General features: G+C 71.0%; 48 protein-coding genes and 3 pseudogenes (1 of these 51 only partly in view). 21 read left to right on the top strand and 30 right to left on the bottom strand.

From position 1 onward, the window contains the following. The 3 genes in view from H293_RS0105645 to H293_RS0105635 are tightly spaced (at most 2 nt apart) and all read right to left on the bottom strand, a layout consistent with a single transcriptional unit that may run on beyond the window. A protein-coding gene (locus H293_RS0105645) for a carbohydrate ABC transporter permease (RefSeq protein WP_020116907.1) crosses the window boundary here: on the bottom strand, window positions 1–587 show its 5' portion. Its footprint begins 247 nt before the window's first position; only the first 587 of its 834 coding nucleotides appear in the window; it begins with the start codon at window positions 585–587; its stop codon lies beyond the left edge, outside the window. Continuing rightward, a complete protein-coding gene (locus tag H293_RS0105640) occupies window positions 584–1,480 on the bottom strand; it encodes a carbohydrate ABC transporter permease (protein WP_020116906.1) in 897 nt (298 codons plus the stop codon). The genes H293_RS0105645 and H293_RS0105640 overlap by 4 nt, the downstream gene beginning before the upstream one ends. A gap of 2 nt (window positions 1,481–1,482) precedes the next feature. Further along, complete coding sequence (locus H293_RS0105635; protein ID WP_020116905.1) at window positions 1,483–2,769, bottom strand: ABC transporter substrate-binding protein; 1,287 nt, start codon at window positions 2,767–2,769, stop codon at window positions 1,483–1,485. A gap of 220 nt (window positions 2,770–2,989) precedes the next feature. Here H293_RS0105635 and H293_RS0105630 point away from each other — a divergent pair, with 220 nt between their 5' ends. The 3 genes from H293_RS0105630 to H293_RS0105620 are packed head-to-tail and all read left to right on the top strand — an operon-like array spanning window position 2,990 to window position 7,982. Then, the gene (locus tag H293_RS0105630; RefSeq protein WP_020116904.1) at window positions 2,990–4,012 is read left to right on the top strand and encodes a LacI family DNA-binding transcriptional regulator; all 1,023 of its coding nucleotides are present in this window, start codon (window positions 2,990–2,992) and stop codon (window positions 4,010–4,012) included. A 35-nt stretch (window positions 4,013–4,047) separates the two neighbouring features. Then, window positions 4,048–4,401 carry a CU044_2847 family protein gene (locus H293_RS0105625; protein WP_158694402.1) on the top strand — a complete coding sequence of 118 codons (354 nt, stop codon included), beginning with the start codon at window positions 4,048–4,050 and terminating at the stop codon, window positions 4,399–4,401. Between the two features lie 2 nt (window positions 4,402–4,403). Next, on the top strand, window positions 4,404–7,982 hold the full coding sequence (locus H293_RS0105620) for a serine protease (RefSeq protein ID WP_028807578.1): 3,579 nt from the start codon (window positions 4,404–4,406) through the stop codon (window positions 7,980–7,982). A 1,310-nt stretch (window positions 7,983–9,292) separates the two neighbouring features. Here H293_RS0105620 and H293_RS59920 read toward each other — a convergent pair. After that, window positions 9,293–9,595, bottom strand: coding sequence for an MmyB family transcriptional regulator (locus tag H293_RS59920; protein ID WP_028807576.1), 303 nt, complete (start codon window positions 9,593–9,595; stop codon window positions 9,293–9,295). Window positions 9,596–9,876: 281 nt separating this feature from the next. On the opposite strand from H293_RS59920, the gene H293_RS59915 reads away from it, so the two are divergent. Continuing rightward, complete coding sequence (locus H293_RS59915) at window positions 9,877–10,041, top strand: hypothetical protein (RefSeq protein WP_020116901.1); 165 nt, start codon at window positions 9,877–9,879, stop codon at window positions 10,039–10,041. A 64-nt stretch (window positions 10,042–10,105) separates the two neighbouring features. Here the strand turns inward: H293_RS59915 and H293_RS0105600 are convergent, their stop codons facing one another. Together H293_RS0105600 and H293_RS0105595 are read right to left on the bottom strand one after the other, a co-directional pair. After that, window positions 10,106–11,638, bottom strand: a complete 1,533-nt coding sequence (locus tag H293_RS0105600) for an alpha-L-fucosidase (RefSeq protein ID WP_020116900.1) — start codon at window positions 11,636–11,638, stop codon at window positions 10,106–10,108. Window positions 11,639–11,647: 9 nt separating this feature from the next. After that, window positions 11,648–13,513 (bottom strand): beta-N-acetylhexosaminidase, encoded by a 1,866-nt coding sequence (locus H293_RS0105595; RefSeq protein ID WP_020116899.1) that lies wholly within the window; start codon window positions 13,511–13,513, stop codon window positions 11,648–11,650. A 248-nt stretch (window positions 13,514–13,761) separates the two neighbouring features. Here H293_RS0105595 and H293_RS0105590 point away from each other — a divergent pair, with 248 nt between their 5' ends. Next, window positions 13,762–15,105: an amidase gene (locus H293_RS0105590; RefSeq protein WP_020116898.1), complete on the top strand. Its 1,344-nt coding sequence runs from the start codon at window positions 13,762–13,764 to the stop codon at window positions 15,103–15,105. 4 nt (window positions 15,106–15,109) lie between these two features. Here H293_RS0105590 and H293_RS0105585 read toward each other — a convergent pair whose 3' ends face one another. After that, window positions 15,110–15,598: a GNAT family N-acetyltransferase gene (locus H293_RS0105585; protein ID WP_020116897.1), complete on the bottom strand. Its 489-nt coding sequence runs from the start codon at window positions 15,596–15,598 to the stop codon at window positions 15,110–15,112. A gap of 51 nt (window positions 15,599–15,649) precedes the next feature. Further along, window positions 15,650–15,823, bottom strand: a complete 174-nt coding sequence (locus H293_RS57130; protein WP_007386357.1) for a hypothetical protein — start codon at window positions 15,821–15,823, stop codon at window positions 15,650–15,652. Window positions 15,824–16,293: 470 nt separating this feature from the next. Here H293_RS57130 and H293_RS0105575 point away from each other — a divergent pair, with 470 nt between their 5' ends. Beyond that, window positions 16,294–16,644, top strand: coding sequence for a hypothetical protein (locus tag H293_RS0105575; protein ID WP_020116896.1), 351 nt, complete (start codon window positions 16,294–16,296; stop codon window positions 16,642–16,644). 25 nt (window positions 16,645–16,669) lie between these two features. Further along, window positions 16,670–17,461: an SDR family oxidoreductase gene (locus H293_RS0105570; protein WP_020116895.1), complete on the top strand. Its 792-nt coding sequence runs from the start codon at window positions 16,670–16,672 to the stop codon at window positions 17,459–17,461. A 5-nt stretch (window positions 17,462–17,466) separates the two neighbouring features. Here the strand turns inward: H293_RS0105570 and H293_RS0105565 are convergent, their stop codons facing one another. The 4 genes from H293_RS0105565 to H293_RS0105550 all read right to left on the bottom strand — a co-directional run bounded on the left by H293_RS0105565 (window position 17,467) and on the right by H293_RS0105550 (window position 23,519). Beyond that, window positions 17,467–17,697, bottom strand: coding sequence for a hypothetical protein (locus H293_RS0105565; RefSeq protein WP_020116894.1), 231 nt, complete (start codon window positions 17,695–17,697; stop codon window positions 17,467–17,469). Window positions 17,698–17,789: 92 nt separating this feature from the next. Beyond that, window positions 17,790–19,310 carry an SDR family NAD(P)-dependent oxidoreductase gene (locus tag H293_RS0105560; RefSeq protein ID WP_020116893.1) on the bottom strand — a complete coding sequence of 507 codons (1,521 nt, stop codon included), beginning with the start codon at window positions 19,308–19,310 and terminating at the stop codon, window positions 17,790–17,792. A 105-nt stretch (window positions 19,311–19,415) separates the two neighbouring features. Next, window positions 19,416–20,744: a wax ester/triacylglycerol synthase family O-acyltransferase gene (locus H293_RS0105555; RefSeq protein ID WP_020116892.1), complete on the bottom strand. Its 1,329-nt coding sequence runs from the start codon at window positions 20,742–20,744 to the stop codon at window positions 19,416–19,418. Between the two features lie 159 nt (window positions 20,745–20,903). Next, window positions 20,904–23,519: a glycoside hydrolase family 2 gene (locus H293_RS0105550; RefSeq protein ID WP_033415240.1), complete on the bottom strand. Its 2,616-nt coding sequence runs from the start codon at window positions 23,517–23,519 to the stop codon at window positions 20,904–20,906. A gap of 146 nt (window positions 23,520–23,665) precedes the next feature. Here H293_RS0105550 and H293_RS0105545 point away from each other — a divergent pair, with 146 nt between their 5' ends. Beyond that, on the top strand, window positions 23,666–24,049 hold the full coding sequence (locus H293_RS0105545) for a cupin domain-containing protein (RefSeq protein ID WP_020116890.1): 384 nt from the start codon (window positions 23,666–23,668) through the stop codon (window positions 24,047–24,049). Window positions 24,050–24,061: 12 nt separating this feature from the next. Here the strand turns inward: H293_RS0105545 and glgC are convergent, their stop codons facing one another. From glgC to H293_RS0105530, 3 genes are read right to left on the bottom strand one after another with little or no spacing between them, the layout of a single operon-like run. Next, entirely contained in the window at window positions 24,062–25,282 is a 1,221-nt protein-coding gene (gene glgC, locus H293_RS0105540; RefSeq protein WP_028807574.1) for a glucose-1-phosphate adenylyltransferase, read from the bottom strand. Between the two features lie 53 nt (window positions 25,283–25,335). Next, the gene (glgA, locus tag H293_RS0105535) at window positions 25,336–26,487 is read right to left on the bottom strand and encodes a glycogen synthase (RefSeq protein ID WP_020116888.1); all 1,152 of its coding nucleotides are present in this window, start codon (window positions 26,485–26,487) and stop codon (window positions 25,336–25,338) included. Window positions 26,488–26,526: 39 nt separating this feature from the next. After that, a complete protein-coding gene (locus tag H293_RS0105530; protein ID WP_028807573.1) occupies window positions 26,527–27,273 on the bottom strand; it encodes a (2Fe-2S)-binding protein in 747 nt (248 codons plus the stop codon). A 210-nt stretch (window positions 27,274–27,483) separates the two neighbouring features. On the opposite strand from H293_RS0105530, the gene H293_RS0105525 reads away from it, so the two are divergent. Beyond that, window positions 27,484–28,626 carry a DMT family transporter gene (locus tag H293_RS0105525; RefSeq protein WP_020116886.1) on the top strand — a complete coding sequence of 381 codons (1,143 nt, stop codon included), beginning with the start codon at window positions 27,484–27,486 and terminating at the stop codon, window positions 28,624–28,626. Here the strand turns inward: H293_RS0105525 and H293_RS0105520 are convergent. Beyond that, a complete protein-coding gene (locus H293_RS0105520; RefSeq protein WP_020116885.1) occupies window positions 28,616–29,791 on the bottom strand; it encodes a transglycosylase family protein in 1,176 nt (391 codons plus the stop codon). The genes H293_RS0105525 and H293_RS0105520 overlap by 11 nt on opposite strands. A gap of 266 nt (window positions 29,792–30,057) precedes the next feature. Between H293_RS0105520 and gndA the strand changes: the two genes are divergently transcribed. Then, on the top strand, window positions 30,058–31,497 hold the full coding sequence (gene gndA, locus H293_RS0105515) for an NADP-dependent phosphogluconate dehydrogenase (protein WP_020116884.1): 1,440 nt from the start codon (window positions 30,058–30,060) through the stop codon (window positions 31,495–31,497). A 1,118-nt stretch (window positions 31,498–32,615) separates the two neighbouring features. Here the strand turns inward: gndA and H293_RS0105510 are convergent. The 3 genes from H293_RS0105510 to H293_RS61575 all read right to left on the bottom strand — a co-directional run bounded on the left by H293_RS0105510 (window position 32,616) and on the right by H293_RS61575 (window position 34,248). Next, window positions 32,616–32,966 carry a GNAT family N-acetyltransferase gene (locus H293_RS0105510; RefSeq protein WP_020116883.1) on the bottom strand — a complete coding sequence of 117 codons (351 nt, stop codon included), beginning with the start codon at window positions 32,964–32,966 and terminating at the stop codon, window positions 32,616–32,618. Between the two features lie 39 nt (window positions 32,967–33,005). Further along, window positions 33,006–33,425 carry an aspartate 1-decarboxylase gene (gene panD / locus H293_RS0105505; RefSeq protein ID WP_020116882.1) on the bottom strand — a complete coding sequence of 140 codons (420 nt, stop codon included), beginning with the start codon at window positions 33,423–33,425 and terminating at the stop codon, window positions 33,006–33,008. Between the two features lie 433 nt (window positions 33,426–33,858). After that, entirely contained in the window at window positions 33,859–34,248 is a 390-nt protein-coding gene (locus H293_RS61575; protein WP_397895336.1) for a short-chain fatty acyl-CoA regulator family protein, read from the bottom strand. Between the two features lie 12 nt (window positions 34,249–34,260). Between H293_RS61575 and H293_RS54520 the strand changes: the two are divergent. Beyond that, window positions 34,261–34,605: pseudogene (locus H293_RS54520) on the top strand (LLM class flavin-dependent oxidoreductase); the annotation flags it as partial. 21 nt (window positions 34,606–34,626) lie between these two features. On the opposite strand, the gene H293_RS0105495 reads toward H293_RS54520, so the two are convergent. Beyond that, on the bottom strand, window positions 34,627–35,007 hold the full coding sequence (locus H293_RS0105495) for a DUF2267 domain-containing protein (RefSeq protein WP_020116881.1): 381 nt from the start codon (window positions 35,005–35,007) through the stop codon (window positions 34,627–34,629). 459 nt (window positions 35,008–35,466) lie between these two features. Between H293_RS0105495 and H293_RS0105490 the strand changes: the two genes are divergently transcribed. The 4 genes and pseudogenes from H293_RS0105490 (at window position 35,467) to H293_RS0105475 (ending at window position 39,532) form a co-directional block, all read left to right on the top strand. Continuing rightward, window positions 35,467–36,891 carry an NAD-dependent succinate-semialdehyde dehydrogenase gene (locus H293_RS0105490; RefSeq protein WP_020116880.1) on the top strand — a complete coding sequence of 475 codons (1,425 nt, stop codon included), beginning with the start codon at window positions 35,467–35,469 and terminating at the stop codon, window positions 36,889–36,891. 1,139 nt (window positions 36,892–38,030) lie between these two features. Next, window positions 38,031–38,297 (top strand): annotated as a pseudogene (locus tag H293_RS61330) (Hsp20 family protein); the annotation flags it as partial. A gap of 181 nt (window positions 38,298–38,478) precedes the next feature. Further along, on the top strand, window positions 38,479–39,138 hold the full coding sequence (locus tag H293_RS0105480) for a hypothetical protein (RefSeq protein ID WP_020116878.1): 660 nt from the start codon (window positions 38,479–38,481) through the stop codon (window positions 39,136–39,138). A 31-nt stretch (window positions 39,139–39,169) separates the two neighbouring features. Next, window positions 39,170–39,532 (top strand): hypothetical protein, encoded by a 363-nt coding sequence (locus H293_RS0105475; RefSeq protein ID WP_020116877.1) that lies wholly within the window; start codon window positions 39,170–39,172, stop codon window positions 39,530–39,532. Between the two features lie 297 nt (window positions 39,533–39,829). Here the strand turns inward: H293_RS0105475 and H293_RS0105465 are convergent, their stop codons facing one another. The 5 genes from H293_RS0105465 to H293_RS0105445 all read right to left on the bottom strand — a co-directional run bounded on the left by H293_RS0105465 (window position 39,830) and on the right by H293_RS0105445 (window position 46,062). Further along, window positions 39,830–40,492, bottom strand: a complete 663-nt coding sequence (locus tag H293_RS0105465; RefSeq protein WP_020116875.1) for an SDR family oxidoreductase — start codon at window positions 40,490–40,492, stop codon at window positions 39,830–39,832. 174 nt (window positions 40,493–40,666) lie between these two features. Continuing rightward, window positions 40,667–43,135, bottom strand: coding sequence for an excinuclease ABC subunit UvrA (gene uvrA / locus H293_RS0105460; protein WP_020116874.1), 2,469 nt, complete (start codon window positions 43,133–43,135; stop codon window positions 40,667–40,669). A 349-nt stretch (window positions 43,136–43,484) separates the two neighbouring features. Then, on the bottom strand, window positions 43,485–44,642 hold the full coding sequence (locus H293_RS0105455) for an NAD(P)/FAD-dependent oxidoreductase (protein WP_020116873.1): 1,158 nt from the start codon (window positions 44,640–44,642) through the stop codon (window positions 43,485–43,487). Further along, a complete protein-coding gene (locus tag H293_RS0105450) occupies window positions 44,639–44,836 on the bottom strand; it encodes a ferredoxin (protein WP_020116872.1) in 198 nt (65 codons plus the stop codon). Before H293_RS0105450 ends, H293_RS0105455 begins: the two co-directional genes overlap by 4 nt. A gap of 41 nt (window positions 44,837–44,877) precedes the next feature. After that, window positions 44,878–46,062 (bottom strand): cytochrome P450, encoded by a 1,185-nt coding sequence (locus H293_RS0105445; RefSeq protein WP_020116871.1) that lies wholly within the window; start codon window positions 46,060–46,062, stop codon window positions 44,878–44,880. Window positions 46,063–46,564: 502 nt separating this feature from the next. On the opposite strand from H293_RS0105445, the gene H293_RS0105440 reads away from it, so the two are divergent. Beyond that, window positions 46,565–47,233, top strand: coding sequence for a TetR/AcrR family transcriptional regulator (locus H293_RS0105440; RefSeq protein ID WP_078612526.1), 669 nt, complete (start codon window positions 46,565–46,567; stop codon window positions 47,231–47,233). Between the two features lie 650 nt (window positions 47,234–47,883). Here H293_RS0105440 and H293_RS0105430 read toward each other — a convergent pair. From H293_RS0105430 to H293_RS49130, 3 genes are all read right to left on the bottom strand, one after another. Further along, window positions 47,884–48,474: a TetR/AcrR family transcriptional regulator gene (locus H293_RS0105430; RefSeq protein ID WP_020116868.1), complete on the bottom strand. Its 591-nt coding sequence runs from the start codon at window positions 48,472–48,474 to the stop codon at window positions 47,884–47,886. A 128-nt stretch (window positions 48,475–48,602) separates the two neighbouring features. Next, window positions 48,603–49,160, bottom strand: coding sequence for a helix-turn-helix domain-containing protein (locus H293_RS61570; protein ID WP_078612524.1), 558 nt, complete (start codon window positions 49,158–49,160; stop codon window positions 48,603–48,605). Between the two features lie 352 nt (window positions 49,161–49,512). Then, a complete protein-coding gene (locus H293_RS49130; RefSeq protein ID WP_020116867.1) occupies window positions 49,513–49,839 on the bottom strand; it encodes a hypothetical protein in 327 nt (108 codons plus the stop codon). Window positions 49,840–49,908: 69 nt separating this feature from the next. Here H293_RS49130 and H293_RS0105420 point away from each other — a divergent pair, with 69 nt between their 5' ends. From H293_RS0105420 to H293_RS0105405, 4 genes and pseudogenes are all read left to right on the top strand, one after another. Next, window positions 49,909–50,619: a YqjF family protein gene (locus H293_RS0105420; RefSeq protein ID WP_020116866.1), complete on the top strand. Its 711-nt coding sequence runs from the start codon at window positions 49,909–49,911 to the stop codon at window positions 50,617–50,619. Further along, a complete protein-coding gene (locus H293_RS0105415; protein ID WP_020116865.1) occupies window positions 50,616–51,254 on the top strand; it encodes a hypothetical protein in 639 nt (212 codons plus the stop codon). Before H293_RS0105420 ends, H293_RS0105415 begins: the two co-directional genes overlap by 4 nt. A gap of 267 nt (window positions 51,255–51,521) precedes the next feature. After that, window positions 51,522–52,094: a hypothetical protein gene (locus H293_RS0105410; RefSeq protein WP_020116864.1), complete on the top strand. Its 573-nt coding sequence runs from the start codon at window positions 51,522–51,524 to the stop codon at window positions 52,092–52,094. A gap of 175 nt (window positions 52,095–52,269) precedes the next feature. Continuing rightward, window positions 52,270–52,584: pseudogene (locus H293_RS0105405) on the top strand (PP2C family protein-serine/threonine phosphatase); the annotation flags it as partial. 25 nt (window positions 52,585–52,609) lie between these two features. Here the strand turns inward: H293_RS0105405 and H293_RS0105400 are convergent. Next, complete coding sequence (locus tag H293_RS0105400; protein WP_033415239.1) at window positions 52,610–54,514, bottom strand: ABC transporter ATP-binding protein; 1,905 nt, start codon at window positions 54,512–54,514, stop codon at window positions 52,610–52,612. A gap of 150 nt (window positions 54,515–54,664) precedes the next feature. Between H293_RS0105400 and H293_RS0105395 the strand changes: the two genes are divergently transcribed. Continuing rightward, window positions 54,665–55,639 carry a lysylphosphatidylglycerol synthase transmembrane domain-containing protein gene (locus H293_RS0105395; protein WP_020116861.1) on the top strand — a complete coding sequence of 325 codons (975 nt, stop codon included), beginning with the start codon at window positions 54,665–54,667 and terminating at the stop codon, window positions 55,637–55,639. 16 nt (window positions 55,640–55,655) lie between these two features. On the opposite strand, the gene H293_RS0105390 is transcribed toward H293_RS0105395, so the two are convergent. Further along, window positions 55,656–56,900, bottom strand: a complete 1,245-nt coding sequence (locus H293_RS0105390; protein ID WP_020116860.1) for an NAD(P)/FAD-dependent oxidoreductase — start codon at window positions 56,898–56,900, stop codon at window positions 55,656–55,658. Window positions 56,901–57,064 lie beyond the last annotated feature (164 nt).

Raw genomic sequence — 57,064 nt, 5'->3', positions numbered from 1 at the left:
ACCGTCCCCTTCACCGACGGCAGCGCGATCCGCAGGAACCGCTGCCAGACGTTGGCGCCGTCGACGTAGGCGGCCTCCTCGATCTCGTACGGCAGGTTGAGGAAGGCGTTGCGCATCAGCAGGACGTTCATGGCGCCGACGCAGCCCGGCAGGACCACGCCGACCAGGGTGTTGTTGAGGCCGAGCTCCCGCATGGTGGTGAACTGGGCGATGATGATGCCCTCCACGGGCACGAGCATCGCCAGGACGAAGGCGAGGGTGGCCGCCCGGCGGCCGCGGTAGCGCAGTCGGGCCAGGGCGTAGCCGGCGAGTGCCGAACCGGCGCAGTTGGTCACGACGTTGGCGGTGGCGACCTTCAGCGAGTTGAAGGCGTAGTCCCAGACGGGGATGGTGTCGGCGACCCGCTCGTAGTTGTGCAGGGTCGGATGCCGGGGGAGGAAGGACGGCGGCGAGCTGTAGATGTCCTCCGTGGGGCCCTTGAGCGAGGTCGACAGCTGCCAGAGGAAGGGGCCGATGGTCAGGGCGAGGACGGCGAGCAACAGGACGTATCTCAGCAGCAGTTCGCCCTTACGGACGCGGGTGGTCATGTCTCCGCCCTCCGATCGGCCCGCAGCACGAGCAGCATCAGCGCGACGGTGACGACGAACACGACGACCGAGATCGCGGAGGCGTAGCCGACCCGGCCGGTCAGTCCGGTGCCGGTGCGCTGGACGAGCATCACGAGCGTGGTGTCCTCGCCGGCCGGTCCGCCGCTCGGGCCGGCCATCAGGTAGACCTCGGAGAACACCTTGAAGGCGGCGACCGAGGACAGCGCCCCGACGAGTGCCATCGTCGATCGGACGGCGGGCACCGTCACCGTGACGAACCGCCGGACGGCACCCGCCCCGTCCACCGCGGCGGCCTCGTGCAGCTCACGCGGCACGTTGGCCAGCGCGGCCAGGTAAATGATCATGTAGTAGCCCAGGCCCTTCCACACCGTGACCGCCATGGCGCTCAGCAGGAGCAGCCACTGGTCGCTCAGGAAACCGACCCGGCCGACCCCGACGGCCTCCAACAGCGAGTTGATCAGGCCGCGTTCGTCGAGGAGCCAGACCCAGATGAGTCCGACCACGACGATCGACGCGACGACCGGGGTGTAGAGGGCGGACCGGAAGAAGGTGATGCCGGGGATGTTCTTCTGGACCAGCAGCGCGAGCAGCAGCGGCAGGATCACGAGCGCGGGCACGACTCCGAGGACGTACAGCGTGCTGTTGCGCAGCCCGATCCAGAACATGTCGTCGTGCAGCAGCTCACGGAAGTTCGCGAGGCCGACGAACTCGCCGGGGATCAGGGTGCGCTTGTCGGTGAAGGCGTTGACCAGCGTGGAGACGAACGGGTACAGGATGAACGCGCCGATGATCAGCAGCCCGGGTGCGGCGAGCAGCCAGGGACTCAGCGGCCATTGACGCCGCACCCGGGACACGGTGGGGGACGACGACATGCCTATCCCTGCTGCCGCAGCAGCGTGTCACACGCCTTGACAGCGTTGTCGAGGGCTTCCTCGGGGCTCTCCTTGCCCTGCAACGCCTTGGCGACCTCGTTGCGCAGTGCCGTCTTCATCTGCTCGCTGAACAGCACGGGCGTGTAATTGACCGCGTTCTTCAGGGACTTGGCGGCGGCGATCCGCACCCGTGTCTCGTCCGTCCCGTCCTCCTTGGTGAAGTACGGGTCGTCCAGAGATCCCGCGGTGCTCGGGAAGATCGCGACCTTCTTCGCGAAGGACATCTGGTGCTCGGCGTCGGTGACGTAGTGCGCGAAGGCGACGGAGGCCGCCTTCTTCTTGGTCTGCGCGTTCACCATCACGCCCATCACGTACATGTTGACGTGCCCGGTGCTGGTGATCTGGTCGGTGATGCCGATGTTCTTGTACAGGTTCGGCGCCTGCTTCTTGAAGTTGCCGAGGTCCAGGGCGCTCCCGGGATTCATGGCGACGGCCCCGGTGAGGAATTTCTTGCCGGACGACTCGGGTGTGGCGGTCAGCGCCTGCGGGTCGAGTGCCTTGGCGTCGTACAACTTCTTGTACCTGGTGAGGAGTTCGATGCCCTTGGCGTCGTTGAAGGCGAAGGCGGTGCCCTCGGAGTTCATGAGCGGGACGCCGTAGCGGCCGAAGTCCTCGATGGTGGGCACGTTGGCGAGGGTGGCGACCTTGCCGTCGCTCTTCTTCGCCAGCTCCAGGGCGTCGGTGAAGAGTTCGTCGTACGTCTTCGGCGGCTGGTCGGGGTCCAGTCCGGCCTCCTCGAAGAGCGACTTGTTGTAGAAGAGCGGGCCGGTGTTGAGGTACCAGGGGAAGGCGTACGTGCCGGTCATGCCCGGTATCTGATGGCTGGCCCAGGCGCCGTCCAGGTACTCCCTCCTGTACTGTCCGGCCGCCTTGTCGAGGTCGAGCGCGAGGCCCGCCTTGGCGAGGGGCGCGACCAGGTCCGGGGACACGTTGACGACGTCGGGCAGGGTGCCGCCCGCGGCATCGGCGCTGATCTTGTCGGCATAACCCTCGGCGGGCTGGTCGATCCACTTCACCTCGGTGCCCGGGTACTTCTTCTCGAAGTCGGCGATCAGGCCCTCGAAGTAGTCCTTGAAGTTCGCCCTGAGATTCCAGGTCTGGAAGGTGATGTCACCCTCGATCTTGCCGGAGGCGTCGCTCGAACCGCTGTCGTCGCCGGAGCCGCAGCCGCTCAGCGGCAGGACGACACAGACGGCGGCGGCAGCGAGGGTTCTGCGGGAAATGGGCACGGCGAACCGTTCTCCTTCGCGGCGGAGGTGGCCAACGACGGAGACCCTGCACGCCACTCCACAGGCCCGTCAATGCATCTCGCACAGCTAATGTGTTTAGTGACTAATGCGCATTAGGTTGACGCAGCTGAACCGCATTAGTACATTCTGGGCCCATCGACCGTCGCGGAATTGGGGAAACAGCGTGTCAGGCAAGAGGACCCCGGCCCGCAGGCCCACGATGAAGGACATCGCGCGGCGGGCCGGGGTCTCCCAGAGCGCGGTCTCCTTCGCGCTGAACGGCCGGCCCGGGGTCTCCGAGGACACCCGCGACCGGGTGCGGCAGGTCGCCGAGGAACTCGGCTGGCGCCCCAGCACCGCGGCCCGCGCACTGTCCGGCGAGGGTGCCGCCACGGTCGGCTTCGTCCTGGCCCGCCCCGCCGAGACGCTCGGCGTCGACTCCTTCTTCCTCCAACTCGTCTCGGGGATACAGGAGGTGCTGGCGGAGCGTCATCTCGGGCTGCTGTTCCAGGTGGTGGAGGACATCGAGGACGAGTGCGCGGTGTACCGGCGCTGGTGGGCCGAACACCGGGTGGACGGCGTCCTGGTGGTCGACCCGCGAACCGACGACCCCCGCACCGGGGTTCTCGACGAACTGGGCCTGCCCGGGGTCGTGATCGGCGGCGCCCCCGACGAGCGCCATCCCGGGCTGTCGACCGTCTGGGCGGACGACGCGGGCGCGATGGCCGCGGTCGTGGACGAGCTGTACGCGCTCGGCCACCGGCGGATCGTGCACATCGCGGGCCTGCCGGGGCTCGCCCACACCGAGCGCCGCATCCGCACCCTGCGCGCGGAGGCCGGGCGGCGCGGGCTGACCGGGGTGAAGTCGGTGACCACCGACTACTCCGACGCGGCGGGCGCGGCCGTGACCCGCCGGGTCCTGGAGGCGTCCGCTCCCCCGACCGCGCTGATCTACGACAACGACGTGATGGCCCTCGCCGGAGTAGCCGCCGCGACCGAACTGGGCCAATCGGTCCCCGCGGACGTGTCGGTGGTGGCCTGGGAGGACTCGGCACTGTGCCGCATGGTCAAGCCCTGGCTGTCGGCCCTGTCCCGGGACAGCGTCGAGTTCGGCCGCACGGCGGCCAGGGAACTGACGGCGCTGCTGGACGGGGGGCCGGCGCGGACGGTCCGGGTGCCGGTGCCGCGGTTGATCGTGCGGGACAGCACGGGCGTTGCCCGTGGGGCGCAGCCGCTACGATGAGCAGTCCGTTCCGATCGGGCAGAGGAGCAGGGCAGTTGGGCGAGGAAGCAGATGTGACGGTCCCGGTCGATGTGGACGGGCACAGGATCCTCGTCTCGGTCGGTACGTCGGGAGCTCCGGCCGGATCCGCACTGGCCGAGGAGGAGGAGATCGGCTGGCGGACCCCGCGCCTGGACACCGTGCTCGACAGTCTGACCGCCGTGGCCCGGGCCATGGGCACCCGGCTCCAGCAGACCGGCGCGTCGAGGGCGACGGTGGAGTTCGGCTGCGATGTCTCCCTCGACACGGGCCAGTTGCTGGCCGTGGTCGGCAAGGCGTCCTCGAAGTCGGCGTGGAAGGTGACACTGGAGTGGACCGCTCCGGAAACCGGTGAGTCTCCGGAGTCGTAGCCATGGACGGCTGGAGACATCAGCTGGAGGCCGCCACCGTCGCCCTGGACCTCCTGGACGGGAGCGGCGGCGGCAGTGGCTTCGTCCTCGCCCCCGGAACCGTGGTCACCTGCGCCCATGTGGTCGCCGGGGCCGCCACGGTGCGCGGCCGTATCGTGGCGACCGGGACCGAACTCACCCTGACGCTCGCCGAGGACGCGCTCCATCGGGCGGCGAGCGGCCTCGACATCGCGTTTCTGCGGTTCGAGCCGTCGGCCCTCACCCCTGCGTACGTGCTCACCGCTCCGCACATGGCGTTCGGCGACCGCATGTGGGTCCACGGCCATCCGCGCGGCGACTACCGCGCCGGCCAGTGGGCCGCCCTCGAGTACCAGGGCGACTCCCGGCTGACCTTCGAGGACCCGCTGCCGATGCCCCGCGGCCACGGCACCCCGGTCGGCGAGGGGTTCAGCGGCAGCCCGGTGGTCAACGGGCGCACCGGCGGGGTGTGCGGGATGCTTGCCCGCTCCAACAAGGCCGGCAGCACCCACATGGTCCCGGTCTCCGAGATCCTCTCCCGCTGCCCCGCTCCGACACCACCGGTGCCCTGGCTGGACACACTCACCGACGAGCAGCTGCGGGCCGGGGGGTTCCGGCACCCCGGAGCTCGGTTGCGCGACTACCTCGCGGCCGCGCGGGACACCGCCGACGAGCATCCGTACGCCGCCGTGCTGACGGACGCCCAGGACATACCGCTGTCCACGGTGTACGTCCGCCAGGAGGCGTCGGCGGCCGACGAAGCGCAGGACGACACGGCTCCCCCGGACTCAGACCGCCCTCGCACCGGCCGCTCCCGGCACCCGGGCCGGGACCGGCCGGCCGCCGAGAGCGTCCTCGCCGACGACCGGCACGTGCTGTTCACCGGCGGTGCCGGAACGGGCAAGTCGAGCCTGCTGCGGCGGCTGACCTGCACGGCGGCCTCCGCCTGGCTGGACGACCCCGCGCGGGCGCCCTCGTACATCCCCGTCCGGGTCGGCGCCGACCAGCTTCTGGACCTGCCCTTCCCGGAGGCCCTGGCCCGGGCGGTCGGACGCGATCTGCCCGGTCTGCGGCGCTCACTGCCACCGGCGTTCTTCGAGAGCGCCCCGCTGCCGTCGGTGGACTGGCTGGTCTGCGTCGACGGGCTCGACGAGGTCCTGGACCCGGAAGAGCGCGGCAAGGTCATCCGCCTGGTCCAGAGCTGGGCCCGCGAGCCATATCTGCGCTTCGTCGTCGCCAGCCGCTCCCTGGTCACCGCCGAGATGAACCGGCTGAGCATGCTGCGCCGGTACACGCTGATGGAGTTCGGCGACCGGGAGATCGAGAGTGTCGCCCACGCCTGGTTCACGGCACTGGACGTGCCCGGCGCCGCAGGGCGGGCCACGGAACTGACCGCAGGGCTGCGCCTGGGCCGCCTGTCCGAAGTCGCCCGCAATCCGCTCTACCTGACGATGATCTGCGTGGTCGCCGCCCTGCACGAGCTGCCCCGCAACCCGGCCGAACTCTACGCACGGTTCATCGCCATCCTCCGCGAGAGGGGCTCCGCACGGCTGCGCCGAAGCAGCGGTACCGGTCACGGCGTCACACCCGATCTGCTGGACCGGGTGCACGAGGTGCTGTACGCGGCGGCCGAGGCCCGCCAGAGCGGCGACCCGCGGCCCCTGCTGGACCAGGTGCGGGACCTGCTCGCCGAGCGCCACCCGGACACCTCCGCCGACCGGGACGCGGTCCTCGGCGCCCTCGCCTTCACCGGGCTCGTCCTGCGGCACGGCGAGGACCTGCGTTTCCTCCACCACACGGTTCAGGAGTACCTGGCCGGCTGCTCCCTGGCGGACCGCCTCAACCCCAAAGCGCCGGAAGCCCTCGCCACCGTGCGCGAGGCGATCGCGGCCGAACGCCCCAACCTGGTGCTGTTCATGGCTGCCCGCTGGCGCGAACAGGGCATGTCGCTCGAGGAGTTCCTGCGCACCGTCGTGGACGGCGGCGGCTGGCGCGACCTGCTGCTGTGCGCGACGATCCTGAGTGACGAGCTGGTGGCGGACGAGAAGTTGACCGGGCGGTTCACCCGAGCCGTGATCAAGCTGTCCGGCCGCTCCGTCACCGTGGGCGACCTCGATGTGTCCACCGTGCTGGACCGGCTGTTCGCGGTGCTCGACGGGGCGGGCCTGGCCGGTGTCGTCGCCGATCCCACCGTCCCGCACGGGGTGCGCGTGGAGGCTCTGAAGCACTGTGTGCGCCGAGCCGTCGACGACGCGGCGGGCCTGGCCGCCGCGTTGGCCGACGATCCGGAACTGCCGGGCGGCAGACGGGTCGAGGCGGCCTCTCTGCTGGCGTGGGCGGGCGACGCCGAGGGAGCGTGCCGTCGGCTGAGCGCTCTGGCCGGGGATGCGGGCCACGTCCCCGAGACCCGGCAGGCGGCGGCCGTCGCACTGCTCCGCCTGGACCCTCCCGCGGGGACCGGCGCCCTGTGCGCACTGCTCCGGGCCTCGGAGTTTCCCTACCTGCACGTCGACCGCGTGCTGGACATCCTCCCCGGCCACCTCCCCGAGGCGACACTCGGCGCCCTGGCGGACGCCCTGCACGGCAATCCCGCCCTGGCCGGGGACCCGTACATGACGCGCTATCTGACGGGTGCGCTGCTGGCTCCGGCCCGACCGGAACCCCTCGTCGAACTGTGCAGGGACCCTTCCGTGCCCGTGCATGTGCGGCACAGGGCGATATGGACGCTGCCGGAGGTCGACCAGGAAACGCAGGTCCTGGTCTGCACGCGGGTCGTCGCCTGTCCCGACTCGCCGGAGAGCGCCGTCGGCACGGCGGTGTCCCACATCGACGACGTGGTGCTGGCCGAGCGCGTGGCACGTGACGAACGGCTGAGGGGCTGGACCCGGTTCGACGCCATGGCCCGACTCGCCCGGCTCGGTCGCCGCTCCCTCGCGATGGACTGGGTGGACCGTCTCCTGGCCACCCCCGGGGAACGAGGGAACCTTGTCCACTACCTCCCGCGGGTTCTGCACGGGCTGGGAGAGTCCGCCAGGCTCCGGCAGTTCGTGCTGAGCGTGTTCGACGATCCCACGCTGGCCATCGGGGACCGGATCGGCCCCTTGGAGTTCCTGAGGACCTTCGCGGTCACGGACGACCTGCGCGCCCCTTTGACGCGCATGGCGACGGACACGGGCATCGGGGCCGCGGACCGGCTCGAGGCGGCGGAGGCCCTGCACCAGCTGGACGCGGCGGGCACCGACGACCTGCTCGCCAGATCGCGACGGACCCTGCCCTGCCGGCGGAGGTGCGCCGGGACGCGGCTACGCGTCTGCTCGACACCGGTGACCGCGACGCCGCCTCGGGGTTGCTGCGCCGGGTCGCCGAGGACCCGGGCGGGGGCATGCACGACCGCATCAGAGCCCTCTCGGTCCTGGCCGAAGTGGACGTCCGTGCCGCCTCCGAGACGCTGCACCGTCTCCTCGACGAGGCCGGGCTGCCCGACGAACACCTGTGGCGCCTGCTCGACCTGGCCGACCACCTGGCTCCGGACGCCACGCTGCGCAGGCGCCTGGAAGCGCTGATCGACGACGACTCGCTGCCCACGGAGTCACTGCTGGAATTCGACGGGGGGTCCCATCTGAACCGGTCGGACCTCGCCCCCCGGACCCGCCACGCCCTGACGCGCATCGCGACGGACTCCACGGCCGACCCCTCCGCCCGCGTCCGGGCCGCCGCCGCGTTGGTCGGACTGATCCCGTACCCGCGGTGGCGCACACTGATGGCCGAGGTCAGCCAGGATCCTCTGCACCGCCTGAGCCTGCACGCGACGGCGGGGCTCATGTCCAGCCACACATCCCACTCCACTGCGTGGCAGACCCTTTCCTTCTATGAGGACGACGAGGGCACAGCCGTCCCGGCAGGCGCCCTGGCCGGGGCCGATCTCGCCGCTTCCCTCACCCGATGGGTCGGCCTCGTCGAGGAACGGCGGCCGGAGGCGCTCACGCGGTTGAGGGAACTGTCGAGCCTGCTGCGCTTCGTCAACCCCTCCCGCCATGTCGAGGACATGCTTCTCTCCTGGGCCCGGGACGACACGGCCGCCCTCCAGGACCGGTGCGCGGCGGCCGCGACCGCGGGCGGCAACCTCGACGAGCCCTGGTTCGCTCTGGCCTCCGACGCCGAGACACCGCCTGAACTGCGCGTCGCGGTCTGCGCACACCTCCCGGCGAGCGGCGCGCTGAACCGCGTTCCCGTGACGCGCGCCCTGGCCACCGACCCTGCCCAACCCGTCGAGGTCCGCACTCGGGCCGCCGCGCTGCTCGCCGAGGACCTGGGCGAGGAAGGCCGACGCATCCTGCGGTCGCTCTCCGGTCCTGAGACCACCGACATCGAAGCGCATCTCGCGGTGGCCGCGGCATGGACGAAGCTGGACGTCGGAGCCGAGGCCGAGGCCGCCTGCCGCCGGGTGGTGGACTGTGAAGGGGTGCCCGCCCGGTACCGCGTCCTGGCCGCGGCCGCGCTGATGAGATGGCGTACCGCCCGCGGCCGGGCGAAGGAGGTGCTCCGTACGGTGCTCGCCGACCGGACCGCGCCCGTCCCGGTACGGATCGAGGCGGCCGAGAAGCTGACGGCCGGTGGTGAAAGCGCCGAGTCGCATCTGGGCCTGCTGCGCCTGGCTCTCGAAATCGGCCCCGGCCACGAGGAGCGCTCCCGCGTCCTCGCCCTCCTCCCCCGCGACCTGCGCGGGTGTGTGCCGGACGCCGGGGGGACGACGTGAGCGAGCTGACGCCGGGGCCGCGTGCGAGAGGCACCCGCGCCGAGTGCCCCGCCGGGCAGACGAGCCGGGCGAGGGCGGCCTCGGAAGGGCCGCCGGGCAGGGCCTGGTAGACGATGATCACCGGGTGCGCGAACCGCTTGAGCTCGTCACGGGCGGGCCGTACGTCGTGCCGGGCCCACAACCGGCGGAACTCCTCGTCCGCCTCCAGCTAGGCCACCAGCCGCTCGGTCCCGGGGTCGTGGGGGAGTCGGCCTCGGCCCGCAGGGCGGCCGCGGTCTGCGCGGCGGTCTCCGGCCGGTCCGGGAAGAACCGGCGGGCTTCCGGTCCGAGGAACATCTCCCGAGCCACGTTGCGGCCCGGCTCGTACATCGCGGCGAGCGCGCGGGCCGGCTTGTTGGCGGCCAGCACCTCGCCCAGCACGTTGTCGTGGTCGTCGACAACGCGGGCTTACGGTCTGTTCGGCGTGGCCGAGGAGACCACCGAGGAACAAGCCCGCGCCCAGCTGGACACGAACGTGCTCGGCCCGCTGTGGGTGACCCAGGCGGCACTGCCGGTCCTGCTCGCCCAGGAGGTCGGACCGCTCGGCCTCCGCGTCACGATCGTCGAACCATGCCCGTACGGCACCGACTGGTCCGGTTCCTCCGCGGTGCACACCGACCCCCTCGCCGCCTGCGAACCGATCCGCGAGGCCCGCAGGGCCGGTGCCGCCGCCCGAGCCCCGCAGGATCCCCGGGCCACCGCCGACGCACCCCGAACCGCCCCTGCGGCTCGTCCTCGGCACCTACCCCTGTCCGGTCGTCGAGGCCGCCTACCGGCAGCGGCTGGACACCTGGAACGCCCGACGGCCCCTGGCGTCCCGGGCCTGACCGGCGGGGTGCCGGGCCCGGTACGGGAGGTCAGGTCCCGCGTCGGGCCCCCACCGGACCCCGGTCAGACCCTGGAGCGGTACAGACCGACCTCCTTGATCCGTACGGTACTTCGGGCCTGCTGGACCCTCAAACGCCACCGCCGGGCCCGTACCGGAGCCGCGAGCAGCAGGATGCGGCTCGCGCCGATCGTCCCGGCGGCCGCGACCTGGGTCCAGGCCCCGTCGCGGAAGGCCTCGACGACGCAGCGCTCCACCTGCTGACCGTGCCGGATGTCCTCGGCGAGGCGGATGCGGTCGACCTCCTGCTCGCGGCCCAGGTCCAGCGTGACGCGATCCGGGGTCACGGTCCTCGGGGCACCCTGGGCCAGATCGCGGGGCAGTTCACGTTCGAGGCGCTCACGGAACTCGCGCAGCCGGACGACGTCCGTGTCGTGCAGCAGGCCGTCCGTGTCCGGCGGGACGTTGAGCAGCAGTACCGCGTTGCGGCCCACCGACCCGAAGAAGATCTCCGTCAAGTAGTCGACGGACTTGGGCTGTTGGTCGGCGTGGTAGAACCACCCGTCCCGGATGGAGACATCGCACTCGGCGGGCCACCACTGGAGGTAGTCCGTCGCGGGCCGCGCCTTCATCAGGGCCGCGCGGCTGCCCTCGTCTGGGGTGTCGTACGACAGCGCCCAGTCGGTGCGGCCGTATTGATTCTCCTTGACCGGGACGACACTCCACTCGTCCTCGCGCGCGATACCGCTCTCGTTGCCGACCCAGCGCAGGTCGGGGCCGGTGACGGCGATCGCCGCGTCCGGAGCGAGGGCGCGGACCAGGGTGTACCAGCTGTCCCAGTCGTAGCTCTCGACCTTGTCGGGCGGGATGTGTCCCTGGGCGCCGTCGAACCACACCTCGTCGACGGGCCCGTACTCGGTGAGCACCTCGTACAGCGTGTTGAGCATGTGGGCGCCGTAGTCGGTCGCGGGGAGGGTGAAGGAGCGGTCCGGCGTACGGTCGTCGCCCGCCACGAGGGTCGGGATCGTGCGCGGGGAGCGGGCGCTGCCGTTGGCGTAGACGCCGTGGAGGTACTGGTTCTCGTCGGCGGGCGAGAGGTAGACGCCGACCTTGAGTTGGTGCCGTCGCATCGAGTCGGCGAAGGAGCGCAGCACGTCGCCCCGGCCGTCCCGCCAACTGCTCGACGCCACGGTGTGGTCGGTGTAGCGGGAGGGGTAGAGCACGAAGCCGTCGTGGTGCTTGACCGTGAGGATGGCCAGCTTGAAGCCGCCGTCCTTCAGCGCCGCCGCCCACTGGTCGGTGTCGAGCCCGGTCGGCTGGAAGACGTCCGGGTCCTCGTCGCCGGTGCCCCACTCCAGGCCGGTGAAGGTGTTCACGCCGAAGTGCAGGAACGCGGTCCGCTCCAGGCGCTGCCAGGCGATCTGCCGTGCGGTGGGCCGGACTTGGGATGCCTTGCGCACCAGGTCGGTCTCGCTGTCGTCAGGCGAGACGGGGATGCGGTAGAAGCGGTCACCGTCCACGGCGACGGCCGGACCCGGAATGCCGGTCACGGCAAGGCCGGCCGCTGCGGTGACGAAGAGGCGTCTGGAGACGGTCATGGGGGCTCCTCAGCTCAAGTGCCAGACTGCGGGCGTGCGTTGGTCGGCCGGGTACTGCACGATCCGGCCCTCGTCCGTGACGGTGAGCGCCATCCGGGTGATCGCGTTGACGAGTCGGTAGCCGCCCGCCACCGGCTCCGGCTCCGGCTCCGGCTCCCAGCGCTGCAGGGTGCTCGCCGCGTCGCAGGTGTCCCAGGTCGCCTCGACGCCGGGCTGGAGCGGCACGTTGAGCGTGAGCTTGCCGCCGCTGATCGCGAGGCAGCCGGCCGCCGACCGGAGGGTCACATAGCCGTCCGGCGTGCGCTGCACCGAGGCCGTGAAGGACCGCCCGAAGGTGTACGTCCCGTCCGCCAACGCCACCCGGGTCAGATCCCGCCAACCGGGCGCGTGCCCGACAGCGGTACCGCGTGCCACGAACTCCGCGTAGGTCGCGTCGGGATGCGGATCGCCCCAGGTGGCCTCGGCTACGTGCCGTAGGGCGGGCCAGAGCCGTACGGCGACCTCGTTCTCGGTCTCACCACGCCCGTTGTCCGGCCACAGGCTGATCTTCGCTCCGGTGACACCCCGGGAGGAGGCCAGCTTCTCGCCCTCGAAGCCGCGCGGGTCCCAACTCTGGTCGTAGAGCGACTCGGTGTCGCTGTGGAAGCCGCCGCGGATCAGGTAGAGGGAGTAGGCGGAGTTCATCACCGAGTAGCCCTGCGCGATGAGCGCGCTGGGTTTCACCGCCACGTTCAGCCAGTGCTCGACCGTGGTGTCGGTCTTCACCGGTACGGTGTTGGCGCCGGTCAGCCCGTCGTTCCAGACGCGCAGCCGGACGCCCTTGCTCGCCGCGTGGTCGTGGACGCGGTTGACGAAGTCGGCGAAGGCGTCCTGCGGGGTGGCGTCCGGACCGTACTTCTCCCGGGCGTAGTTCAGGATCTGCGGGTACTTCGCGAAGTCGGAGCCGAGCATGTACTCGTCGGCGCCCATGTGCCAGGACTTCGCCGTGAAGACCTGGGCGTACTCGTCCATCAGACTCGTGTAGTAGTCGAAGGCCGCCCGCTGGGTGATGTCGAGGCGTGAGGGCTGCTTGTCGCCGTCGGAGTCGGTGAGCTGGAGGTCCGGGCGGTTCTCGATCCACGGGTCGATGTGCCCCGGGGAGTTGATCTCGGGGATGATCTCGACGTGGTACCGGTCGCCGAGTGCGACGAGCTGCCGTATCTCGTCCTTGGTGTAGTAGCCCCAGGTGTTTGCCTCGGGGTGGGCGTCGCTCTTGACTTTCAGCTCCACGAGCAGCTGGTTGAGCTTGTTGTACGCCATCTCGCGGACGAGGTTCTCCAGCCAGGGCAGCGAGATGTGGATGTAGCAGGCGCACACGCCCACACCGCGCTCCTTGTAGCGCGGCACGTCGACCGTGCGTCCGGCGGGGATCCGGTCGCCCTGCGCGAGCAGCTGGAGCAGGGTCCGTGTGCCGTAGAAAGCGCCGGCCTCGGTCGCCCCGGTGATGGACAGGGTTGTGCCGACGTGGAGTTCGTAGCCCTCGGCGCCGAGGGGGGTCCGGGAGGGACTGACGTCGACAACGATGTCACCGGTCCTGGCTCCACCGCGCACAACGGGGACCCGGCCGTGGCCGGCCGCCCGCAGATCGCCGGCCAGCGTGTCGGCGACCCGGCGTTCGGCCGGGCCGTCCGCGATCAGCCGGGCCCCGGGCCGATAGACGTAGGCGCCGGACTCCGGGGTCCAGCGGGTCAGGGCGGGCACGGTCAGGGCAGGCACGCCGACCGGCGCCCGCTGGTCCGTGCGGGCGACCGCCGGAACGGGTGCCAGGAGCAGCGCCAGCAGCGCGACGACGGCTGCTGCTGCTGCGGCGGCGGCGAATCCCAGCCGTTTCCTCATGAGCGACTCCCTATTCATCGGATGGCTGATACTTGAGGTCGCCACATGCACTGTCAACGGTGCGGAAGCAGCGGAGAGTTGAGCCAGAGATCGGATGACCTGCTGGTCGACGCCCCTCCCCAACCTCACCCGTCGCGAAAAGTCCAAGAACACCGGTCCGAATGTCCAAGCGCGAGCGCTCTCGACGTGACGTCCGCCTACGGGCAGAGTTCTCCCTACGTACTCGCGAGTAGCCCCGAGGAGCGCACGTGACCAGCTGGGTCGGCCGTACCGCCGCCGAGATCGCCGCCGCCGTCCGCGAGAAGCGGGCCACGCCCCGGGAGGTGGTGGCCGAGCACCTCGCCCGGATCGAGAAGCTCGACGGGCGGATCGGGGCGTTCCGGGTGGTCCGCGCCGAGGCGGCACTGGCGGAGGCCGACGAGGTGGGCTCCCGGGGCGATCTCGGTGAACTGCCCCTGGCCGGTGTGCCGGTGGCCGTCAAGGACAACCTCGCGGTGCGCGGCGAGACCAATCGCGTCGGCTCCGCCGCGACACCGGACACGCCCGCCGAGGCCGACCATGAGGTCGTGGCCCGGCTGCGGGCCGCGGGCGCGGTGGTCGTGGGGCTGACGAACGTGCCGGAGCTGTGTGTCTTCGGCACCACCGAGGGCGTGCACGGCACCTCCCGCAACCCCTGGGACACCTCGCGCACGGCGGGCGGCTCGTCCGGTGGCAGCGCGGCCGCGGTCGCCGCGGGCCTGGTCCCGATCGCCCTCGGCAACGACGGCATGGGCTCCCTGCGCATCCCTGCGGCCAACTGCGGGCTCGTCACACTGAAGCCCGGGTCGGGAGTGGTACCGGCCGGCATCAGTGACGGCGACTGGTTCGGCATGTCCGAGAACGGCCCCCTCGCGACCACGGTCGAGGACACCCGCCTGCTGCTTTCGGTCATCGCCGGCACCGAGTTCGTACGACGGGACACTCCCGCAACGCTCGACATCGCCATGTCTCTGCGCAGCCCGCTCGCCGGAGTCACGATCAGCGCGCCGTACGCGAACGCGGTCCGCGAGGCGGCCGGACTGCTGATCAAGGCGGGGCATCAGGTGCGGCGCGCCGACCCGCCGTACCCGCTGTCGCTGGGCGTCACTTCGCTGGCCACCTGGACCGCGGGTACCGCGGTGGACGCCCAGGGACTCGACCCCCGTCTCCTGGCCCGGCGCACCCGGGTGCACGCGGCGATCGGCCGGCGCTTCGTCAAGGCCGTGCGGACGGGCAAGGCCCGGGAGGAACTGCGCGAGCGCCTGGAGCCGTTCTTCGCCGAGCACGATGTCCTGCTGCTTCCGGCGCTGGCCCGCCGCTCTCCCAAGGCCGAGGCCTGGCACGAGCGGGGGTGGCTGCGCAACGTCCTGGCCAACACCAACTACTCGCCGCTGACCCCGCCGTGGAACCTCACCGGCTGGCCGGCCGTGTCGGTCCCGCTCGGCACCCTGTCCTCGGGCGCCCCCACCGCCGTACAGCTGGTGGCGCGGCCCGGGTCCGAAGCGGTGCTGCTGGAGGTCGCGGAGGAGCTGGAGCGGCGGCAGCCGTGGCGGCGGACGGCGCCGCTCGACTGAACTCCTACCCCTGGAGGGCCTTGTACATGATGTGCAGGCCGACCCGTCCGTGCCGGGGGTGTTCGAAGGCGTCCGGCACGGTGCCGAGGATCGTGAAGCCGAGCGAGGTCCACAGCTTCACTGCTGGGTTGGTCTCCACCACGGCGTTGAACACCATGCCCCGGTAGCCGTCGGCCGCGGCGGCGGCCAGGATGTGCTCGGCCAGGGCGCGGCCGTAGCCCCGGCCGCCCCGGTCGGGGTCGACCATGAAGGCGGCGTTGGCGATCCGGGCGGCGGGGCCGCCGTAGTTGGGGGTGACGTAGGCCGAGGCGACGAGAGCGCCGCTTTCGTCCTCGACGACGTACACGCGCTTGGCCGGGTTCATCCACAGGGCGCGGGCGGCTTCTTCGGAGGTGCCGGGGTCCCAGGCGTAGGTCTCGCCCGCGGCCACGATCCGGTGCCAGAACGGCCAGATCCGTGGCCAGTCCTCGGCCACGGCTTGTCTGATCAGCATGGGCGTGAGTTTCGCACGCCCATGCCGTCGGCGATCGCGAAGGTCCTGCGGTCAGTCCACGCTGGGCAGGATGTGGGGTTCGGCCAGGTCGTCCTCGTAACCCGCGAGACGGATGGGGGCGGAGCGCGCCCACACGTCGAGGCTGCCGATGTCTCCGGGCCGTCGGCCCGCGCGCTCCGGGCGTTCCTTGGGGCGCTGTTCGCGATTCGTCTTCTCCGGTGTCACCGCGCACTCCTTATGTGTCGGGCTCACCCTCGGGACGGGTACCTGTCCAACCTACGGTCCGGTGCCTGGACGTCCGCTCGGGTCTGGGTCGAGATCGGGTTCGGACGCGGTGGCGCCGGCAACTCAGGTGAGAGCAGGCCATGGTGAACGGCTTGTCCCGGGACGGACTGTGGGTGTGGGTGGGACCCCGTACTGCCGTCCGTCGGCTACAGATTAACCAGATGAGCGGGGGGCCGCTCGATAGGGGCTGAAAACAAGGTGTAACCATTGCAATTCACTTTGACTTCTCCGCCTGTTTTACGCCTGATTTGTCACTTGATACGCCTTTCTGAAGTCACCCGTTCGGCCTACGGATCGACCGGCCCTCCGAGCCGTCGGGGTCGCGCAGTTCAAGTCCCGTTGGCCGATTCGCAAGGCGCCCATGTTCTGCTGACCCATGGCAACGGTCCGGCCGGCGGGAGGTCTGACGTATGGAACTGCGCAGTGTCGACGAGCTGATGGATCTGCTGCACGCCTGCGGCAGCGAACAGGCCCTGCGGACCGCCGCGCTGCTGCGCCGCGGCCGGCCCGCCGACAAGGAACTCCAGGTGGCAGGCCTGGTGATGGACACCGGCCAGGCGGCCGAGGTCGTCCGCACCCTGCTCGGCGAACGGGTCTACCGCCTGGTGTGCCATCATGGCTCCGCCACCGACGACGAACTGCTGCGCCTGGCGGCCGAGGAGAGCCTGACGGCCCGGTTCGACGCCGGTGTCCTGGAGGACTGGCGCGCCGTCCTGGAGCTGGTCGCGGCACGCAACTCCCGCCTGGAGACTGTTGACTGACGGGCCGTCATGAGACGGTACGGCGATGACGGCGTCGTACGGACTGCACGGCAGGGCCGCCCTCGTGACGGGCGGCACCCGCGGGATCGGGCACGAGGTCGCCCGGCAACTCGCCGACGCCGGCGCACTGGTGTGCGTCACGGCCAGGGACCGGGAGGACGTCCTGCGGACCGCCGCCGAGCTCGGTGGCGTCGGACTCGCGGGCAGCGTCGCCGATCCGGCCCATCCACGCGCCCTCGTGGACCTCGCCCTGCGCGAGTTCGGCCGCCTCGACATCGTGGTCAACAACGCGGCGACGAATCAGCCGTACGGCCCCCTCGTGGACGTGGATCCGCACGCCTGGCGCGAGGCCTTCACCGTCAATGTCGAGGCACCGCTGCGGCTGGTGCAGGCCGCCTGGCGGGGATGGATGCGGGAGCACGGCGGGTCGGTGGTCAACGTCTGCACCGAGGGCGCCGGGCACGTGGGCCCGAACGTCGGCGCGTACGGCACCAGCAAGGCGGCGCTGCTTCACCTCACCCAGCAGCTGGCGGGCGAGCTGGCACCGACAGTGCGGGTCAACTCCGTCTCGCCCGGTCTCGTACGGACGGAGATGGCCCGGTTCGTGTGGGAGAAGGGTCCCGTCGAGCTGCCGCTGGGGCGTATCGGCGAGCCCGGGGACATCGCGCGGGCCGTGGTGTGGCTCGTGTCCGACGCGGCCGAGTGGATCACCGGGGCCGACCTCCTGGTGGACGGGGGCACCCGGGTGCGGGCGGCGCACCCGGGTGGGTACGCCGTGCACGACCGGCTGCGGTCGTACGCCCCGCCGCCCTCCTGACAAGGTCACGGGAACAGGGCGATGCCCATGAGGACGATCAGGCACACGAAGACGACGAGCGCGATCATGCCCCAGGTCCAGGGGTGCCTGAGCGGGTCGGAGGCACCGCCTCGGGGCCGGTCCTCGGGGAGCTCGCGGTGGACCGGACGGTCACTCGCGTAGAACTCCTCGTCGGTCGGGTAGTGATTGCGCGGATCGTTGAAGGCACGCGGGTCGATGCTGTGTGGACGTGGCATGACAACTCCTGGCGGGAACGCTCAGGGCCCCCGAGTTCCCCTTCGGCGGCGGCCCACACGCCGGGCCACCGCCGAAGCTCAGGTCCGCGGGCTCACCACTTGCCGGGCGCGTAGTCCTTCAGGAAGACCCCGTACACGTCCTCGCCGTCCTCGCCGCGCACGATCGGGTCGTAGACGCGGGCCGCGCCGTCGACCAGGTCGAGGGGGGCGTGGAAGCCCTCCTCGGCGAGGCGGAGCTTGTCGTAGTGCGGGCGCTCGTCGGTGATCCAGCCGGTGTCGACCGAGGTCATGAGGATGCCGTCGGTCTGGAACATCTCCTGGGCGCTGGTCCGCGTGACCATGTTCATGGCGGCCTTGGCGGCGTTGGTGTTGGGGTGGCCCGCGCCCTTGTAGCCGCGGCCGAAGACGCCTTCCATCGCGGAGACGTTCACGACGTAGGACCGGCCGCTCCTGGCCTTCTTCGCGGCGTCGGCCATGGCCGGGCGCAGTGCGCTGATCAGGATGAACGGTGCCGTGTAGTTGCACAGCTGGGTCTCGAGGAGCTCCACCGGGGAGATCTGCTCGATGGTCTGGACCCATGTGTTGCTGTCGACGACGTCGGGGACGAGGCCGCCCGCGTCGATGGCGGTGCCGTCGAGGTGCCGGGCCACGCTGGCGTTGCCCGCGACCAGGGCGAGGTCGACGACCTGCTGGGCGTCGATGCCGGAGATCCCGGCGGGCAGCGAGGCGAGCCCGTCGACCGCGCCGGAGCCGAAGGCGCCGATGACGTGGTGGGCGGGGAGTTCACCGGCGGGCAGCGGGGCGCTCTCGCCGTCGACCAGGGCGGCGTAGGCGGAGGGCAGCCGGCGTACGGTCTGCGTCGCGTTGTTGACGAGGATGTCGAGCGGGCCCGCCCCGGCGACCTGCTCGGCGAGAGCCACGGCCTGCGCCGGGTCGCGCAGATCGATGCCGACGACCTCCAGGCGGTGCAGCCAGTCCCCGGAGTCGTCCATGGCCTTGAACCGGCGGATGGCGTCCTTCGGGAACCGGGTGGTGATCGTCGTGTGCGCGCCGTCCCGCAGCAGCCTCAGCGCGATGTACATGCCGATCTTGGCGCGGCCGCCGGTGAGCAGGGCCCGCTTGCCGGTGAGGTCGGCGCGGGCGTCGCGCTTGCCGCGGTTCAGGCGGGCGCAGTCCGGACAGAGCTGGTGGTAGAAGTAGTCGACCTCGACGAACCGGGTCTTGCAGGTGTAGCAGGAGCGCGGGCGCTGGAGTATCCCCGCGATCCTGCCCTCCTCGGTGACCGAGGACGGCAGGATGCCTTCGGTCTCGTCGTCGATGCGCTGGGCGGAGCCGGTCGCCGTGGCTTCCGTGACCGCCTTGTCGTGGGCGGTCTTGGCGGCCCGGCGCTCCTGCCTGCGGCGCTGCTTCACCTGGCGGTAGACCCCGGCGGTGGCCCGGCGCACGGCGATCGCGTGGGGGTGGTCCACCTCCAGCTTGTCGAGCTCGTCGAGCACGCTCAGGCAGACGGCCAGCCGCTCCGGGTCGATGCCGGGGCCGTATACGACCTCGTCACCGGGCTCGCGCACGACCTCGTCCATGGCCGTCGCCGAACCGTCCTCTGTCACCGTCATCGCGCTGCCGCTTCCCTGGGTCACCCGTGCGGCGCTGTGCCGCGTCCGCTTGTCGAACGCGGAATTTTACTTCAGCGCCGGGGTCCACCCGCAAACCGGAAACGATCAAGAACCGCAGGCGACCAGCAGCTCCTTCACCTCCTCGGTCAAGGATCGAGCCAGCAGGTCCAGGTCGGGCACCGCTTCCGCGTCGGCGACCAGGCCGTAGTGGACCTGTCCCCGGTACGTCGAGATGGCGACCGCGAGGGACTGGCCGCGGGCGAGCGGGGCGAAGGGGTAGACCTCGGCGACCGGGTTGCCGCCCAGCCTCAGGCCGACGCCGGGCAGCGGGACACTGGTGACGAGGATGTCGAACCACAGCCGGGCGCCCTGACCGGCCAGGGGTCCGCCGAGGCGGTGGCCGAGGGCCGGGACGTGGTCGGCGAGCAGGGCGACCGCTCCGGCGCCCCGGTTGGGGCCCGCGTCCTTGTTGCGGTCCATGGCCGTGCGGACCGTGTCGAGGCGGCCCAGCGGGTCGGGGTCGTCGACCGGGAGCCTCATCAGATACCCGGAGAGCCGGTTGCCCTGCGGATGCGCGGTGCGCGGGCGGCGCCTGGAGACGGGGATCAGGGCCCGGGGTGCCACGCCCTCGCTGCCGTCACCGCGCTCGTCCAGCCAGCGGCGCAGGGCGCCCGCGACGACCGCGATCAGGACGTCGTTGACGGTGCCGCCCCGGCTCTTGCGGACGTGGTGCACGTCGTCGAGGTCGACGACGACTCCGGCGGTGCGCCGGGTACCGCTCGGCTCGGAGGTGAGCGCGGTGCTGGAGCGCACACCCATGGAGGACAGGACGACGGAGGCGCCGATGTCGAGGGCGCGCCCCAGATCGGAGACGGCGCCCCGGACGAGCCCGGGCAGCTTGCGCACATCCGGGAGCGCGCTCTTCGCGGGCTCCTCGGGGCGTGGCCTGCGTGCGGGCAGGTCCATGGGGTCCAGGACGGCGGCGGCGAGCGTCAGGGCCCGCAGTCCGTCGGCCAGGGCGTGGTGGAACTTGAAGAGCACGGCGAAGGAGACGCCGTCCTCGCCCGGCACCACGTGCGCCTCCCAGGGCGGCCGCTCACGGTCCAGCGGCCGCTGCATGAGCCGGCCGGCCTCGGCGTGGAAGTCCGCGGTCGGGGCGTGCAGCAGGACGTGCCGGAGCGGGTCGAAGTCGGGGTCGGGGACACGGGCGGCTCCCCCGAAGGCGTACGGGAAGCCGAGCGGCCACACGTCCCGGATCCGCATCCGCAGGCCGGGGACCGCGGCCGCCCGGCCCGCGAGCAGGTCGGCCGCATGGGCGCCCGCGGTGGGCGAGTGCGCCGTGAAGACGCCGAGCGCTCCCAGGTGCATCGGGTGCTCGGCGGACTCCATGTTCCAGAACGCCAGGTCGAGAGGGGCCAGCAGGTCAGAAGTCAATGGCTTGCCTCGCGTCGACAACGGGTGGGCCAGCAGTCAATCGCTCCACAGCGATTACGGTCAAGTACGATCAAGCTACGCACAGTTAACAGCAGATTAAGTCCCGCCCCTCGCGAAAGGGGCGGGACACATGGTGCGGATGGGATCAATCGAGGGTTCTCAACACCCTGCCGGAGTCGTCCGGGACGCGTCCCGGATGAGGCCCTGGTGTGCGGCCCTGACCCGTTCGACGTCCGGTTTCAGGACCTTGCGGTCGTAGGTGAGCAGCCCGTTCAGCTCACCCTCGACGTCCGAGATCTGGGTGTAGACGGCCGCGTTGCCGCCGCGGCAGGCCAGCGCCCGTACCTCGTCGAGTCTGGACAGATAGTCGTCGGTGTAGGTCGCCGGATCGACGTCGACGTACGACTGCTGGACCGACCACGCGTGTCCGGGCACCGCCAGGCCGAGCCCGCCGTACTCGCCGCTGACCAGGGCACGTCTGCCGTCCGGGTGGGGTGGCAGAGCGGGACTGGGATAGCCGTGCTCGTCCATGATGTCGCCGGCGTTGCCGTCGGCGCCGAGGTTGAGCCCCGACTGGTTGTTGACCAGGCGGGTCGGGTCCCAGGCCTTGGCCTGCTCGGCGATCCGGCCGACGTCGTACTGCCCCCAGCCCTCGTTGAAGGTCACCCACATGACGACCGACGGACTGCTGATGTGTTCGTCGATCATCTGTTTCATCTCGCGCTCGTACTCCGCGCGGGCGGTGGGGCTCGGATTCACCCCCGCGGTCATGGCGGGCATGTCCTGCCACACCATCAGGCCCAGCCGGTCGGCCCAGTAGAACCAGCGGTCGGGCTCGACCTTGATGTGCTTGCGCACGGCGTTGAAGCCGAGCCGCTTGTGCACCCTCAGGTCGTACGCGAGGGCCTCGTCGGTGGGTGCGGTGTGCAGCCCGTCGGGCCAGAAGCCCTGGTCGAGGGTGGCCATCATGAAGACCGGCTGACCATTGAGGACCGTGCGCGGGGTGCCGTTCACGTTCTCGACGGCGATGGAGCGCATCCCGAAGTAGCCGCCGACGCGGTCGGCGCCGACGGTCACCTTCAGGTCGTACAGGAACGGGTCGTCGGGCGACCACAGGCGCGGCTTCTCGATGGTCAGGGTCAGTGGCTCACCGGTCCGGCCGCGGGCCGTGGCGACCTTCCGCTTGCCGTCGTACGCCGTCGCCGCGACCGGTACGCCGTCGCGGACGCCCTGTGCCTCGACCGTCAGACGGTTGGTGGAGACGTCCGGGGTGAGCTTGAGGGAGTCGACGTGGTCGCGGGCGACGGGCTCCATCCAGACGGTCTGCCAGATGCCGGAGGACGGGGTGTACCAGATGCCGCTCGGGTCGAGACGCTGCTTGCCGAGGGGCGGGTTCTCCCCGTCGGCCGCGTCGGTGGGGTCGTACACGCCGACGATCAGTTCCTGGGTACGGCCGGGCTTCAGCGCGTCGCTGATGTCGGCGCTGAACTTGTCGTAGCCGCCGGTGTGTTCGGCGACCCTGGTCCCGTTGACGTACACCTCGGACCGCCAGTCGACCGCCCCGAAGTTGAGCCGCAGGCGCTTGCCGGAGCCGATGTGCCAGTCGGCCGGGACGGTGAAGGTGCGGCGGTACCACATGCGGTCCTCGTGCCGTTCCAGACCCGAGAGCTGGGACTCGACCGGGTAGGGGACGAGGATGCGCTCGGCGAGGGTGCGGCCGACCGGCGGCTGTTCGCCCGCCTCGGCGGCGGCGAACTGCCAGCGCCCGTTGAGGTTCTGCCACTCGTCACGGGTCAACTGCGGTCGCGGGTACTCGGGATGGGCGTTGCCGGGGCCCACCTGGTCGGCCCACTTGGTGCGCAGCTCGTATGTCGAGCGGTTGGGGCCGCTGCTCCAGAAGGCGTTGACAACGTTGCCGTCGGCGCTGGTGAGCCCGCCTTCGCCGTCGTAGCGGAGGTCGGCGGTGCCGCGCGCGGTGCCGGCCTTGTTGCCCACGACGGGTTCGGCGAGGGCGACGAGCAGCGCACGGGGGTCCCGCGGGTCCTGTTTCGCCGCGCCCAGGGGCCACTTGGCGCCGCCGATCACGGCCTGGAGGTGGTCGGTGAGACCGGCCGGAGGTGCCGCGAGCGGCTGGGCGAAGTCGAGCTTCAGGGTGCGGCCGGTGCCGAGGACGGTGGTCGCGATCGGGCCGTCGTAGTCGTAGCCGTCGGGGAGCCGGAACGCCCACTGCGGTACGGCCTCCTTGGTGCCGCCGGGCGGTACCCAGCGCAGGTGGAGATTGGAGCCGCCGTAGTGCTCGAAGTACTCGACCTTGATGTCGTAGGACTGTCCGGCGGTCAACTCGACGGGCTGCGCCGTCTGTTCGCGGTTCCAGTCGTCGACCCAGTGGTCGATGAGGAGCTGCCCGCCGATCCACAGACGGAAGCCGTTGTCGCCGATGACGGAGAAGGTGTGGGGGCCGGAGGCCGTCGGGACGAGCCTGCCCGTCCAGCGGACACTGATGTCGTCCGAGCGGCCGGTCGCGGCGGCGAGCCGGGGTTCGAGGGTGTCGAAGTCGAGGTTCGGGTCGAAGGTGGTGGCCTTGAGCTCGTGGAAGTCGAAGGCGCCGGGGGCGGACTGGGTGTAGTACTCGCCCTTGAGTCCGCGGGCCTCGACGGGATCGTCGGCCACGGCGGGTACCGCGGTCAGACCGGCGAGCCCGAGGAGGGCGGCGACCAGTAAGGCCAGCCGGTCTCTGAGGCGGGTGAGGTGCCTGCTGTGCACAGAAGCCTCCATAACAACGTTGTCATGGGCAGGAATTGGCATGACAACACGGATTCCGGCTTCCGTCCAGGGACATGACAAGTGTCCGCGTGCTGTCCACGGACAGCACGCGGACAATGGGCACAAGAACCCTCCCCTGCCGGAAGAAGGCGACGGAGATGCCGAAGGTTTCCCGCGACACGACCACCCAGGGCGGCGACTACGGGGTGGTTGTCGACCGCTCCGAGGAGTTCGGCGACTACACGGTCGACTTCCTGACCTTCCGCGAGGACGTGGACCACCGGCCCCTGCTCAAGGGGCTGCCCGACGACCGCTGCCAGTGCCCGCACTGGGGCTACGTCTTCAGGGGTGAACTGACCTTCCACTTCGCGGACCACGACGAGATCTACCACGAGGGCGACGCCTTCTACGCGCCCGCGGGGCATGTGCCGGTCCACACCGCGCCGGGCAGCGAATACCTCCAGATCAGCCCCTCGGACGAGCTCCGCAGGACCAGCGAGGTGATCATGAAAAACCTCGGTGCCCTGGGGGAACCGGACTGACCCGCAGCCCGGCTACGACACCAGCTGCCCCTTCCCGAGGGCGATCACCCCGCCCTTGGACACCGTGTACAGCTCCGCGTCCCGCTCCGGGTTCACGCCGATCGTGGCGCCCGGCGGGACCTCGGTGTTCTTGTCGAGGACGGCGCCGCGGACCACCGCGCCCCGTCCTATCTTGACGTTGTCGTGCAGCACCGACCCCTGGACGACGGCCCCCGGGTCGACCAGGACGCCCGGTGAGAGCACGGACCGGGAGACCTGGCCGCGGATCAGGCAGCCCGCGCTGATGATGGACTCGCTGGCTATGCCGCCCGCGTTGAAACGGGCCGGGGACAGCTGGCCGGAGTGGGTGTAGACGGGCCACTGCCGGTTGTAGAGGTTGAAGGCGGGGCGCTCGGCGATCAGGTCCATGTGGGCGTCGTAGTAGGCGTCCAGGGTGCCGACGTCCCGCCAGTAGCCGCGGTCGCGGGTGGTCTCGCCGGGCACGTGGTTGGCGCTGAAGTCGTAGAGCTGGGCCTCACCGCGGTCGGTGAGCTGCGGGAGGATCGAACCGCCCATGTCGTGGACGGAGTGCTCGTCCTCGGAGTCCCGCTGGAGCGCCTCGATCAGGGCCTTGGTGGTGAAGATGTAGTTGCCCATCGAGGCGAACACGGTCTCCGGGTCGTCCGCGAGACCGGGCGGGTCGGCCGGCTTCTCCAGGAAACGTTCCACCGTGAGGCCGTCCGAGCCCGGGGAGATCACCCCGAACGACGGGGACTCGGAGCGCGGGACGCGGATGCCGGCCACCGTGACGCCCGCGCCGGACTCGATGTGCTGCGCGAGCATCTGGCGCGGGTCCATGCGGTACACGTGGTCGGCGCCGAACACCGCCACGTACTCGGGGCGCTCGTCGTAGATCAGGTTCAGGGACTGCAGGATCGCGTCCGCGCTGCCCAGGTACCAGCGCGGTCCGAGGCGCTGCTGGGCGGGCACCGGCGTGATGTAGTTGCCGAGCAGGCTCGACATCCGCCAGGTGGTGGTGATGTGCCGGTCAAGCGAGTGCGACTTGTACTGCGTGAGCACGCAGATGCGCAGGATGTCACCGTTGACCAGGTTGGACAGGACGAAGTCGACCAGCCGGTACGTTCCCCCGAAGGTGACCGCGGGTTTGGCGCGATCCGTGGTCAGGGGCATCAGGCGTTTGCCTTCTCCGCCCGCGAGTACGATGCCGAGCACCGAAGGTCCGCCACGACGCATGGCCGCTCCCCTCACCTGGTTTGTGACCCATGCTTGCCCTTGTCAGAGGCTCGCTACGCCTGTTTGACGATCTCCTCGTACAGCCGGACCGTGCGCCGCGCGACGGCGTCCCAGCCGAACTCGTCGACCGCGCGCTCCCGTCCCGCCTCGCCCATCCGCCGTGCCGTGGCCGGATCGCCGATCACTGAGTCGAGTGCCCCCGCGAGGGCCGTCTCGAACCCGTCGTCCGCGGTCACGAGCAGTCCGGTTCTGCCGTCGTCCACGACTTCGGGGATACCGCCGACGCGCGAGGCCACCACGGGAGTCCCGCAGGCCATGGCCTCCAGGTTGACAATGCCGAGCGGTTCGTACACCGAGGGGCAGACGAACACCGCGGCATGGGTGAGCAGCTGGATCACCTCGGGGCGCGGCAGCATCTGCGGGATCCAGTGCACGCCCTCGCGGACCCGGCTCAGCTCCTCGAAGAGCTCGCGGAACTCCCGGTCGATCTCCGGAGTGTCCGGCGCGCCGGCGCACAGCACGACCTGCGCGGCCGGGTCGATGTCCCGGACCGCGCGCATCAGATGGGGCACCCCCTTCTGACGGGTGATCCGGCCGACGAACAGCACGAACGGGCGGTCCCGGTCCAGGCCGATGCGGTCCAGTACCTCGGTGCCGTGGTCGGGCCGGTACAGGGCGGTGTCGATGCCGTTGTGCACGATGTGGACCTTGGCCGGATCCAGTGCCGGATAGCAGCCGAGGATGTCCTCGCGCATGGCTCCCGACACGGCGATCACCGCGTCGGCGGTCTCGATCGCGGTGCGCTCGGCCCAGCTCGACAGCGCGTACCCGCCGCCGAGCTGCTCGGCCTTCCAGGGGCGCAGGGGTTCCAGGGAGTGGGCGGTCATCACGTGCGGGATGCCGTGCAGCAGCTTGCCGAAGTGGCCGGCGAGGTTGGCGTACCAGGTGTGCGAGTGGACGAGCTCACGGCCTTCGAGGCCCGCGGCCATGGCGAGGTCCACGGAGAACGTGCGCAGCGCGTCGTTGGCGGTGTCCAGTGCGGACCAGGGCCGGTGCCGTACGACGCCGTCCGCCCTGCCCTCGCCCCAGCAGTGCACATCCAGGTCGACTAGGGACCTCAACTCCCGGGCGAGGAACTCGACATGGACACCCGCACCGCCGTACACATCCGGCGGGTACTCCCGGGTCAGCAGGCCCACACGCACCCGGAACCCCCTGTCTTCGCGGCTGGTCGGCTTTCATGGTCACCCAGATGCGCCGCGCGGGGAAGAGCGCGGGGCTCGTGTGAAGCAACAGTCACCGCACACGCCACCCCCCGGCAACCGGTAGTACAGACAGCAGCTGCGGCGGCGGAGCGTAGTGCCGTCGAGCGTGCCGGCGAGCAGGGGGTGGGCGAGGAGCCCTGCCGTGAGGTCGCGGGTGCGCGCGGAGACGTCCGGGCGCCGTTCCAGCAGCTGACGGGCGGCGCCCGCGAGCGCCGATCCGGCGTTGCCCCACAGCAGTCCGACGGCCGGCCGGTACTCGGCGTGCAGCGCCGCCGCCAGCGGTTCGAGATGGCCGTGCAGCACGACGTCGGCGACGGTGACGGCATCGCCCGGCAACGACTCGACGCCCTCCAGCCACAGGTCGTCGGGGGCGCTCGCGTCGGGGTCCCAGTGCAGGCGGTGCGGCGCGAGATCGGGGATCCGGCCGTACAGGACCGCGCAGCCGAGCGCCACCGACCACAGCCGGGCCGCGAGGCCCTGGTGGGCGATGGAGGCCGCGATCCGGGGCTCGGGGGCCCGCAGGGCCTCGGCGACCTTCCGGACCCGGAAAGTCAGCGTATTTCGGTAAACATCCGACCCCTGTTTCTCGTAGACTTGTGCGAGGGTCGGCAGCGCCGGGCTCGGTGCGCCGGGAGTGCCGCCGATCGTCCGTAGTACGAAGAAGGCGCCGAGCGGTCGCAGTGCCGCGAGTTCCGGGTCCAGGTCCACGACCAGCAGTAGTACCAGGACCCGTAGGGGTACCCAGCAGGGGCCCTCCACCCCGTGTCACCCGCCCTGGGGAGGACACGGACCCATTCGTACTCCATCGGCAGTAGGACCCATTGCCTGCTCAGGTACGACGACGGGAAGAATTTTTCCGGGCATCGTGTTGGTCATGGAAGACGACCGATCGTCGCGCCGGGCAGCCAGCCCGCGCCTCACGCAGAGGAGCAGCTCATGAGTGCCCTCGCGTTGTCCGTGCTCCTCTCGCTCGTCTCCGCCGTCGCCTACGCGGGCGGAGCGATCGTGCAGGAGCAGGTCGCCGTGTCGCACCCCGACGAGCACTACGCTCCGCTGCGCCGGCCGGGCTGGTGGGCCGCTGTCGCGCTGAACGGCCTGGGCGGACTCCTGCACGTGGTGGCGCTCGCCTACGGTCCGCTCAGCCTGGTCCAGCCGCTGGGCGCCCTGACGATCGTCTTCGCGCTGCCGATGGCCGCGCTGTTCGTGGGCCGCAGGGCCGGGGCCACCGCCTGGCGGGGCGCGATCATGGCGACGGTGGGTCTGGCCGGTCTGCTCTCCCTGGTGGGCGCCTCCGACGCGCAGTCCCTGAGCACGGCCCAGCGGGTCTTCGCCGGGCTGGTGACGGCCGCCGCGGTGGTCGCGCTGATGATCGCGGGCCGGGCCGCGCACCGGCACCCGGTCGTGCGCAGCGTGCTGCTCGCGACCGCGTCCGGCATAGCGTTCGGGATGTCCTCCGTGTTCACCAAGACGGTCGCCGTCGACTGGACCGGCGGCGTCACCGCGGCGGACCTGCCCGCGCTGGCCGCGATCGGCGTCCTGGCCACGGCCGGACTGATGCTGTCGCAGGCCTCCTACCGCGGCGCGGGCCTCGCGGCCCCGCTGGCGACCCTGACGGTCGTGAACCCGGTGGTGGCGGCGGCCGTCGGCATCACGATGTTCGGCGAAACCTTCCGCTACGGCACCACCGGCACCGCGCTCGCCCTGAGCTGCGGGGTGGTGGCGGCGGGCGGCCTGATCCTGCTGACCACGGAGCGCATCCAGCGCACCCACGCCGAGCCGACGGCGGCCGCGGCCCTGGACGACGGGGACGCGTTCGTCCCGGCACCCGCCGAGGAACCGGCCGACGCTCTCGTGCGCGAGGGCGTGCTCGTCGAGCAGGTCGCCGCCCTGCGCGAGGAACTGCTCGTACCGGCCCCCGCCACGCCTGAGGCGGTGCCGGGTCACGGCCCGGCGGCCCGCCCGTCCGACGAGTTCCTGCCCCCGGGCGATGAGCCGCCGGCGTACTACGGCCCCTTCTACGGTGCCGCGTACATCCCGATGCCGGTCCTCGACCGGCATCGGTCGCGGGTCAAATCCTGACGCCGCCGGCCCTGAGATAGGCCAACGGGTCGATGTCGCTGCCGAAGCCGGGCCCCGTCCGCACCTCGAAGTGCAGATGCGGGCCCGAGCTGTTGCCGGTGGAGCCCGAACGGCCGATGCGCTGCCCGCCGCCCACGCTCTGCCCGGCCTTCACGGAGATCGCGGACAGGTGGCCGTACTGCGTGTAGCGGCCGTCGGCGTGCCGGATCACCACCTGGTAGCCGAAGGAGCCGCCCCATCCCGAGGCGACGACCTTCCCGGCCGCGACCGCCTTCACGGACGTCCCGGTGGGCACCGGGAAGTCGACGCCGGTGTGGTAGCCCTTCGACCAGGCGGAACCCGCCTTGCGGTACGGGGTGCCCAGGGAGGCGTTCACGGGGGCGATCAGGCCGGTGTCCGCGGCCTTCTCGGACTTCTCGGGCTTCTCGGTCCTCTTCCGGGTGTCGGAGGAGGTCTTCTTCGCCGGGGCGTGGTGCGTGGTGGTGGGCGTGGCGGCGGTGGCGTGCAGTTTCAGCCGCTGTCCGGGCAGGATCAGGTCGGGGTCGGCGCCGACGGTCTCGCGGTTGGCGGCGTACAGCCCCCGCCAGCCGCCCCGGACCTTCTGGGCGTCGGCGATCCCGGAGAGCGAGTCGCCGTGGACCACCGTGTACATCTCGGCCCTGCCGGCCCGCGACTGGGGAGTGGTCTGCGGCTGGACGTCCCGCACGGAGGACGTCTTCACGGACGTCTTCTCGGACGTCTTCACGGACGTCTTCTCGGTGCGGGGGTGGACGTCCGGGGTGGAACCCCCGCGGGTGAGCCCGGCCCGCCCCGAGCACGCCGGCCAGGCGCCCGGCCCCTGTCCGTCCAGCACCTTCTCCGCCACGGCGATCTGCTGGTCCTTGGTGGCCAGATCCGCGCGGGCCGCGTACCGGGTGCCGCCGTACGCCTCCCAGGTGGAGCGGGTGAACTGGAGGCCGCCGTAGTAGCCGTTGCCGGTGTTGATGCTCCAGTTGCTGCTGGACTCACACGCGGCGACCTTGTTCCAGGTGGCCATGTCGGCCGCGTGGGCGGTGCCGGTGCCGATGAGCGGGACCGCGATGCCGACACCACCCGCGGTGACGGTGAGCGAGGCGCGGTTGATCCTGTTCGGCTGATACCGGCGATGCCGGCCGCGTACGGCCATGGAGGCCTCCCCCTAGACATGCGTCATGCGTCAGGAGGGGCAAAAGTAAGCGCCGCGAACAGGCCATGACAAGACGGCAACCAGCCGCGTAGGGGCGTGCGTCGGACCCGCGTCTCCCGCTGAACGCAACGAGGCGCCCGAACCGTATCCCTGGTGTGCGGACAGTCCCCCGACAAGCCAGGATGACCGGTGGACGATACTGACAAGCACAACGGGCAGCGATAGACGACCTACGCGATCCACGGGATCTTTTGGGAGCAGGCGGTATGAGCAACACAGCGCAGATCGGTGTCACGGGCCTCGCGGTCATGGGCCGCAACCTGGCCCGCAACTTCGCCCGCAACGGCTATACGGTCGCTCTGCACAACCGGACCGCGTCGCGCACGCACGCCCTGGTCGAGGAGTTCGGGAGCGAGGGCGACTTCATCGCGGCCGAGACGGCGAAGGAGTTCGTGGCGGCCCTGGAGCGGCCGCGCCGTCTGGTCATCATGGTGAAGGCCGGTGAGCCGACCGACGCGGTGATCCAGGAGTTCGCACCGCTGCTGGAGCCGGGCGACATGATCATCGACGGCGGCAACGCGCACTTCGCCGACACCCGGCGCCGGGAGCGCGAACTGCGCGAGCAGGGCATCCACTTCGTCGGCATGGGCGTCTCCGGCGGCGAGGAGGGCGCGCTCAACGGCCCGAGCATCATGCCGGGCGGCCCGAAGGAGTCGTACGACTCTCTCGGCCCGATGCTGGAGAAGATCTCCGCGAAGGCGGCGGACGGGGCGCCCTGTGTCACACACGTCGGTCCCGACGGAGCCGGGCACTTCGTGAAGATGGTCCACAACGGCATCGAGTACGCCGACATGCAACTGATCGGTGAGGCGTACCAGTTGCTGCGGGACGTGGCCGGGTACTCCCCCGCCCAGATCGCCGACATCTTCCGCACCTGGAACACCGGCCGCCTGGACTCGTACCTGATCGAGATCACGGCCGAGGTGCTCTCCCACGTGGACGCGGCGACGGGCAAGCCGTTCGTGGACGTGGTGGTGGACCAGGCCGAGCAGAAGGGCACCGGCCGCTGGACCGTCCAGATCGCCCTCGACCTGGGCGTCCCGGTCTCGGGCATCGCGGAGGCGGTCTTCGCCCGCTCCCTGTCCGGCCACGCGGAGCTGCGGGAGGCGTCCCGCTCTCTCGCCGGGCCCAAGGCAACCCCGCTGTCGGAGTCCGAGGCGGGCGCCTTCGCGGACCGCGTCGAGCAGGCGCTGTACGCCTCGAAGATCGTGTCGTACACGCAGGGCTTCCACGAGATCGCGGCCGCCCGTGAGGAGTACGACTGGGACATCGACCTGGGCGCCGTCTCCGCGATCTGGCGCGGTGGCTGCATCATCCGCGCTGCCTTCCTCGACCGCATCCGTTCCGCGTACGACACCCGCGCGGACCTGCCGAGCCTGCTCTCCGACGACACCTTCGCGCAGGAGATCGCCTCGGCGCAGGACGACTGGCGTGACGTGATCATCGCGGCGACGCGGCAGGGAGTGCCGGTGCCCGGATTCTCCGCGGCGCTGGCCTACTACGACGCCCTGCGCGCCGAGCGGCTGCCGGCCGCGCTCACGCAGGGGCAGCGGGACTTCTTCGGTGCGCACACGTACCGGCGCACGGACCGGGACGGCTCGTTCCACACGCTGTGGGGCGGGGACCGGTCCGAGGTGACCGGCTAGGCATGACGCTCGCGAGGAGGGGCCGCGCTGTTGAGCGGCCCCTCCTTTCCCGTTCGGCCTGATCTCGCGGTGGGCGTCGGTCGGGCGGCACGGCTAGGCGTCAGCACGCGTGGAGGAGGGCCGCCGTGGGGCGGCCCTCCTCCTTCGTGTTCAGCCGGTTCTCGCGGCGCGCGCCGGTCGGGCGGCATGGTCCTGCCGTGGCGGCGCGGGCGGCGGCGAATTCCGGGTCGGCTTTGCCGCGGTCAGCTGAGCGGCGGCCCTGGTTCCGGGTTCGGGACCGGCTCCGGGCCCGGCGGGATCGGTGACGGGTCGGGAGTCGGGGTCGGATTCGGAGGTTCCGGGGGCGGGCCCGGTGTAGGGACGGGGCCTGGGCCGGGCCCTGGGCCCGGAGTGGGACCGGGCGGGACGGGGTCGGGGTACGGGTTGGTCATCGGGTCCTCCAGCCAGTCGGTCGACGTCGGCTCTGGACTACTCCCCGCGTACCCGCAAGGCTTCCCGCCAGTCACCCACCCGCGTGATGAGCAAGGTCCGGGTGGGGGTGTGGGGCGTGCGGCTCGGGGGGCTTGGCGTAGGGCGACGAGGGCTTGGAGAGCGGCGGCGACGGCAGCGGTGCCTGAGGCGGGCTTCGGCGCTGTGGTGCGCGGCACTGTGGGAGGGCTTCGGCGCTGTGGTGCGCGGCACTGTGGGAGGGCTTCGGCGCTGTGGTGCGCGGCACCGGGCTGATCACGCCGGCGAATGGACTCGGCATGTCGCCCCGGTGTGCCGCACCCTGAGTGCCGCACCCTGAGTGCCGCACCCTGAGTGCCGCACCCGCAGGAAGGCTTCCCCGCCGTAGCAGCACCGGTCTGAATCCGCCGCCCCACTAACTCGGCATGACGCCCCGGTGTGCGCATTCGAGGGTCGACTGCCGCCGTGCATACGGCACGGGCCTCAACACGCCCCCCGCGAACCCGGCATGACGCCCCGGTGTGCCACACCCGGCGGGAGTCTTGCTGACGCGGCAGCCGATCACGCCGCCGCTCGAACTCGGCATGGCGCCGGGACACCGCACCGCTCCGGCCGCGTCTCTTGCTGTTCGGCCGGCGGCGGCCACAGGGCCGGCGCCGGTGTCGCCGGGGTCAGAAGCCCTCGGGGTGGGCCGCCAGCCACCGCTTCGCCGCGTGGAGGAGTTCCGGGGCAGCGGCAGGGGCCTCGTCCGGGTGGCGTTCGGCCCACTTGACGACGTAGGGGCACAGCGGGGCGACCGGGATGCCCTCCGCCGTCGCGATGCCGTAGAGCTCGCGGGCCAGGGAGCCCGCGATGCCCTGTCCCTCATGGGCCGGTTCCACGATGGTGTGGACCGGGACCAGGGCGCGCTCGGGCGATTCGAGGACGAAGTACTGGATGTGGCCCACGACTTCACCTCCCCCGGAACCGAACGCCTCCAGGCGTCCTGCCTGTCGGTCGTCACGGATCTCAATGTCGCTCATGGGCACGCTCCTGGTCCGAAGGTCGTCGAAGCAGCTGGGTCAGGCCGACACCGCCTGCGGGCTGCGCTCCTGATCCGAGCCCGGAACCGGCTCGGACGGGTCGGCCCCGAGGGCGACGATGCGGTTGTCGGCGTCCACGTGCACGACCCTCGGTTCGAGTGCCCGCGCCTCGGCGTCGGTCACTTGAGCGTAACTGATGATGATCACCAGGTCGCCGGGGTGGACGAGATGGGCGGCGGCACCGTTGATCCCGACCACTCCCGAGCCTCGCTCGCCCTCGATGACGTACGTCTCCAACCGGGCGCCGTTGGTGATGTCGACGATATGGACGAGCTCACCGGGCAGCAGATCGGCCGCATCGAGCAGATCCGCGTCGATGGTCACCGATCCCACGTAGTGCAGGTCGGCCTGGGTGACGGTGGCTCGGTGGATCTTGGACTTGAACAGGGTACGAAGCATTCAGCACTCCCGAAATTCGCTCCCTGCCTGCTTTTTGCAGGTCAAGGGCTGTTATTCAAGGCTAACAGCGGCTCACTCGCCGGTGGGCACCGAGTAGCCGTCGTCCGATGCACGCTGACCGCTTGCTGAGTTTTCTGACACCTCGCCAGCCAAGGGCCCAAGGCCGCTCCACAGCGATTCCGTCGCACTCTCAAGCAACAATTGAGATCAGAATACGGATCTCGGTGCCGCAAGCGCAGCGAGATCTGCATCACGTCTCACGTCGGCGGAGCAGGGAAGTGACGGAACCGGCACCGGGATTCCGTCGGGCGGCATGCCCGTCACACACGTCATATCGGCTCTTCGGTTGCCTGGCCCGAGCAGAAGCGCCGTACGAGTTGGTGCGGTTTGACCGTCGCCACTGGGCGTTTCAGGTCTTGACATCGGTCACCGGCTACGGCACGAAGGTGCTGGTGTTCTGGTCGATCCGGAGTGGGTGGCCGAGGGGCGGTGCGGCGCGCTGCGGGAGGTCGAGGCGTTCGCAGACGCGGCAGCCCGGGCCGACGGGGGTTGGTCGCGGCGGAGTCGGTGAGGTCGAGGCCATCGGAGCCGCGTAGTCGACCAGGGTGATCGGCAGGGGCTCCGAGACCGGAAGCCTTGCACGCTCGGCCGCGGTCTCCGTTGGCCGGTCCCGGTCGCCCCGCCCTCGCAGGATCGCCTCCCGGTTGTCCTTGCCGGTCTCCCGGTGGCGGGTGCGCTGGTGCGTCGTGCCGATTCCCGGGGTGATCGCGGGCGAGCCGGATGTGGCCGGACAACTCACGGCAGGCGCGCGACGCACGGCCACGTACCCGAGGGGATGAGCGCCGAGGAAGTCTTCGCCGAATGCCGGGCGGCCATATCCCGGCGGCGGGATGACCGTTGGCGCCATCACGCCTCTGGAAGGCTTCGAAGGGCCGGTGCCGTCCCTGGCGGGCACATCGGGCGGATCCAGCAGGCCGAGCGCGCCGGCTTCGCCTCGGTGTGGGGCCGTGACGTGCCGCTGCTGGACCCGAGCTTCGGGGACTCCGGGCAGGTCTTCGACCCGTCGGTGTACCTGGGGCGGTTCAGTGCCCGCACCACAGCGATCACACTGGGGACCGCCGGCAGCGTCATGCCCCTGCGGCATCCCTTGCACACCGCCAAGGCGGCCGCCTCGGTGGACCAGCAGTCAGGCACCCCGCAGTCACCCGGCGGATTCGAGGGCCTGGGAGAAGTCCGTTCCGAGCTGCGACATCAGGTCGTTGAACTCCTTCTCGCTGATCGCCTCCCGGAGCAAGGCCAGTACGGTCCGCACGCCCCTGTCGGCTTCCTCCTCCTTGAGCATGGTGCGTTCGGCCACGCGCCGCACGCTGTCGTAGTGGCCGAAACGCTCGATGCGGTCCGTGGTTCCCCGGCGCACCGCCTCCGCGAGGCCCTTTGGGAGCTCGATGATCAGGTCCCTGGCTTCCCCGGGGCTCAGCCTGTGGGCCAGCGTCTCAAGCGTGGCCCAGGTCAGGTCGGCCGCCTCCTGCCGGCTCAGTCCGGTGCGCTCGGCGACGGTATGTGCGAATTCCTGCTCATCCATGCGTCGTCCTCCTTGGCTGCCGTGGTGCGACAAATGGTGCGGACCCCAGCAAGCCTGCCACGCCGCCCCGGCCCGCGCCCTCGCACGGACGCGGGTGACCACGACCACCCACACCTTTGGCGCCTCCGCGCTCCATGGTGTGCAGGGCCTCGCCGGCCAGGTTGATCTCGTCGTATTGCACACAGGCAATGAGCCACGCCATGAGAGCGCCGACGTAGCCGAACTTCGACCGCGAACGGTGGGGCAGCCCCAGCTGCGGGCCTGGGCCGCGAACGGTGGGAGGGACCAGATGAGGTTGCCGCCCTCGGTGAGGCCGATCGGTTCCCAGTGCCGGTGCGGCGCTCAAGTGTTCGCATGGAGGACCCAGGTGCCACAGCTTGCCGTGGCATGGGACGAATCAGCACGTGTGAGCGGGTCCGGGCGGGGAAACCCGAGGTGCCCCGACTCCAGGGAGGCGTCATGGACGCCCATGTCACTGCCCAGGGAAGCCCCATCGCCACGGTCAACCCGTACACCGGTGAAAGGGTTCGTGAGTTCGCGGCGCTGAGCACGGAAGACGTAGGGCGCGCGATAGACGCGGCGCACTGTAGCTTTCCGAACTGGCGTGCCCGGTCGACGGCCGACCGGGGAGCCCTCGTGAACCGCGCCGGCCGGCTCATGAGGGAGCGCAAGGAGGAACTGGCGCACCTCCTGACCCTTGAGGTCGGCAAGCTGATCAACTCGAGCCGTGCGGAGGTCGACCTCGCGTCCGACATCCTCACCTACTACGGCGAGCACGGCCCCGAGCTGCTGGAAGAACGGCCCCTGCCGGTGCCCGAGGGCACGGCCGTGCTGGTGAACGAGCCGGTCGGCGTCCTTCTCGGTGTGATGCCCTGGAACTTCCCGCTGTATCAGGTCGTCCGATTCGCGGGTCCGAACCTCGTCCTCGGCAACACGATCCTGCTCAAGCACGCGAGCAGCTGCCCCCAGTCCGCCCTGGCAATCGAGCAGCTGTTCACGGATGCGGGTGTGCCGAGCGGGGTCTACACCAATCTCTTCGTGCGGGGCAGAGACGTCGGGAAAATCATCGATGACTCTCGTGTGCAGGGAGCGTCACTGACCGGAAGCGAGCGGGCGGGCGTGAGCTTGGGCGAGATCGCCGGCCGCAATGTCAAGAAGTCCGTCCTCGAGCTGGGTGGCAGTGATCCCTTCGTCGTGCTGGACGGTCACAACCTAGAGCGCACCGTGTACGCCGCGTTCCTCGGCCGGATGGGCAACACCGGGCAGTGTTGCGTTGCGGCCAAGCGCTTCATCGTCCTTGCCGACGTCTACGACGCCTTCCTCACCGGGCTGCGTGACCGGATGAGCGAGGTGCAACCGGGAGATCCGGTCGACCCCGCCACCACGCTCGGCCCGCTGTCCTCCGAGGCCGCGGCCGAACTCCTGATGGAGCAGGTCCGTGACGCGGTGGACAAGGGAGCCACGGTGGTGCTGGGCGGCGGGCGGCCCGACCTGCCGGGTGCCTTCGTCGAGCCGACCCTTCTCACCGACGTCACACCGGACATGCGGGCCTACCGGGAAGAGCTCTTCGGCCCCGTCGCCACGGTCTACCGGGTCGCCGACGAGGACGAGGCCGTGGCACTGGCCAACACCTCCCCCTACGGCCTGGGAGGCGCGGTCTTCGCCGCCGACCCGGAACGTGCTCGCGGAGTCGCGGACCGGCTGGAGGCGGGCATGGTATGGATCAACCACCCGACCGCGTCCCGACCGGAGCTGCCCTTCGGCGGCATCAAGCGCTCCGGGTACGGGCGCGAACTCGGCGACGTGGGCATCGTGGAATTCGCGAACCGCAAGCTCGTGCGCTACGTGGACGCCGACGCCCCGATCGAAGAAGTGCTGGGCTGACCTACGAACCGGTCGACCGCGCTCTCCATGGCGGGCCGGGTGCGGGAGCGGGAGCGGGAGCGGGACAGGCTGCGTTCGAGCGGCTGCAGCAGCGGCTCGCCGGACGCGGGACGACTCCCCCAGGCACCGCGGGGAATGGCCGGCGCACTTCACGGCCTGAGACCTGACCTGGTCGACCGAGGCGATGACCTGACCGGCCGGCCGTTCGGGCGGCGCTGGAGGCGTCGTTCGCGCACCGCGGACTGGCGGCGCCTGACGTTGACGCCGGATTGGCCGGCGTGGACGGCGGCCGGGGTGGAGGGGTTGTGCTTCAAGCGGCCGAGGAGTGGACACGGTCCCCAGCGCGATCCGGGGCATCGTCGGGCCGCCCTGCGGATGCCGGGACGGCCGACCGAAGCGGTCCTCGACCAGCGCGGGAAGTCCAGTGAGCCCGTGCGGTCCGCGGGTGACGGCTTCCTCGCCGCCACCCGAGGCAGCGGCGTCGGCCATGAGCGCGTGAACGGCTCGCTCGTAGCCCAGCTCAGCCGCGGTCCCTTCTCTCGTACTCGTGGGGCGACCGGACCTGTGCATTCCTGACTCGCCAGACGCAGGCGTGGAGCCACCCTGTTCGTCACCCTGGGGAGTGCTCGAGACTCCCCGTGCGCACCGGTAGGAACCCGGTGTGGGCCACCTGGTGCGGCCCCTGCCGCATGGTCAGCCCCGCGCCCTCGGACGGGTCGCCCGCGACCTCGCCGGCGGATCAGGGCGAGACGCTCGTCGGCAAGGCCGGCGCGGCACCGCGCACATCCTGCGTTCGTGGGTCGAGCAGGCGATGGCGGCCGGCGAACCACTGCAGGAGGGTGAACACGATGGACCACCGCGGCAGCCCCCGGAAGCGCGGAAGAGAACTGCATTTCCCAGGTGCGAACCATGAGCTCCTCTACCGAAGCAGGCACGTTCGCCCGGCCGGTCCGCCCCGCCGGGTGAAGAAGGCGGCCTGCCGCGAACCCACGAGGAGACGGGGATGAAGGGCGACGGTCATGCCCTGCGGAGCCACCGCAGGGGCGGAACAACGGAGCGGCGCCTCGGGTGGGCCCACGATCCGCTGACTGAATTCGGCGAACTGGTCACTCAGATGAGCGGATTGCTTCGAGTCCACGGTGGGGCGGCGCCGCGTCCGCCGCCGCGAGGACCCCCACTCGCGGACGTCACAGAGACCGACGACGCCTGCGAGGTCGGGACCTGACTCCCTGGGGTCAAGGGCAAAGGACGTCGACGTCGAGGCCAACGGACAGGACCTGGTGGTCAACGGAGAGATCAAGGAAAAGGAGCGCAAGGGCGTCCTGCGCCACGGCACCCGCCGGACCGGTGCCTTCGAGTACCGGCTGAGACTGCCCGGAGAGGTGGACGCCGAGAAGGTCCCAACGGCTATGTCGGCCGATGTGCTCACGGTCACCGTCCCCGAGGCGGAGGTCAGCAAGCCCCGTCACATGGATCAGAGCCATGAGGTGACCGAAACGGGTTTCTCCTCTTTCGACACCATGGTCCACGAAGTGACCGTTCGGCCTCTCCGGACGATGAAGAACACATCCCGAGCCGGGAGGAACGATGCGGAACCGGACACTGAGCAAGATCGGCACACAGCTGTTGCGTCTGCGCCACGACTCGTCGCAGAGCTCACAGGACCGGGCGGCGCCGGCCGGCTACGGACTGGACCACAGGCAGGTCGCCGAATTCGTCGCCGGCACCCTGGACGCGGAGGGCGAGGCGGCGCTCGCCCATCAGGTGGCGCGGCTGCTGCCCTTCCACTGGACCTGGCCCCACCGGGTCGCGGAGGCGATGTCGCGGATCACGGACCACTTCGGTGATCAGCGTGAGCTGATGGCCTGGCTGGATCGGCACCCCGGCCTGCCACGGCTGGTGGCCCGCCTGTACGTCTTCATGGGCCTCCTCGACCAATACAGCGCGGTGCCCGCGGTCGTGACCGCGATGCGTGAGTACCGGGAGCGGACACCGTATCCGCCGGGCCTGGAGCCCTACCTGGTGCCTGCCACCGATGACGACACGCTCGCGAGCATTGCTTTCAAGGTCGAGAAACTGCTCGCCGAGGAACGGACCCGGGAGGCCGTCGAACTGGCACTGGCCACTGCGGCATGGCTGCAGCAGATCGCGCCGCGCGCCCGCGAACTCGCTCCTGAGGTCGGCGACTTGGACGAGCTGATGGGGCAGGCGCGGCAGGACATCCGGGCGGCAGCAGCCGACATCTGAGCGCGACTGTTTCGATGGGGCGGTGAACGGCATGACGGTGAAACTGAACGCGAGGGCGTTCAACCACGCAAGGAAACTGACCGAAGAGGGCCGGATCGTCCTGGACGACCGGGACGAGTGGAGCGAGCACCGGCCTTCGGCAGCGGACGAGAATGCCTACCTCGAGGAGCACGGATTCCACGAGTACGCCAGGTGGTACCTGGGCATCGATGACGAGATGGGCGAGGAGACCAAGGGCCGGTACAAGTTCCCCTACGGCGATTTCGATCGCGCCCACCGCTGCGGTGTGCTCTCTGCCGAGGTACGCGCCGCACAGCAGAAATACGCGGACATCGAGAACGCCGCCGCGCACCTGCACGGACTGCTGGACGGCAGGCGGGCCGGGAACCGGTGACAGCGCCGGAAAAAGTGCACCCTCACCCGGCCCCCGGCGACGGGTCGTCCAGTAGCGCTGGGCGTCGCGGGGAGTGTTGTGATCGGCGGCGGGGCCGCTGCGGTGCCCGGAGCCGTCCTCATCGCCGGGTCAACCCGACCGTCATGAATCACGACTGCCGCGACCGGTGCCGGATCGGCCGTGACCGCCAGAGAGCCGCGCAACGCGACTACGACGGCCCCGGCACCTTCGCTCACAACTGCTTCGAGGGCCGGGTGTGAGTCATGACCCGCACCCGGGCGACGGCGGAATGCGGCGTCAGCCGCCGGCCACGGCGCGCACCGCCTCCTCGACCGGGGTGGACCCGCTGATCAGCTCGAGAATGCGCCCGGCGGTCCTGGGCTCGTGGAACAGGGCGGCGAGCACCGCGGCCACGTCGTCGCGCGGCACTTGGCCGCGGTCGGTGTGCTCGGCGAGCGTGACGCGGCCGCTGCCGGGGTCGTCGGTCAGAAGCCCCGGGCGCAGAATCGTCCAGTCCAGTCCCGGACGGGAGGCGATGTCGGCGTCCGCCTCCGCCTTGGCCTTCAGGTAGGCGGCGAACACCGGGTCGGTGCCGGGCGGCGGTGGGCTGTCCACACCCATCGCGGAGATCACCAGGAAGCGGCGCACCCCGGCGCGCTCGGCCGCGTCGGCAAGGAGGATGGCCGCGTTCCGGTCCACCGTCTGCTTGCGGGCCGCGCCGCTGCCGGGTCCGGCGCCTGCGGCGAACAGTGCCGCGTCGGCGCCGCCGAGGTGGCCGGCCACCTCGTCCACCGAGGCGCGCTCCAGATCGCACACCACCGGTTCCGCGCCGTCCGCGCGCAGGTCGTCGGCGTGGTCCGGGTTGCGGATCAGCCCTGTGACGTTGTCGCCGCGCGCCGAGAGCAGCCGGGTCAGCCGGCGCGCGATCTTTCCGTGTCCACCCGCGATCACAAAGTGCATGGGGTCATTCAGTCACAGGCAACCGCTCACGCCGGGCTGCGGGACTGCCGCGGCAGGTCGGGTCCCCCGGTTGCCGCAAAGTCGTCGTACTCGCGCACCGCGCTGGTGCGCGAGACCACCCGGCCACCGGGTCGCGCCGCAGGTGCCCGGGGATTCGGGATCGCGATTGTGTCGTCAGGAGCGCGCGAGCCGGGCCGCGAGATAGGGCGCGGTGGCGCTGCGGCGGACCCTCGCCACCTTGGCCGGCGGCCCCGCCGCGACCACCCGACCGCCCGCGTCGCCGCCGCCCGGCCCGAGGTCGACGACCCAGTCGGCGGTGGCGATCGTGTCCAGGTCGTGCTCGACGAGGACGACCGTGTTGCCGGCGTCGACGAGCCGGTGCAGCTGTCGCAGCAGCAGCGCGATGTCCGAGGGGTGCAGCCCGGCCGTCGGCTCGTCGAGAAGGTAGAGCGCGTGCCCGCGGCGGGCTCGCTGCAGTTCGGTCGCCAGTTTGATGCGTTGCGCCTCACCGCCGCTGAGTTCCGTCGCGGGCTGGCCCAGCCTCAGGTACCCCAGTCCCACCTCGCGCAACGTCTCCAGACTGCGGGAGGCGGCCGGGACGGCGGAGAGGAACTTGGCGGCGGCGTCGACGGACAGCGCCAGTACTTCCGCGATGTTCTTGCCCTGGTAGGTGACTTCCAGCGTTTCGGCGTTGTACCGGGCGCCGTGGCAGGTCGGGCACGGCGCGTAGGTGCCGGGCAGGAACAGCAGTTCCACCGCGACGAACCCCTCGCCCTGGCAGGTCTCGCAGCGCCCTTCGGGCACGTTGAAGGAGAAGCGCCCGGCCGAGTAGCCGCGCGCCCTGGCCTCGTCCGTCGCCGCGTACAGCTTGCGCACCGCGTCGAACATCCCCGTGTACGTGGCCAGGTTGGACCGGGGAGTCCGGCCGATGGGCCGTTGGTCGACCAGGACCAGCCGGTCGAACGACTCGACCCCCGACGCGTCCTGGACGTCGATCTCCAGCTGCGCCTCGTCGGGTTCCTCGGGTGCGAGTCCGAGGTGGCCGCGGACGACCTCGGCGAGCACCTGCGTCACCAGCGTCGACTTCCCGGAACCGGACACGCCCGTCACCGCCGTCAGTACGCAGAGCGGTACGTCGACGGACACGTCGCGCAGATTGTGGCGGGAGACGCCGCTCAGGTGCAGCCAGCCGTGCGGTGTGCGCGGGCGGTGGTCGAGCGGCTGGGCGCGCCCGAACAGGTACTGGCTCGTGGCCGACTCCTCCACCCGCTCAAGACCGGCGACCGGGCCGCTGTACAGCACGCGTCCGCCGCCCTCGCCCGCGCCGGGGCCGATGTCGACCACCCAGTCCGCCCGCCGTACGACGTCCATGTCGTGCTCCACGACGAACAGCGAGTTGCCCGCCGCCTTGAGGCGGTCCAGCACGTCCAGCAGCGGTTCCGCGTCAGCCGGGTGCAGGCCCGCGGAGGGTTCGTCGAGGACGTAGACGACGCCGAACAGCCCCGAGCGCAGCTGGGTGGCGATCCGCAGGCGCTGCGCCTCGCCGGGCGACAGGGTCGTGGAGCGGCGCCCGAGGCTGAGATATCCGAGGCCCAGGTCGAGCAGTACGTCGATCCGCGCGATCAGATCGCCGCAGATCCGGACCGCGACCTCGGTCGTCTCCCCGGATCGGGCGGTCGACGTGGTGGCGTCGGCCTCGGACCGCCCGGCGATGGGCCGCAGCAGCTCCACGACCTCGGTGAGCGGCATCGCGTTGATCTCGGCGATGGAACGTCCGGCGAAGGTCACGGCGAGCGCCTCGGGCCGCAGTCCGCTGCCGTGACACTCGGGGCAGGGCACACTCCTGACGAACCGGAGCGCCCGTTCGCGCATCTTCTCGCTCTTGGAGTCGGCGAGGACGTGCATGACGTGCTTGCGGGCGCTCCAGAACTTGCCCTGGTAGCCGTAGTCGATGCGGTCCTCCTCCGGCTCGATGTACACGGAGGGCTGCTCGTCCGTGTACAGCAGCCAGTCCCGGTCCTTCTTCCTGAGCCTGCGCCACGGTCGGTCGATGTCGATCCCCAGGCCGTTCACGACACTGCGCAGGTTGGCGCCCTGCCAGGCGCCCGGCCAGGCGGCGATCGCCCCCTCGCGGATGCTCAGCGAGGGATCCGGGACGAGCAGGTCCTCGGCGACGTCGTGCACGACGCCCAGTCCGTGGCAGTTCGGGCAGGCGCCGGCCGCGGTGTTGGGTGAGAACGACTCGGCTTCCAGCCGTGCGGCCCCGGGCGGATAGGTGCCGGCGCGGGAGTACAGGATGCGCAGCAGATTGGACAGCGTGGTGATGGTGCCGACAGTCGAGCGCGAGCTGGGCGACCCGCGTCGCTGCTGCAGGGCGACGGCCGGTGGCAGTCCGGTGATCTCCTGCACGTGCGGTGCGCCGACCTGTTGCAACAGCCGTCGGGCGTACGGTGCCACGGACTCGAAGTAGCGCCGCTGGGCCTCCGCGTAGAGCGTGCCGAAGGCCAGCGAGGACTTGCCCGAACCGGAGACGCCGGTGAAGGCGACCATCGCGTCCCGCGGAACGTCGACATCGATATTCCGCAGGTTGTTCTCGCCGGCGCCCCGGACATGCACGAAGGGGTCGGTCGCGTCCTCGTTCACCGTTCCTGAGTACCCGATCGCGCCGGAAACCGCGCGACGGACGCCGTCAACCGGGCCATCGTTCGGCTGAAGCCCTATGAAGCCCCCCGCCGCGAGGCGACCGCCCTTCGCCCCCCTCTCGATCGGCCTCGCCATTGCGCAGGCCGCAACCCACCATCATGACGATCTCAACCGCCCGTACGGCGGCATTCATCAACCGCGTGGCCGAAGGCCGGGTCGTCGACGGGACCGTCTGACTGACGCCCTGCCGGACTGTCTTCCGGTTGTTCTGTCCGGCCGCCGCGACCTGTTCTCTTGGCTTCGGCCGGGCGGAACGTGACCTGACAGCGCGTCTGTGTGTTTGCCGCCGTCACGGTGCCGGCGGCAGCGAGGTGGCGGCCAAGGCCCGTAGTGCGGCGACCGGTTTGCGCAGTCCGTAGGCGACCGCCGTCGACGTTCCGTCGGCATGGCTCCAGGTCAGCAGTGCGCGTCCGTCGGCCACGCTGCCCTGCACCGTGCTCGGTTCACCGAGGAGCGGCAGACGGCCGACGATCTTGACGGTGAGACCGGCGACCTCGGTCCAGAAGTAGTCGTCCTGCGCTGATCCCGGCGGAGGAAGACCGAGTGCCGAGGCCGCCGCGGTCCTGGCCTGGGCGACGGCGTTGGACCAGAAGGGCGCACGCCGGTCGGGCTGTGTGCCGTGGCCGCGAAGGTAGGTGACGTCACCGGCGGCGAACACGCCGGGCACGGTGGTGGCGCAGGCATCGTCAATGCCGACGCCGAGGCGGCCGGCGAGGCCGGTTCCCGTCAGCCAGCCGACGCACGGTACTTCTCCGGCGCAGGTGACCACCAGGTCCGCGGTGAGTTCGGTGCCGTCCGGAAGCGCCACGCCGCCCACGGGGTCACCGGTCAGGGTGGCGAAGCCGGTGGCCTGTACGAAGCGGATGCCGTGTGCTGCGGCACGTGCGGTGATCTCGGCGGACAGGTGGTCGCCGAGGATGCGTTCCAGCGGCCGGTCGGTGTCCACGACGGTCACCGGGATGCCGCGGGCGGCGCAGGCGCTGGCCACCTCCATGCCGAGGAAACCGGCGCCGAGCACGAGCGCCGAACCGGCGTCCGCCAGGCGGGCGCGGAGCAGGCGGGCGTCCTCCAGGGTGCGCAGGACGAGTTCGCCCCGCTGTCCGGGGGCGGCGAGCCGGCGGGCCTCCGCGCCGGTGGCGACGATCAGCGCGTCGTAGTCGATCCGGCGGCCGTCGGCGGTTGTGACGGTGCGCCGGCGGGTGTCGGCGGCGACGGCGGGCGAGCGGATGATGTCGGCGTCGAGGCCGTCGAGGGCCAGGCCCAGGGTCTGGTCGGCGGATGGGTCCTTCAGGACCACCTTGGACAGGGGCGGGCGGGAGTACGCGCCGTGCTCCTCGGCACCGATCAGTGTGACCGGTCCGGTGTGGCCGAGGGTGCGCAGGTGGCGTGCGGCGGTGGTGCCGGCGAGTGACTCGCCGACGATGAGCACCGGGCGGGGTGCGGTCACGACAGGACTCGCAGGGCGGCGACCGGGCAGGCGTTGACGGCCGCGCGGGCGGCAGGCTGACGCTCGCCGGGGACGTCGGTGCCCTCGAAGCGGTAGGTGAGTTCGGCGTCGTCGTCCAGGCTGAAGATGTCAGGGGCCTGGTCGGCGCACAGGCCGTGGCCTTCGCAGCGTGGATAGTCGACGGAGATCTTCATGGTGTTTTCCTCAGCTGTCCTCGAACGGGCGAGCGGCGGGTTCAGGCGGGGATGAGTTCGAGCGGCAGGCGCTCAAGGCGGTGGATGACGTTGTTCAGGGCCCACTCGGGTACACCTGTCACCTCGATGCGGTCGACCCGTTCGACCAGGGCGCGCAGGATCGCGGAGGTCTCCATGCGGGCCAGGCCCTGGCCGGCGCAGCCGTGGGTGCCCTGCCCGAAGCCGAGTTGACGGGCGGCGTCGCGGCGGATGTCGAAGGTGTCCGGGTCGTCCCACTCGAGCGGGTCGCGGTTGGCGGAGCCGTAGAGGACCAGCACCCGGGAGCCCTTGGGGAGAGCGATGCCGGCGAGTTCCGTGTCGTGGGCGGCGGTCCGCGAGAAGGCCCGGATCGGAGATTCGTAGCGGACGACCTCGTTGACCGCTTTCGGGACGAGGTCCGGGTTCGCCTTCAACAGGCGCCACTGTTCGGGGTGAAGGGCGAACAAATACAGGGCACTTGAGATGGCGCTGATGGTGGTGTCCAGGGAGGGCGCCAGGTAGTCGATCATCATGGTGGCGCACTCCGCGGGCATGATCTGGCCCTCGTCGGCGGCGCGCAGCAGGTCGTGGCCCATGCTGCCGTCCAACGCGGACCGGTCGCGCACGACACCGCGCGCGTAGCGCAGCATGCCGAGGGACGCGGGAAGCGTGCGCGCCGCCTGGCAGTTGAGCGGGCCCAGGGCGTCGAAGGTGGCGCCTGCCCAGCGCAGCAGGTGCTCACGGCCCTGACGGGGCCAGCCAACCAGGTCGGGGACGACGGACATCGGCAGCGCCGTGGCGACCTCGACGGCATCGACCGTCCGGCGGGCCACGGCGTCCTCGACAACGGCGGCGGACTGCTGGTCGACGGTGTCCTTCATCGTGCGCAGCGCCCGGGGAGTAAGGCGGTGCGCGAGGAGGGAACGGCGGCGAGCGTGGTCCTCACCGTCGCTGAACAGGGTGGTGCCCTGGCCCACGCGGTTGGCGACGGGGTTGAGGGCGACGCCACCGGAAGAGACGAAGGTGTCGTCGTCCAGCAGCACTTGCTTGCACTCGGCATAGCGCGGCAGGGCGTAGACCTTTTGCTTGCTCAGCCACACCACGGGGCCGAGTTCACGCAGTGCGGCGTAGTGCGGATAGGTGTCGCGGATGGCCGACGCCGAATACAGGTCGGGGTGGTAGACGGGGATCTCCGTACGCATGGGCATGAGGAGCCCTCCTGAAGGAGCCGTGAGAGAGCGGAGGATGACGGTGCGCGGGGGGCGGGCGGGTCCATGGACGGCTGGCGGAGCGCAGCCTGGGTGGTGCTCGCTCCTCATCCGTCTACACACAAACGGGCGGCGTCAGCCCGACAGCTTCGTAATGATGAAATACTCAAGCTTGATGGAATGAAGCGTCAAGGGTTACGGCGGAATTAAAACGATGAAACCATCAGAACTGCCGATACTCACAGACAGCGGTGTCGGTGAGGTAACGGCCTCCGACGGGGATGACGTCCGGGACGACACAGTCCGGACGCAGCGGGACGACCTCCGCCCGGCCGAAACGTGGCCCTCACGACCTCGACGACGGCGGGACGTCGAGGCGGGTGCGCCGTCCGGCTTACGGATCGGAACCCGAAGTCGCCCCCCTGGCATGGGTGCTCGCGGCGGGAATATGATGGATTCATCAGGACTGCGATCGCCATCGCCCGGCGGTTACAATCGGCGCATGTCTACGTCAGCCCCACCCAGCAACCGGTTCGAGCGGCGCCGCGCCGAGACCCGCAGGGCTCTCGTGCGAGCGGCCCGGCAGATACTCGCCGAAACCGGGGACACCAGCGCCAGCATCCAGGCGATCGCCGAGCGCGCCGACGTGGGCTTCGGCTCCTTCTACAACCACTTCGACTCCAAGACGGAGCTGTTCGAGGCGGCGGTGGTGGACGCCATGGAAGAGTACGGCCAGAGCTTCGACGAGCGCCTTGCGGGCATCGACGACCCTGCGGAACTCGTCGCGGCGGGCTTCCGACTCAGCGCCCTCATGGCCGACTCGCACCCCGAGCTGATGCAGGTCCTGCGCCGCCGCGGCCTCGGCCACATCCACTCGGACAACGGCCTGGTCCGGCGAGCCCTGCGCGACATCGAGGCGGGCCTCACGTCCGGCCGCTTCACCCCCCTCGATCCAGTGGTCGCCCTGACCGCACTGGGCGGCACCCTGCTGGCTCTGGTGGAGATGAGATTCGCCCGCCCCGACCTGGACGGTGACAAGGCCGCGGTGAACCTCGCCGAGATGGTCCTGCGCATGCTGGGCGTCCCACCGGACGACGCCCATGAGGTCGCCCGGCGCCCCCTCCCCGCACCCACCTCACCGGCCACCCCCGCGCGGCCCACCGGAAGCTGACCGACGGGCCGGGGAAGGCGCCCGGTCGCCTCCCGCTCAGCGGTGTGGGCTGGTAGGCACAGCCCTCTGCAACGTTCCGCGGTGTCAGGACCCTGCGAACGTCCTTGCAGGCGATGCGGTGTGCGGCCGCCGCCGGGAAACGCGGGCACTCCAGCCGACGGCACCGTGGTCGTCAGCGGCTTCGCCTCCTAGCAGTCGTCGTCAGCCAGCCGCTCCCCCGCAGACACCATTCCCCAAGGGCGTCGCCACGCCCGGGCCGAAGACCCGACTCTTACGGCTGGTAGGCCGGAGCGGGGCGCCCGCCCGCCACGCTCCGCAGGGTGCCGGGGCAGACCTTTATGGCTTACCCCGCGGAGCGCCCGATCGCCAGAACCTGGCCAAGCTGGAGGCGCACGCCCTCCTCACGGCACTTCTGGCACGGGTGCGCCGGTTCGAGATCGGCAAGCCCGAGTTCATCGTGAACAACACCCTGCACGGGCTGAGCAGGCTTCCCTGCCGGATCGTCACCTGAGCGTGCCGCACGGCCGAACGATCCATTATGACCACCTCAAACGGCTGCACCCACTACGAACTGGCCGGCCCCGAGGACGGCGACCTGGTCGTGGTGTCAGCCGGCCAGCGAACCCGAAGGGGCCGGGCCGAGGCCGGAGCTATTCCTTCCTCTCGGCGAGAGTCAAGAGGTGCTCGCCGGTCAGACGCAGTACTTCACGACTGTCCTCGCCGTTGCGGTCGACCAGCCAGCAAAGGATGAGGCCGTCCAACACCGCGTTGAGATAGCGCGCAAGGACCGGTACAGGAACAGTCCAACGGATCCCCTCGGCCTCGGCGGCCTCCATGAGGAGCCCCTGATGGACTTCCAGGTAACTCTGGTACTGCCGACGAGCCAGTTCCTCGAAGCCGGCCTGCCGCAAGGCGTAATGCGTGAGTTCATAGGTCACCTGGTGCTCTCCTGGGCCGCGTTCCACACCGTCCCAGAACGCGCCCAGGCTCTTGGAGACCCTCAGACCGAGGTCGCCACCCTCCTGGAGGGCATTCCGCGCCGCGTCGGCACTTCTGGCGGTGAAGCGAGTGAGGACCTCCTGCAGGAGTTCTTCCCGGGAGCTGAAGCAGTAATGGAAAACGCCCAACGGCATCTTCGCTTCGTTGACGATCGCGCGCGTTGTCGCTTTCGTCACTCCGTCGCGGACCATGACTCGGAACGCCGCCGCAATCAGCTCTTCCCGTCGGTCCTTTGCCGCCATACGAGCCATGCGGTTCGTTTTCCCCTGTGAGTCGAGACGCCTGCTCACACGCAGTGTAGCGCAGCGTCTTGGACGAGCGACCAACATGCGGCTGAGGGTGAGCGGCGGTCGAGTCCGGCCGGGAAGCGTCATCGGATGCTTCCCGCACAGGTCGCGTCGCAGTACCGGAGCCGTCTGGGGATCCGGCAGTTCGCACACGGCCTTGCAGCGATCAGGCCCGGACAGCAACACCCCGATGCAGCCGCTACCGACGGCGCCTCGACGAGACTGCTGGACAAAGCCAAGAGGATGAGCGGACGCATTTCCCCCGGGGTGCGGCCCGGCTCCGGAAGATGGGCGACTTCGGCGATCGTCAGATGCCGGGAGCTTGGATCGGCGAGCACCTGTCGAGCCCTGTCGAGCCGCTGTTCGAGTATGTACCGGGAGGGGCTCACCCCGGTTGGTCGGAAGATACGGCCGAGGTGCCGCGCGGACACGCCGATCGCCTCGGCGACCCGCCCCGCGCTCAACCCGGGGTCGGCAAGATGGCGGGCGACGCGGAGCCGCCGCCGTGCCGCCGCGAGCGTACGGACGAGGTCCAGCACGGTGGCCTGGGTGCTGATCGGGTTGGCGCCGCCCCGCCCCGTGACACATTCGGCCAGAACCGCCTCCAGAGCAGAAGCCCGGACACCTCGTCGGTCGCCCATTGCGCGGTGAACACATCTCGGGGATGTTCACCAGCAGCTGACGCATGGGAGAGGGGAACCCGAACAGACAGGGCCGCCGCGTCTGTCAGCAGTGTGTGCGCGCCCCTCGGCTTTTCGGTGTGCGGCCGCCGCGAGCCAACGCCTACCCGCTGGGCGCCACACATCAGTCGCGTCGGTGATCAGCGCCGAGCGGCAGGGCGCTCCCACTCGGAAGGTCCCCGGGCAGTCCCGTGGTTCGGGCCGCCCGCGCTTTTTACGTCGAGTGCACAAGTCGCGGCGCCCGCCCGCATGGTGACGGCGTACACGCACTGCAGTTTGCACCAGCTGATTACTCCGGGTTTCGGTCTGTTCTTCATCGGCCCTGTTGCGCACCCGTCGCGAGCAGTCCGTTGACCACGAGCGTCGCCAGCGCCTCCGCCGTATCCGTCAAGTGCCGAGACGAGGCGGGCTCGGGCCTGCCCAGGCGCCGCTCCAGAGGGCCGTCCACCATGCCCGAGACGGGCGGAATGACGGCGAAGAACAGCACGTCCATCGGGACGGGCGCCATGCGTCCGGAGGCGACGAGCCTCTCGATGCTGGGCGCCATGAGCTGAAGAGTGGGAACGATGTGCCGCTCGTACAGGTAGTCCAATCGTTCGGTGTCCCGGGACGACTCGTCGACGAGGATGCGTCCGATCAACGGAGTGTCCGCCGCGGCACGACCCCTGCCTGGGCGTTTCCGTCGTTCCCGGGTGGGGACTCGGCGGTCGTGGTGGCGTACGGAGCGGAGCAGCGCGTGCGGGTGCCGGCTGTGCGGGCGCGTTGGCTGCGGCAGACATTCGTGCACTGGCCCTTCCGGCCGGAGGCCGTGCAGTCCCTCCTGCCGCCGGAGCTGACCGTGGACGAGTACGACGGGGCCGCCTGGGTGGGATTCACTCCGTTCGTCATGGCGGACGTGCGCCCCGCGGGCCTCCCCGCCTCGGTGCGCGGGCTCCCGTCGTTCGCGGAGACCAACCTGCGGACCTACGCGCGACGCGAGGACGGGCGGGACGGGATCTGGTTCCTGTCCATCGAGGTGGCCTGCCCGCTGATGCTGGCGGCTCGTGCCGTCGGGGCGCCGTACCACCTGGGGCACCTGCGGGTGGCCACCGACGGCGCCACCGTCTCGTACGCGGGAGCGCGAGGGGCGCGCGGTGTGTCGTACCGGCTGCGCGTCCGTCCCGGCGACCCCCTTCAGCCGACCGAGCGGGACGTGTGGCTGACCTCGCGGTGGCGCGCGTACACGCGACGCCTCGGGCGTCTCTGGGAGACACCGGTGGAACACGAACCCTGGCCGCTGGCCGGTGCGGCCGTCGACGGGCTGGAGGAGACGCTGACCACCGCGGCGGGCCTGCCGGCCCCGCTCGACGGGCCCGTCGTGCACTTCTCCCCCGGGGTCGAGCACGTCCGGCTTGGGGTCTCCCGGACCTCTTCCCCATGAGCGGGCCGCCGGGCACGCGGTCCCACGGCGGGCGGCTGCGCTTCGACGGCTGGATCGCCGGCCTGGGCACGGCCTCCGGGACCCGGGTCGTGCTGGGGCACTGGCCCCGGTCGCCGTTCGGGCCGTTCAGCGACGTGATGCTGGAGCGGCCGGACGGCGAACGGCTGCTGCTCGCTCCCACCCGGGAGACGGCGGATTTCGTCAGCGGCACCTATGTCTTCGACACCGTGCGCGTCCTCCCGGTCGGCGTGCGCGTCACCGGTGACACCTGGAGGGTCATGGCAGGACCGCTCGACCTGCGTTTCACCGCGGGCCGCCGACGGCTTCTGGGGCTGCTGCTGTGCGCGGTGCCCGGCGTGCTCGCCCGGCAGCCGGCCTGGTGCGCGCTCACGGCCCTACCCGCCTCCGTGCTGCTGCCCGGCGTGCGCACCCGTGGCAGTGCGCGGGCGGGCCGCCGGGAGTGGTACGGAGCCCGGGACCTGCGGCCCGTCCACGCGGTGTCGGGGCGCTTCGAAGGCGTCGACCTCGGTCCGGCGGCACCGGTCGTCCCGCCCGTGCGCTTCGGGTTCGGGTCCGTACCGAGGCAGCCATCCCTCACCCGCGTCACCACAACCGTGGGCCTGACCCCGGAGTGACGACATCCGGGCAGGAGCACCCGGACGTCCGCGCGAGGCGCGGACCCATGAGCAGGACGAGCACTCGGTCAGCCGTGGCGGGCCCCGGAGCCCTCGGATTCGGGCCCGGGCCCGCCGGATCGGCCTCGGCGCCGCCCTGACCTCGCCGGCCGCGACCTGGTCCAGGCGCCGACGGGGCGGATCCGGCCGACGTTCGGGACAAAATGGTTGACCGGCCCGGCCGGGGCACTCGGAGACCGTCACCGGACTCGGCAGCCGGAGGGAATCATGAACACGACGGCACCGACCTCGCCCGACGGTCCGACGCGGCAGAGACGGCTGGTGATCTATCTCAACGACCACCTGGCCGGCGCGACGGCGGGCGTCGAACTCGCCGGTCGTATGGCTCAGGAGCACCGTGGCTCGCCCTACGGCGAGCCTCTGGAGAGCCTCAGGAAGGAGATCGCCCAGGACCGGCAGGCCCTGGTACGCCTCCTCGCCGACCTCGACGTCCCGGTGCGGCGCTACAAGACGTACGGGGCGTGGCTGGGCGAGAAGGTCGCGCGGATGAAGCCCAACGGCCGCCTGCTGCGCCGCTCCGGCCTGGCCCTGCTGGTCGAGCTCGAAGCGCTGCGGCTGGGAGCACAGGGCAAGGCCTCGCTGTGGCGCGGGCTGCTCGCCGCGTCGGCACAGGACTCGCGCCTGGACGCCGACCGGCTGGAGGAGCTGCTGCGCAGGGCCGTGCGGCAGATCAAGACGTTGGACGCGCTGCACGCGCGGGCCGCCACGGAGCTGCTGTTTCCGGCGAGGCGTCCGGACTCCGCGTCGGCGCCCGCGGCGGGGGCCGGCCCGACGACCTGAACTGCCGGTCCGCGCCCTGCAAGGCGGGGTGCCACGGGCGGCGCGTGGGTGCTTGCCCTGGCGGCTGAGGCGGACCTCGCGCGTCTGGCCGATTCCGTTTCTCCACATCCTTCACCGCGGTCACCCGCTGCCCCTCGTTGTCCGGGACAACCGCTGAACCGTCGAGCCGGCCTGCCCGCCCGCCGGGCCGATGGGCGCGAGCCTGGGGCTGACGATCGTCGTCAGCCGCCATCAGCTGGAGCCCGGCGACCGGCTGCTGCTGTACACCGACGGCATCGTCGAAGCCCGTGATGCCGAGGGGCGGCGGTTCGGCCATGAGCGGTTCACCGACTTCATCGTCCGCCACCGCTCCGGCCGCCAGACACTGCACGAGACCCTGGGCCGGCTGATGCACGCGGTCCTCGACCACCACTCCGGCCGTCTGGACGACGACGCCACCGTCCTGCTGACCGAATGGCGTGCGGGCCACCAGCACCGGCTCACGCCCTGACCCGGGGTCCGAGGCGGCCGTACGCCTAGGCCACGGCCTCGCCCGCCGCCGCGATCTCCGGCATCCCGCCGCCGTCCTGTGCGGTGAACTGGGTCCGGTAGAGCTCCGCGTACCGGCCGTCGAGGGCGAGGAGTTCCTCGTGGGTGCCCCGCTCCACGATCTGCCCGTCCTCGACCACCAGGATCAGGTCGGCCGTGCGGATCGTGGACAGGCGGTGGGCGATCACGATGGCCGTCCTGCCCTCCAGCGCCTCGGCGAGCGCCTCCTGGACGGCGGCCTCCGAGGTGTTGTCCAGGTGGGCGGTGGCCTCGTCGAGGATGACGACCCGCTGGCGCGCCAGCAGCAGCCGGGCGATGGTCATGCGCTGGCGTTCACCGCCGGAGAGCCGGTAGCCGCGCTCGCCGACCACGGTGTCGAGGCCGTCGGGAAGGGACCGTACGAGAGTGTCGAGGCGGGAGCGGCGCAGGGCGTCCCACAGTTCCGTCTCGCTCGCCTCGGGGCGGGCCAGGAGCAGGTTCGCGCGGACGGTGTCGTGGAAGAGGTGGCCGTCCTGGGTGACCATGCCGAGAGTGGCGCGCAGGGAGCCGGCGGTCAGGTCGCGGACGTCGACGCCACCGATGCGTACGGCGCCCTCGTCGACGTCGTAGAGGCGCGGCAGCAGTTGCGCGACGGTCGACTTTCCGGCGCCGGAGGAGCCGACGAGGGCGATGGTCTGGCCCGGTTCGGCGCGGAAGGAGACGCCGTGCAGGACCTCGGCGCCGCCGCGGGTGTCGAGGGAGGCGACTTCCTCCAGGGAGGCGAGGGAGACCTTGTCGGCGGAGGGGTAGCCGAAGCGGACGTCCTCGAACTCGACGGCGACCGGTCCTTCGGGAACCTCACGGGCGTCCGGCTTCTCCGCGATCAGCGGCTTCAGGTCGAGCACCTCGAAGACCCGCTCGAAGCTGACCAGCGCACTCATCACCTCGACACGGGCGCCGGCCAGGGCGGTGAGCGGGGCGTACATACGGGTCAGGAGCAGGGCGAGGGAGACCACGGCACCGGGTTCCAGGCTGCCGCGCAGGGCGAACCAGCCGCCGAGGCCGTAGACCAGGGCGAGGGCGAGGGCGGAGACCAGGGTCAGGGCAGTGATGAACACCGACTGGGCGGTCGCCGTGCGCACGCCGATGTCGGCCACCTGACGGGCGCGGGCCGCGAACTCCACGGACTCCTGCTCGGGGCGGCCGAAGAGCTTGACGAGGGTGGCGCCGGGTGCGGAGAAGCGCTCGGTCATGCGGGTGCCCATGGCCGCGTTCAGAGTGGCCGCCTCCCGCTGCATCCGGGCCATCCTGCTGCCCATGCGCCGGGCCGGGATCACGAACAGCGGGAGCAGCACGAGCGCGAGCAGGGTGATCTGCCAGGACAGGGTGAGCATCACCACAAGGGTCAGCAGCAGGGTGACCAGGTTGCTGACCACGCCGGACAGGGTGTTGCTGAAGGCGCGCTGGGCGCCGATGACGTCGTTGTTGAGACGGGAGACGAGCGCTCCCGTACGGGTACGTGTGAAGAACGCGACGGGCATGCGCTGCACATGATCGAACACGGCCGTGCGCAGATCGAGGATGAGCCCCTCCCCGAGCGAGGCCGACAGGCGTCGGGCGAGGATGCCGAGCGCCGCCTCGGCGACCGCGATCAGGGCGATGAGCAGGGCGAGGCGTACGACCTTGCTCTCGTCGTCGCCCGACACGATCGCGTCCACGACGTTCCCGGCCAGTACGGGCGTGGCCACGGCGAGCAGCGCGGTCGCCACCCCGAGCACGACGAAACGGGCGATTCGGGTACGGTGCGGGCGGGCGAAGGCGCCGATGCGGCGCAGTGTCGCGCGGGCGAACGGGCGACGTTCCTGCTCGGCGTTCATGACACTGTGCAGCTGTGTCCACGCTGTGGTCTCCATGCTCATGGGAGAGAACTTAGAACCTCAAGCGTTGTCGAGGTCAACGCCCGCACCTCAACAGCCCGACCGAAGGACTCGATGACCGCACGTAAGACCCTGGCCCCGCTTCCGCAACCCGCCGTTGGCGCGGCGGGGAAACCCTCTCCGGGTGTGACAGCGGTAGAACTCCCCCAGGGACGCCCTCTCCAGCGCCTCCCCGTCCGCCGTATCCGCCAGATCCTGTGTCTGGTCCCGCTCCTGCTGGTCACCGTCGTGGCGGTCCGGCACCGTTCCGTGCTCGTCGAGGGCTTCGGTCACCTGCGCAACGCCGAGTGGCCATGGCTCGCGGCCGCGACCGGCACCACCTGTCTGACCTGGGTGGCCGCCTCCTTCACCCGGCAGGGCGCCGTGGTGGCGCGACTGCCCCGGCGGCGACTGCTGGCCACCCAGTTCGCGGCGGGCGCGGCCAACCATCTGCTGCCGACGGGCCTCGGCGCCGGGGCGGTCAACCTGCGGTTCATGACCGTGTGCGGGGTTCCGCTCGCCCGCTCCTCGGCCGCGCTGGCCCTGTATCTGCTGGCGGAGTCGGTCGGCCGGCTCGCCCTGCTGACCGTGCTCTTCGTGGCCTTCCCGGAGGCGCTGCGGTTCGGCGCGCTGCTGCCCGACACGGCGGCGGGTCCGCTGTTGCTGGGCCTGGGCGCCGTACTGGTGACGGCCGTGGGTGTCCTCGCCGGTGTCCGCCGGGTGCGGACGGCGGTGGGCTCCTTCCTGCGGACCGCCCTGTGCGAGGCCCGCTCGGTGCACGCCATGCCGTCCCGGGCGTTCGCCCTGTGGGGCGGTTCGCTCGCCTTCCCGGCCCTCCAGGCGGCCGGTTTCGCCGCGGTGGGGCAGGCGCTGGGGCTGCCGGTGGCGCCCGTGCACATGGCCGTCGCGTATCTGGCAGCGACCTGCGCGGTGGCCCTGGTGCCCACGCCGGGCGGGGTCGGCTCGGTGGAGGCGGCCCTGGTGGTGGCGCTGGTGGCGGCGGGCGGTCCAGTGGCCGTGTCCACGGCGGTGGTGCTCGCCTTCCGGATCATCACGGTCTGGGTGCCGCTGGTGCCGGGGGCGCTGACGCTGGGTGCGCTGGTGCGGTTGAAGGTGATCTGACCGGCGGCCGGGTCGTTCACCGACCGCTCAGCGTCACCCGCACAGGGCCGCCCTCGGGATCGACCAGGTGGGTCCACCGTGCGCTCAGGACGAGGGGCCGGTACGGAAGTGCCCTGGCCAGGCGTTGGCGGTACAGCGTGCGGCCGTCCTGGGTGACCTGGAGGAGCGGGCGGGTCAAGGGGGCCGTCGTGCGCAGGATGTACGGCAGACCGTGCGGGAGACCGCTCTCGGCCGGGGCCGGGGTGACCCGGTTCGGGACGATCCAGCGCAGGGGCGGTGCCACCGCCAGGGGGACGCCGTCCTGGTGTTCGACTCCGGCCAGCGCCTCCAGCACGGCACCGGCCGCCTGCGCCCCCTCGCGGGTCGCGATCGCCGCGCTCTCCACGGGGTGCAGCACACTGCCGGCCGCGAACACGCCGGGCCGTGAGGTGCGCAGCGACCCGTCGACGGCCGGGCCCAGGGTGCCGGTGTCCAGGGTCAGGCCGCCGCGCCGGGCGAGTTCGTGATCGGGCACGAAGTCGCCGGTGAACACGACGGTGTCGCAGGGCAGTGCGGCCGTCCTGCCGTCACGGTGCCGTACGCGGACGCCCGACAGCCGTGCGTGTCCGAGGAGTTCGGTGACCGTGGTGCCGGTGAGGAGCGGAATCCCTTGCCGGAGGCGGGCGTCGGCGGCGCGGCTGGGTGTGGTCCGGGCGCGGGGCAGGTCCGTGAGCATGGCGACGACCACCGCTCCGGCGGCCCGTACGGTGGCGGCGGCCGCGTAGGAGACGTCCTCCGCGCCGACCACGACCGCGCGCTCCCCGATGTGCTGTTGGTGGAGGTGCACGGCCTGCTGGAGTTCGCCCGTGGTGAGGACTCCGGCGGGGCGGGTGCCGGGGACGAGCCGTGCGGAACGCGGGCGTTCGCGGGCGCCCGTGGCCAGGACGACCGCCCGCGCCCGGATCGTCTCCGGTCCGGCCGGGCCGACGGTGTGCAGCGACAGCGGGCCGGCCCAGTCGAGGGCGGTGACTCCGGTGCGTACGACGGCCCCGGCGCGCTCGGCGGCCGTGACGAGGAGTCGGGCGTAGGCGGGCCCGGTCAGGGGCCGCGACCAGCTGCCGTAACCGCCGTGAGCACAGTGCCGGGGCACTCCCCCGGCCTGCTGTTCCCGGTCCAGGACCTCGACCCGGCCCACCTGCGCGTCCGCCAACCGAGCGGCAGCCGTGAGCCCGGCGGGCCCGGCACCGACGATCAGGACGTCGACGTGGCGTACGGCGGTCATGGGCGGGTCCTCTCGGGGGGGCCGGGGGCCGGGGTTGTCCGCAGGGCGCCGGGGGCTGACCTTGCCCGCACGGCACCGAGGACTGGGCCTCCTCGCGCGGCACCGGAGGCCGGGGTCGTCCGCAGGACACAGGAGGCTGAGCCCGCCCGCACCGCACCGCACCG

Source organism: Streptomyces canus 299MFChir4.1, from assembly GCF_000383615.1.
GTDB lineage: Bacteria > Actinomycetota > Actinomycetes > Streptomycetales > Streptomycetaceae > Streptomyces > Streptomyces canus_C.
The sequence above is the reverse complement of the archived record's forward strand: the minus strand, read 5'-3'. Positions and strand labels throughout refer to the sequence as shown.

Bases quoted from the DNA above. Each gene is read 5' to 3' on its own strand.
- H293_RS0105640 (WP_020116906.1), bottom strand. From the start codon at position 1,480: ATGTCGTCGTCCCCCACCGTGTCCCGGGTGCGGCGTCAATGGCCGCTG.
- H293_RS0105400 (WP_033415239.1), bottom strand. From the start codon at position 54,514: ATGGAGACCACAGCGTGGACACAGCTGCACAGTGTCATGAACGCCGAG.
- H293_RS0105410 (WP_020116864.1), top strand. From the start codon at position 51,522: ATGAACACGACGGCACCGACCTCGCCCGACGGTCCGACGCGGCAGAGA.
- H293_RS0105475 (WP_020116877.1), top strand. From the start codon at position 39,170: ATGACGGTGAAACTGAACGCGAGGGCGTTCAACCACGCAAGGAAACTG.
- H293_RS0105390 (WP_020116860.1), bottom strand. From the start codon at position 56,900: ATGACCGCCGTACGCCACGTCGACGTCCTGATCGTCGGTGCCGGGCCC.
- H293_RS0105585 (WP_020116897.1), bottom strand. From the start codon at position 15,598: ATGCTGATCAGACAAGCCGTGGCCGAGGACTGGCCACGGATCTGGCCG.
- H293_RS0105630 (WP_020116904.1), top strand. From the start codon at position 2,990: ATGAAGGACATCGCGCGGCGGGCCGGGGTCTCCCAGAGCGCGGTCTCC.
- H293_RS0105510 (WP_020116883.1), bottom strand. From the start codon at position 32,966: ATGAGCGACATTGAGATCCGTGACGACCGACAGGCAGGACGCCTGGAG.
- H293_RS0105525 (WP_020116886.1), top strand. From the start codon at position 27,484: ATGAGTGCCCTCGCGTTGTCCGTGCTCCTCTCGCTCGTCTCCGCCGTC.
- H293_RS0105495 (WP_020116881.1), bottom strand. From the start codon at position 35,007: ATGGATGAGCAGGAATTCGCACATACCGTCGCCGAGCGCACCGGACTG.
- H293_RS0105575 (WP_020116896.1), top strand. From the start codon at position 16,294: ATGGAACTGCGCAGTGTCGACGAGCTGATGGATCTGCTGCACGCCTGC.
- H293_RS0105480 (WP_020116878.1), top strand. From the start codon at position 38,479: ATGCGGAACCGGACACTGAGCAAGATCGGCACACAGCTGTTGCGTCTG.
- H293_RS0105620 (WP_028807578.1), top strand. From the start codon at position 4,404: ATGGACGGCTGGAGACATCAGCTGGAGGCCGCCACCGTCGCCCTGGAC.
- glgC (WP_028807574.1), bottom strand. From the start codon at position 25,282: ATGCGTCGTGGCGGACCTTCGGTGCTCGGCATCGTACTCGCGGGCGGA.
- gndA (WP_020116884.1), top strand. From the start codon at position 30,058: ATGAGCAACACAGCGCAGATCGGTGTCACGGGCCTCGCGGTCATGGGC.
- H293_RS0105450 (WP_020116872.1), bottom strand. From the start codon at position 44,836: ATGAAGATCTCCGTCGACTATCCACGCTGCGAAGGCCACGGCCTGTGC.
- panD (WP_020116882.1), bottom strand. From the start codon at position 33,425: ATGCTTCGTACCCTGTTCAAGTCCAAGATCCACCGAGCCACCGTCACC.
- H293_RS0105490 (WP_020116880.1), top strand. From the start codon at position 35,467: ATGGACGCCCATGTCACTGCCCAGGGAAGCCCCATCGCCACGGTCAAC.
- H293_RS0105595 (WP_020116899.1), bottom strand. From the start codon at position 13,513: ATGAGGAAACGGCTGGGATTCGCCGCCGCCGCAGCAGCAGCAGCCGTC.
- H293_RS0105600 (WP_020116900.1), bottom strand. From the start codon at position 11,638: ATGACCGTCTCCAGACGCCTCTTCGTCACCGCAGCGGCCGGCCTTGCC.
- H293_RS0105430 (WP_020116868.1), bottom strand. From the start codon at position 48,474: ATGGCGGCAAAGGACCGACGGGAAGAGCTGATTGCGGCGGCGTTCCGA.
- H293_RS0105465 (WP_020116875.1), bottom strand. From the start codon at position 40,492: ATGCACTTTGTGATCGCGGGTGGACACGGAAAGATCGCGCGCCGGCTG.
- H293_RS0105445 (WP_020116871.1), bottom strand. From the start codon at position 46,062: ATGCCCATGCGTACGGAGATCCCCGTCTACCACCCCGACCTGTATTCG.
- H293_RS0105560 (WP_020116893.1), bottom strand. From the start codon at position 19,310: ATGACGGTGACAGAGGACGGTTCGGCGACGGCCATGGACGAGGTCGTG.
- H293_RS0105520 (WP_020116885.1), bottom strand. From the start codon at position 29,791: ATGGCCGTACGCGGCCGGCATCGCCGGTATCAGCCGAACAGGATCAAC.
- H293_RS61570 (WP_078612524.1), bottom strand. From the start codon at position 49,160: ATGGGCGACCGACGAGGTGTCCGGGCTTCTGCTCTGGAGGCGGTTCTG.
- H293_RS0105570 (WP_020116895.1), top strand. From the start codon at position 16,670: ATGACGGCGTCGTACGGACTGCACGGCAGGGCCGCCCTCGTGACGGGC.
- H293_RS0105565 (WP_020116894.1), bottom strand. From the start codon at position 17,697: ATGCCACGTCCACACAGCATCGACCCGCGTGCCTTCAACGATCCGCGC.
- H293_RS0105440 (WP_078612526.1), top strand. From the start codon at position 46,565: ATGTCTACGTCAGCCCCACCCAGCAACCGGTTCGAGCGGCGCCGCGCC.
- H293_RS0105545 (WP_020116890.1), top strand. From the start codon at position 23,666: ATGCCGAAGGTTTCCCGCGACACGACCACCCAGGGCGGCGACTACGGG.
- H293_RS0105550 (WP_033415240.1), bottom strand. From the start codon at position 23,519: ATGGAGGCTTCTGTGCACAGCAGGCACCTCACCCGCCTCAGAGACCGG.
- H293_RS0105415 (WP_020116865.1), top strand. From the start codon at position 50,616: ATGAGCGGGCCGCCGGGCACGCGGTCCCACGGCGGGCGGCTGCGCTTC.